52 protein-coding genes and 1 tRNA gene are annotated in these 57,121 nt (G+C 58.3%); 24 read left to right on the forward strand and 29 right to left on the reverse strand.

Annotation, left to right across the window (positions count from 1 at the left end):
- The coding region (locus ACWKV9_RS22205; protein ID WP_483838251.1) for a hypothetical protein at positions 1-564 on the forward strand (564 nt) is incomplete at its 5' end.
- Positions 565-903: 339 nt separating this feature from the next.
- Positions 904-1,593, forward strand: a complete 690-nt coding sequence (locus tag ACWKV9_RS22210) for a dihydrofolate reductase family protein (RefSeq protein WP_483838252.1) — start codon at positions 904-906, stop codon at positions 1,591-1,593.
- A 38-nt stretch (positions 1,594-1,631) separates the two neighbouring features.
- On the opposite strand, the gene ptrR is transcribed toward ACWKV9_RS22210, so the two are convergent.
- On the reverse strand, positions 1,632-2,507 hold the full coding sequence (ptrR, locus tag ACWKV9_RS22215; protein WP_483838253.1) for a putrescine utilization regulator PtrR: 876 nt from the start codon (positions 2,505-2,507) through the stop codon (positions 1,632-1,634).
- Between the two features lie 135 nt (positions 2,508-2,642).
- Here ptrR and ACWKV9_RS22220 point away from each other — a divergent pair, with 135 nt between their 5' ends.
- From ACWKV9_RS22220 to ACWKV9_RS22230, 3 genes are all read left to right on the forward strand, one after another.
- A complete protein-coding gene (locus tag ACWKV9_RS22220) occupies positions 2,643-4,034 on the forward strand; it encodes an aldehyde dehydrogenase family protein (protein ID WP_483838254.1) in 1,392 nt (463 codons plus the stop codon).
- A gap of 216 nt (positions 4,035-4,250) precedes the next feature.
- Positions 4,251-5,318, forward strand: coding sequence for an alpha/beta fold hydrolase (locus ACWKV9_RS22225; protein ID WP_483838255.1), 1,068 nt, complete (start codon positions 4,251-4,253; stop codon positions 5,316-5,318).
- A 326-nt stretch (positions 5,319-5,644) separates the two neighbouring features.
- A complete protein-coding gene (locus ACWKV9_RS22230) occupies positions 5,645-6,367 on the forward strand; it encodes a GNAT family N-acetyltransferase (protein WP_483838256.1) in 723 nt (240 codons plus the stop codon).
- 15 nt (positions 6,368-6,382) lie between these two features.
- Here ACWKV9_RS22230 and ACWKV9_RS22235 read toward each other — a convergent pair whose 3' ends face one another.
- The 4 genes from ACWKV9_RS22235 to xylA form a co-directional block, all read right to left on the reverse strand.
- Complete coding sequence (locus ACWKV9_RS22235) at positions 6,383-7,519, reverse strand: sugar ABC transporter permease (RefSeq protein ID WP_483838257.1); 1,137 nt, start codon at positions 7,517-7,519, stop codon at positions 6,383-6,385.
- Positions 7,520-9,076: a D-xylose ABC transporter ATP-binding protein gene (gene xylG / locus ACWKV9_RS22240; RefSeq protein ID WP_483838258.1), complete on the reverse strand. Its 1,557-nt coding sequence runs from the start codon at positions 9,074-9,076 to the stop codon at positions 7,520-7,522. It lies immediately after the preceding gene.
- Between the two features lie 171 nt (positions 9,077-9,247).
- Complete coding sequence (gene xylF / locus ACWKV9_RS22245; protein WP_483838259.1) at positions 9,248-10,252, reverse strand: D-xylose ABC transporter substrate-binding protein; 1,005 nt, start codon at positions 10,250-10,252, stop codon at positions 9,248-9,250.
- A gap of 298 nt (positions 10,253-10,550) precedes the next feature.
- The gene (gene xylA, locus ACWKV9_RS22250) at positions 10,551-11,867 is read right to left on the reverse strand and encodes a xylose isomerase (RefSeq protein WP_483838260.1); all 1,317 of its coding nucleotides are present in this window, start codon (positions 11,865-11,867) and stop codon (positions 10,551-10,553) included.
- A gap of 192 nt (positions 11,868-12,059) precedes the next feature.
- Between xylA and ACWKV9_RS22255 the strand changes: the two genes are divergently transcribed.
- The gene (locus ACWKV9_RS22255) at positions 12,060-13,241 is read left to right on the forward strand and encodes a XylR family transcriptional regulator (RefSeq protein WP_483838261.1); all 1,182 of its coding nucleotides are present in this window, start codon (positions 12,060-12,062) and stop codon (positions 13,239-13,241) included.
- Positions 13,242-13,310: 69 nt separating this feature from the next.
- A tRNA-Asn gene (locus ACWKV9_RS22260) sits at positions 13,311-13,386 on the forward strand.
- A 233-nt stretch (positions 13,387-13,619) separates the two neighbouring features.
- Here the strand turns inward: ACWKV9_RS22260 and ACWKV9_RS22265 are convergent.
- The 3 genes from ACWKV9_RS22265 to ACWKV9_RS22275 form a co-directional block, all read right to left on the reverse strand.
- Positions 13,620-14,288, reverse strand: coding sequence for an HAD family hydrolase (locus ACWKV9_RS22265; RefSeq protein WP_483838262.1), 669 nt, complete (start codon positions 14,286-14,288; stop codon positions 13,620-13,622).
- Positions 14,288-14,680, reverse strand: coding sequence for a RidA family protein (locus ACWKV9_RS22270; protein ID WP_483838263.1), 393 nt, complete (start codon positions 14,678-14,680; stop codon positions 14,288-14,290). Before ACWKV9_RS22270 ends, ACWKV9_RS22265 begins: the two co-directional genes overlap by 1 nt.
- 70 nt (positions 14,681-14,750) lie before the next feature.
- On the reverse strand, positions 14,751-15,878 hold the full coding sequence (locus ACWKV9_RS22275; RefSeq protein WP_483838264.1) for an alanine racemase: 1,128 nt from the start codon (positions 15,876-15,878) through the stop codon (positions 14,751-14,753).
- An 87-nt stretch (positions 15,879-15,965) separates the two neighbouring features.
- Here ACWKV9_RS22275 and ACWKV9_RS22280 point away from each other — a divergent pair, with 87 nt between their 5' ends.
- Positions 15,966-16,871, forward strand: coding sequence for a LysR family transcriptional regulator (locus ACWKV9_RS22280; protein ID WP_483838265.1), 906 nt, complete (start codon positions 15,966-15,968; stop codon positions 16,869-16,871).
- A 565-nt stretch (positions 16,872-17,436) separates the two neighbouring features.
- Positions 17,437-18,345 carry a LysR family transcriptional regulator gene (locus ACWKV9_RS22285; RefSeq protein WP_483838266.1) on the forward strand — a complete coding sequence of 303 codons (909 nt, stop codon included), beginning with the start codon at positions 17,437-17,439 and terminating at the stop codon, positions 18,343-18,345.
- On the opposite strand, the gene ACWKV9_RS22290 is transcribed toward ACWKV9_RS22285, so the two are convergent.
- The 5 genes from ACWKV9_RS22290 to ACWKV9_RS22310 all read right to left on the reverse strand — a co-directional run bounded on the left by ACWKV9_RS22290 (position 18,331) and on the right by ACWKV9_RS22310 (position 24,666).
- Complete coding sequence (locus ACWKV9_RS22290) at positions 18,331-19,107, reverse strand: substrate-binding domain-containing protein (protein WP_483838267.1); 777 nt, start codon at positions 19,105-19,107, stop codon at positions 18,331-18,333. The genes ACWKV9_RS22285 and ACWKV9_RS22290 overlap by 15 nt on opposite strands.
- Positions 19,108-19,123: 16 nt before the next feature.
- Positions 19,124-20,419, reverse strand: coding sequence for a tricarballylate/proton symporter TcuC (gene tcuC, locus ACWKV9_RS22295; RefSeq protein WP_483838268.1), 1,296 nt, complete (start codon positions 20,417-20,419; stop codon positions 19,124-19,126).
- A 251-nt stretch (positions 20,420-20,670) separates the two neighbouring features.
- Entirely contained in the window at positions 20,671-23,136 is a 2,466-nt protein-coding gene (locus ACWKV9_RS22300; protein ID WP_483838269.1) for a TonB-dependent siderophore receptor, read from the reverse strand.
- A 55-nt stretch (positions 23,137-23,191) separates the two neighbouring features.
- Positions 23,192-24,154 carry a FecR domain-containing protein gene (locus tag ACWKV9_RS22305; protein WP_483838270.1) on the reverse strand — a complete coding sequence of 321 codons (963 nt, stop codon included), beginning with the start codon at positions 24,152-24,154 and terminating at the stop codon, positions 23,192-23,194.
- A complete protein-coding gene (locus ACWKV9_RS22310) occupies positions 24,151-24,666 on the reverse strand; it encodes a sigma-70 family RNA polymerase sigma factor (protein WP_483838271.1) in 516 nt (171 codons plus the stop codon). The genes ACWKV9_RS22305 and ACWKV9_RS22310 overlap by 4 nt, the downstream gene beginning before the upstream one ends.
- A 194-nt stretch (positions 24,667-24,860) precedes the next feature.
- On the opposite strand from ACWKV9_RS22310, the gene ACWKV9_RS22315 reads away from it, so the two are divergent.
- Together ACWKV9_RS22315 and ACWKV9_RS22320 are read left to right on the forward strand one after the other, a co-directional pair.
- Positions 24,861-25,829: a hypothetical protein gene (locus ACWKV9_RS22315; RefSeq protein WP_483838272.1), complete on the forward strand. Its 969-nt coding sequence runs from the start codon at positions 24,861-24,863 to the stop codon at positions 25,827-25,829.
- A gap of 180 nt (positions 25,830-26,009) precedes the next feature.
- Positions 26,010-27,368: an SNIPE associated domain-containing protein gene (locus ACWKV9_RS22320; protein WP_483838273.1), complete on the forward strand. Its 1,359-nt coding sequence runs from the start codon at positions 26,010-26,012 to the stop codon at positions 27,366-27,368.
- 137 nt (positions 27,369-27,505) lie between these two features.
- Here ACWKV9_RS22320 and ACWKV9_RS22325 read toward each other — a convergent pair whose 3' ends face one another.
- The 4 genes from ACWKV9_RS22325 to ACWKV9_RS22340 all read right to left on the reverse strand — a co-directional run bounded on the left by ACWKV9_RS22325 (position 27,506) and on the right by ACWKV9_RS22340 (position 30,054).
- Positions 27,506-27,895, reverse strand: a complete 390-nt coding sequence (locus ACWKV9_RS22325) for a GNAT family N-acetyltransferase (protein ID WP_483838274.1) — start codon at positions 27,893-27,895, stop codon at positions 27,506-27,508.
- Between the two features lie 92 nt (positions 27,896-27,987).
- Complete coding sequence (locus tag ACWKV9_RS22330; RefSeq protein WP_483838275.1) at positions 27,988-28,674, reverse strand: RES family NAD+ phosphorylase; 687 nt, start codon at positions 28,672-28,674, stop codon at positions 27,988-27,990.
- Positions 28,674-29,078 (reverse strand): hypothetical protein, encoded by a 405-nt coding sequence (locus ACWKV9_RS22335; RefSeq protein ID WP_483838276.1) that lies wholly within the window; start codon positions 29,076-29,078, stop codon positions 28,674-28,676. The genes ACWKV9_RS22330 and ACWKV9_RS22335 overlap by 1 nt, the downstream gene beginning before the upstream one ends.
- A 109-nt stretch (positions 29,079-29,187) precedes the next feature.
- A complete protein-coding gene (locus ACWKV9_RS22340) occupies positions 29,188-30,054 on the reverse strand; it encodes a LysR family transcriptional regulator (protein ID WP_483838277.1) in 867 nt (288 codons plus the stop codon).
- A gap of 102 nt (positions 30,055-30,156) precedes the next feature.
- Between ACWKV9_RS22340 and ACWKV9_RS22345 the strand changes: the two genes are divergently transcribed.
- The 8 genes from ACWKV9_RS22345 to ACWKV9_RS22380 all read left to right on the forward strand — a co-directional run bounded on the left by ACWKV9_RS22345 (position 30,157) and on the right by ACWKV9_RS22380 (position 37,387).
- Complete coding sequence (locus tag ACWKV9_RS22345; RefSeq protein ID WP_483838278.1) at positions 30,157-31,278, forward strand: muconate cycloisomerase family protein; 1,122 nt, start codon at positions 30,157-30,159, stop codon at positions 31,276-31,278.
- 29 nt (positions 31,279-31,307) lie between these two features.
- On the forward strand, positions 31,308-31,598 hold the full coding sequence (gene catC / locus ACWKV9_RS22350; protein ID WP_483838279.1) for a muconolactone Delta-isomerase: 291 nt from the start codon (positions 31,308-31,310) through the stop codon (positions 31,596-31,598).
- A 61-nt stretch (positions 31,599-31,659) separates the two neighbouring features.
- A complete protein-coding gene (gene catA / locus ACWKV9_RS22355) occupies positions 31,660-32,565 on the forward strand; it encodes a catechol 1,2-dioxygenase (RefSeq protein WP_483838280.1) in 906 nt (301 codons plus the stop codon).
- A 100-nt stretch (positions 32,566-32,665) separates the two neighbouring features.
- On the forward strand, positions 32,666-33,634 hold the full coding sequence (locus tag ACWKV9_RS22360) for an AraC-like ligand-binding domain-containing protein (protein WP_483838281.1): 969 nt from the start codon (positions 32,666-32,668) through the stop codon (positions 33,632-33,634).
- Positions 33,635-33,720: 86 nt separating this feature from the next.
- Positions 33,721-35,097: a Rieske 2Fe-2S domain-containing protein gene (locus tag ACWKV9_RS22365; RefSeq protein ID WP_483838282.1), complete on the forward strand. Its 1,377-nt coding sequence runs from the start codon at positions 33,721-33,723 to the stop codon at positions 35,095-35,097.
- Positions 35,094-35,582 (forward strand): benzoate 1,2-dioxygenase small subunit, encoded by a 489-nt coding sequence (gene benB / locus ACWKV9_RS22370; protein ID WP_483838283.1) that lies wholly within the window; start codon positions 35,094-35,096, stop codon positions 35,580-35,582. Before ACWKV9_RS22365 ends, benB begins: the two co-directional genes overlap by 4 nt.
- A 10-nt stretch (positions 35,583-35,592) precedes the next feature.
- Complete coding sequence (gene benC, locus ACWKV9_RS22375) at positions 35,593-36,615, forward strand: benzoate 1,2-dioxygenase electron transfer component BenC (protein WP_483838284.1); 1,023 nt, start codon at positions 35,593-35,595, stop codon at positions 36,613-36,615.
- A 10-nt stretch (positions 36,616-36,625) separates the two neighbouring features.
- The gene (locus tag ACWKV9_RS22380) at positions 36,626-37,387 is read left to right on the forward strand and encodes a 1,6-dihydroxycyclohexa-2,4-diene-1-carboxylate dehydrogenase (RefSeq protein ID WP_483838285.1); all 762 of its coding nucleotides are present in this window, start codon (positions 36,626-36,628) and stop codon (positions 37,385-37,387) included.
- 50 nt (positions 37,388-37,437) lie between these two features.
- Here the strand turns inward: ACWKV9_RS22380 and ACWKV9_RS22385 are convergent, their stop codons facing one another.
- The 10 genes from ACWKV9_RS22385 to ACWKV9_RS22430 form a co-directional block, all read right to left on the reverse strand.
- Positions 37,438-39,300 (reverse strand): NAD(P)/FAD-dependent oxidoreductase, encoded by a 1,863-nt coding sequence (locus ACWKV9_RS22385; RefSeq protein WP_483838286.1) that lies wholly within the window; start codon positions 39,298-39,300, stop codon positions 37,438-37,440.
- A 63-nt stretch (positions 39,301-39,363) separates the two neighbouring features.
- Entirely contained in the window at positions 39,364-40,848 is a 1,485-nt protein-coding gene (locus tag ACWKV9_RS22390; protein WP_483838287.1) for an APC family permease, read from the reverse strand.
- 288 nt (positions 40,849-41,136) lie between these two features.
- A complete protein-coding gene (locus ACWKV9_RS22395; RefSeq protein ID WP_483838288.1) occupies positions 41,137-42,561 on the reverse strand; it encodes a gamma-aminobutyraldehyde dehydrogenase in 1,425 nt (474 codons plus the stop codon).
- 148 nt (positions 42,562-42,709) lie between these two features.
- Positions 42,710-43,537, reverse strand: coding sequence for an ABC transporter permease (locus ACWKV9_RS22400; RefSeq protein ID WP_483838289.1), 828 nt, complete (start codon positions 43,535-43,537; stop codon positions 42,710-42,712).
- A complete protein-coding gene (locus ACWKV9_RS22405; protein WP_483838290.1) occupies positions 43,527-44,474 on the reverse strand; it encodes an ABC transporter permease in 948 nt (315 codons plus the stop codon). Before ACWKV9_RS22405 ends, ACWKV9_RS22400 begins: the two co-directional genes overlap by 11 nt.
- A gap of 1 nt (position 44,475) precedes the next feature.
- Positions 44,476-45,513 carry an ABC transporter ATP-binding protein gene (locus ACWKV9_RS22410; protein ID WP_483838291.1) on the reverse strand — a complete coding sequence of 346 codons (1,038 nt, stop codon included), beginning with the start codon at positions 45,511-45,513 and terminating at the stop codon, positions 44,476-44,478.
- A 194-nt stretch (positions 45,514-45,707) separates the two neighbouring features.
- Positions 45,708-46,859 carry a putative ABC transporter substrate-binding protein YdcS gene (gene ydcS, locus ACWKV9_RS22415; protein WP_483838292.1) on the reverse strand — a complete coding sequence of 384 codons (1,152 nt, stop codon included), beginning with the start codon at positions 46,857-46,859 and terminating at the stop codon, positions 45,708-45,710.
- 86 nt (positions 46,860-46,945) lie between these two features.
- A complete protein-coding gene (locus ACWKV9_RS22420; RefSeq protein ID WP_483838293.1) occupies positions 46,946-48,406 on the reverse strand; it encodes a gamma-aminobutyraldehyde dehydrogenase in 1,461 nt (486 codons plus the stop codon).
- Between the two features lie 139 nt (positions 48,407-48,545).
- Positions 48,546-49,460 (reverse strand): LysR family transcriptional regulator, encoded by a 915-nt coding sequence (locus ACWKV9_RS22425; RefSeq protein ID WP_483838294.1) that lies wholly within the window; start codon positions 49,458-49,460, stop codon positions 48,546-48,548.
- Positions 49,461-49,644: 184 nt separating this feature from the next.
- Entirely contained in the window at positions 49,645-50,526 is an 882-nt protein-coding gene (locus tag ACWKV9_RS22430) for an NAD(P)-dependent oxidoreductase (protein WP_483838295.1), read from the reverse strand.
- Positions 50,527-50,632: 106 nt separating this feature from the next.
- On the opposite strand from ACWKV9_RS22430, the gene ACWKV9_RS22435 reads away from it, so the two are divergent.
- Positions 50,633-51,484 (forward strand): LysR family transcriptional regulator, encoded by an 852-nt coding sequence (locus ACWKV9_RS22435; protein WP_483838296.1) that lies wholly within the window; start codon positions 50,633-50,635, stop codon positions 51,482-51,484.
- A gap of 14 nt (positions 51,485-51,498) precedes the next feature.
- Here the strand turns inward: ACWKV9_RS22435 and ACWKV9_RS22440 are convergent, their stop codons facing one another.
- A complete protein-coding gene (locus tag ACWKV9_RS22440) occupies positions 51,499-52,953 on the reverse strand; it encodes an MFS transporter (RefSeq protein ID WP_483838297.1) in 1,455 nt (484 codons plus the stop codon).
- Between the two features lie 252 nt (positions 52,954-53,205).
- Here ACWKV9_RS22440 and ACWKV9_RS22445 point away from each other — a divergent pair, with 252 nt between their 5' ends.
- Both ACWKV9_RS22445 and ACWKV9_RS22450 read left to right on the forward strand, forming a co-directional pair.
- Positions 53,206-53,964, forward strand: coding sequence for an SDR family NAD(P)-dependent oxidoreductase (locus tag ACWKV9_RS22445; RefSeq protein ID WP_483838298.1), 759 nt, complete (start codon positions 53,206-53,208; stop codon positions 53,962-53,964).
- Between the two features lie 48 nt (positions 53,965-54,012).
- Complete coding sequence (locus tag ACWKV9_RS22450) at positions 54,013-54,507, forward strand: nuclear transport factor 2 family protein (RefSeq protein ID WP_483838299.1); 495 nt, start codon at positions 54,013-54,015, stop codon at positions 54,505-54,507.
- Positions 54,508-54,668: 161 nt separating this feature from the next.
- On the opposite strand, the gene ACWKV9_RS22455 is transcribed toward ACWKV9_RS22450, so the two are convergent.
- Positions 54,669-55,565, reverse strand: a complete 897-nt coding sequence (locus ACWKV9_RS22455; protein ID WP_483838300.1) for a serine hydrolase domain-containing protein — start codon at positions 55,563-55,565, stop codon at positions 54,669-54,671.
- Between the two features lie 265 nt (positions 55,566-55,830).
- Between ACWKV9_RS22455 and ACWKV9_RS22460 the strand changes: the two genes are divergently transcribed.
- Both ACWKV9_RS22460 and ACWKV9_RS22465 read left to right on the forward strand, forming a co-directional pair.
- Complete coding sequence (locus ACWKV9_RS22460) at positions 55,831-56,247, forward strand: GNAT family N-acetyltransferase (RefSeq protein WP_483838301.1); 417 nt, start codon at positions 55,831-55,833, stop codon at positions 56,245-56,247.
- Between the two features lie 220 nt (positions 56,248-56,467).
- Positions 56,468-56,935: a DUF1203 domain-containing protein gene (locus ACWKV9_RS22465; protein WP_483838302.1), complete on the forward strand. Its 468-nt coding sequence runs from the start codon at positions 56,468-56,470 to the stop codon at positions 56,933-56,935.
- Positions 56,936-57,121 lie beyond the last annotated feature (186 nt).

The raw sequence follows: 57,121 nt of genomic DNA on the forward strand, positions 1-57,121 counted from the left end.
GACGGTTCTGACAAAGTAGGCGCAAACCGCGTTGCTTCCGACGGTTCGGACAAAGTCGGCGCCAACCGCGTTGCTTCCGACGGTTCGGACAAAGTCGGCGCCAACCGCGTTGCTTCTGACGGTTCGGATAAAGTCGGTGCCAATCGCGTTGCTTCCGATGGCTCGGACAAAGTCGGCGCCAACCGCGTTGCTTCGGACGGCTCCGATAAAGTCGGCGCCAACCGCGTTGCTTCGGACGGCTCCGATAAAGTCGGCGCTAACCGCGTTGCTTCTGACGGTTCGGATAAAGTCGGCGCAAACCGCGTTGCTTCGGACGGTTCTGACAAAGTTGGCGCCAATCGCGTTGCTTCGGACGGCTCCGATAAAGTCGGCGCGAATCGCGTGGCGGCTGATGGTGCTGACCACGTAGGCGCCAATGCCGTTGCTGCCAATGGGGTTGAGCGCGGCCTGGCGTCCGATGGCGCCGACAAGGCCAGCGTTTCTCGTGTAGCTGCCAATAAGTGGGACAGCTTGAACGCCCGCGAGATCGCAGGCGAACTGTGCTACGAATGCCTGACTAAATAACTGCTTGTCCCTGGGTCATGCTGCCGACGTTCAGCATGACCCACTTCTTTCTCCTCGCTTGAATCAAACACTCCTCACACCCCCTCCGTTTTTGCGGGAGCAGCCGCGCTCCAACAGCTTTTGTGTCCGGTCGAAAATCAGCAGCGCCGCAAATTCATTGTGGGAGCGAACCTGTTCGCCAAGGCGGTTGTCCGGGCGATAGAAATGCAGCGGATGCACTGGCCCCTTCGCGGACAGGTCCGCTCCCACGGGGTTCTGCTTCAGAATTCCGACTGAACTAACCACCCAGGGCCCCGGTCGGTTTTACATTCCGATTGATCAAACTGCCTGGAGCTTGCGATGAAGCCATACGTGATCTGCCACATGATGTCGTCCCTGGACGGACACGCCCTGACCGATGGCTGGGACCGTCCGTTCAAAAAAGCAGCGGGCGAGCTATATGAAAAGCTTGCCGATACTTTCGCTTTCGACGCCTGGGTCTGCGGCCGGGTGACGATGCAGGAAGTGGCCCACGACGAAGGATATCCGTCAGGGCTGGCGACCTCACCAATCCCTCGCACCCACAATTTCGTTAACCGCGATGCCGATAAATACGCTGTGTCCATCGATCCTCACGGCAAGGTCGGCTGGAAGAAAAATGAGGTCTTGGGCTCGCACGTGGTGGAAGTGGTCACCGAAGCCGTATCGGACGACTACCTGGCGTACCTGCAATCGATTGGCGTCTCATACGTGTTTGGCGGTAAGACCGAGCTGAACTTGCCCACTGTTGTCGACATTCTGGTGGAAGAGTTGGGCATCAAGCGCCTGGTGGTCGAGGGTGGCCCGCACGTCAGCGGTTCGTTCGTTGCCGCGGGCCTGGTGGACGAAGTCAGCGTGCTGCTGTTGCCACTGATCGACGGGCGCGGCGAGCATCCGGCGTCGTTCGAAATCGCCGCCGATGCCTGGAAGCAACCCGAACACCTGACGTTGCAATCAGCAGAGGTGCAAGAAGGCGGCGGAGTATGGCTGCGTTACCTGACAACAAAATAATCGCTCGCTCGAAAACCTGAGTCAGACGCAGGCGCCAATCAAGCCTGCGTTTTTGCGTCCAGGGGTTGCAGCAAATCAATCAGCGCATTGAGCGTGGGCGAGCGCTGACCCCGGCGCCATGTCAGCCAGATGTTCAGATAGCGGAACGCCTCGCCCAAGGGGTAGACGTTGACGCTGCGACTGCCCGGCATGCTTTCGAGCATGCTTCGCGGCACCATCGCAACACCGGCCCCCGCAGTTACGCAGGCCAACATGCCGTGGTAGGACTCCATTTCGAAAATCTTGCCCGGGGTTGCCATGTCGGCTTTGAACCATGCCTCAAAATGCCTGCGGTATGAGCAATTCTGCCGGAACGCGTACACCGTCTTGCCGCTGACATCTTGCGCTCGGCTCACCGCAGCGTGGCTGGTGGGCGTGATCAGCACCATTTCCTCTTCGAACAATTCGATGCCTTCAAGGTCCGGGTGACGTAACGGCCCGTCGACAAACGCCGCACTCAATCTCCCCGCTACCACGCCGTCGATCATGTCCCCTGACGGCCCGGTGGACAGGGCCAGCTCGACTTTTGGATAGCGCAAATGGAAATCCCCCAGCAGCCCCGGTATGCGCACGGCGGCGGTGCTCTCCAGCGAGCCCAGGGTGAAAATGCCCTGGGGTTCGCTGCCGGAGGTCGCTTGCCGCGCCTCTTCTACCAGCTCAAGAATGCGCTTGGCGTAATCCAGAAACGTCCAGCCAGCAGCAGAGAGGCGCAGGCGCAGTTTTTCCCGAATGAACAAATCGACGCCCAATTCCTGCTCCAGCTGTTTGACCCGCGTGGTGAGGTTGGATGGCACGCGATGCAGGCGTTGCGCGGCGGCGGTGATGCTGCCTTCTTCGGCCACCGCTTTGAAGAGTTCCAGCTGGGTCAGGTCCATACTTTCTCCAAAAGAGAATGAATCGTTGATTATTATTCATTATTAAAATTATTCTGCGCAGCCTATCGTGGTGGTCACTTCCAAGCAATAGACGGACGTCTCCTACGACGTGCCCACGAATGGAGAACATCGGTTATGTCAAAGCATGCATCCTCGTCACACGCGATTTCGTTGAACCCCGCCACCGGCCAGATCTTTGCCGAGTACCCGTTTGAAAGCGCTGAACAGCTTGAGCAATCGCTGACCCGCGCAACCACAGGTTTCAAGGCCTGGCGCAACCAGCCTGTAAGCGCTCGTGCCCAAGTGCTGCTGAACCTGGCACGGGTTCTTCGCGAAAAAGCCGAAGTCATGGCACAGATGATCACCGCTGAAATGGGCAAGCCGATCGTTCAGGCTCGCGCCGAGATTGAAAAATGTGCCGTGACTTGCGAGTGGTACGCACAGCACGGCCCGGCGATGTTGACCCCGGAAAAGACCCCGGTTGAAAACGACAAGGCCTACATCGCTTACTTGCCGCTGGGGCCGGTACTGGCCGTGATGCCCTGGAACTTCCCCATCTGGCAGGTGCTGCGTGGCGCAATTCCGATGATCCTCGCGGGCAACGGCTATGTGCTCAAGCACGCACCTAACGTCATGGGTTGTGCATTTTTGCTGCGCGACGCCTGGCTTGAAGCAGGGCTTGTCGAAGGCGTGTTCGAGGTGATCAACGTCACCAATGATGGCGTGTCCAAGGCCATTGCTGATCCACGTATCGCGGCGGTAGCGGTGACCGGCAGCGTACGTGCAGGTTCGGCAATCGCCAGTCAGGCGGGCGCTGCCTTGAAAAAGTGTGTGCTGGAGCTGGGCGGTTCCGACCCGTTCATCGTACTGGCCGATGCCGATCTGGATGAAGCTGTCAAAGCTGCGATGGTCGGGCGCTTTCAGAACAGTGGGCAAATCTGCGTGGCGGCCAAACGCATCATCGTGGAGGAGGGCGTACTGCCTGCGTTCACCGAAAAATTCCTCTCGGCGGTCAAGGCGTTGAAGGTCGGCGATCCGTTGGCCGACGACACCTACGTCGGCCCGATGGCACGCTACGACCTGCGTGACGAGTTGCACGGCCAGGTCAAGGCGACGCTTGCCGAGGGCGCAGTCCTGCTGTTGGGCGGCGATGTGATCGCGGGCGAAGGCAACTACTACGCGCCGACCGTGCTGGGTAATGTGCGTCCGGGCATGACGTCGTTCAAAGAAGAGTTGTTTGGCCCAGTCGCTTCGCTGATCGCGGCCCGTGATGCCGAGCATGCAGTGGAGCTTGCCAACGACAGCGAGTTCGGGCTGGCAGGCAGTGTCTGGACTGCCGATGAGGCGCTGGCTCGGGATATCGCCTCGCGCCTGGAAACCGGTGGCGTGTTCATCAATGGCTACACCGCGTCAGACGCTCGGGTGCCCATTGGTGGCGTGAAAAAGAGTGGCTTCGGTCGTGAGCTGTCGCACTTTGGTATTCGCGAGTTCTGCAACGCGCAAACCGTGTGGATTGATCGTCGCTGATCGTCAATAGCTCGGTTCCAGACCCGCCCGGTTCGCCGCGCGGGTTTTTTTGTTTACGCAGGGCGTTGCCGCTGTGTGGGTAATGATCAGGGATGCGCGATGCACGCATGCGTCGATGACTTGAATGCGCCCGGCACATTAGGGTTATAACTGTGCATCGCAGCACCGCACCGGTGTCTCACGCAACGCAGATCATCCGACCCTTGGAGTGGGCACATGTCCGAAGAAATCAACCAGCACCGCCGCCGTTTTCTGGCCACCGCGACAATTGCTGTCGCCGCCGTGGAACTCGGGGTGACCGGCCTGGCCCAGGCTAAAACCGCTAGCAGTTCATCGCCAGAGGCACCTGCGGTGAAGGCAGGTACCCACACCACGTTGGGTCCGCTCAAGCAAATTGATGCAGGGTTGCTCAACGTCGGTTACGCCGAGTTGGGCCCGGCAGAAGGTCCTGCGGTGTTGCTGCTGCACGGCTGGCCGTACGACATCCATAGTTACGTCGATGTCGCGCCAATGCTCGCCGCCAAGGGTTACCGGGTGATCGTGCCGCACCTGCGCGGGCATGGCTCGACGCGTTTTCTGTCTGAGAGCACGGTGCGCAATGGTCAGCAGGCAGCTGTCGCGCAAGACATCATCGCGTTGATGGATGCGCTGGCCATCAACAAGGCCATCCTTGCTGGCTACGATTGGGGTGCGCGGACCGCGAATATCATCGCGGCTTTATGGCCGGATCGATGCCGGGCAATGGTGTCGGTCAACGGCTACCTGATTAACAACCTGGACCGCAACAAGATGCCTCAGTCGCCCATGGCAGAGCAGGCTGGGTGGTATCAGTTTTACTTTGCCACCGAGCGTGGGCAGGGGGGGCTTGAGGCCAATCGGCGGGAATTGGCGAATCTGGTGTGGAAGACCAACTCGCCGAAATGGGGATTTGGCAAGGCAACTTTTGATCGCACCGCAGATTCGTTCGATAACCCGGACTATGTGGCTATCGTGATTCACAACTATCGCTGGCGTCTAAGCCTGGCGCCGGGTGAAGCGCAGTACGACGACATCGAACGGCAACTTGCCTCAACACCGGTGATCAGCGTGCCGACCATTACCCTTGACGGCGACGCGGACGGCGTGACGCCAGCATCCGATGGTCGCGTCCACGCGGCGATGTTCAGCGGCAAACGCGTGCATCGCATCATCGCCGGTGTTGGCCACAACCTGCCGCAGGAAGCGCCGCAGGATTTCGTCGATGCCGTGGTGGATGTGGATGGCTATGCCGGTGGCGGCGCCTGACACATCGCCTTCGCGGACAGGTCCGCTCCCACAGGATTAACGCGTAGTGGCAGCCATCTGAGCCGAACACAAAACCGGTAGCAGCTGCCGAGCAGCGCGAGGCTGCGATCGCGGTGAGTCAGATAGACCGCATTCGCAGCCTCGCGCTGCTCGTCAGCTCCTACAGATCACCGCGGTGGTTCGCTAAATACAAATCCCGTGGGAGCGGACCTGTCCGGGAAGGGGCCCATAAATTCAGCACATTTCTCGCTCCGGATTCATTGCTTCGCGAACCCGTTCTCTCCTGCAGTATGATGTTCGCGCCTAATTCTGGAGCCAGACACTCGATGTTCAGCATCACCCATTTTGAAACCCCGCCGCCGGAGTCGGTCAACAGCCAGATCATGCAGATGGTCGTGGAGTATTTGACCGACATCAGCATGGTCGCCATTGCGCCGAGCAATACGCTTTATCAGCTGTACCAGTACGGCGTTGGCTACGAGATTCACATGTATCTGGAGGCGATGAATGGCGCTAAAGGCATTCCGGTCGAATTGATCGTGGCGCTGGACGATCAAGACCCGGAAAAAGTCATCGGCTTTTTGCTGTACCTCCCGGTCACCGACGATCCTCAAGCCTGCGCCGTCGCCTACATGGCCGTGCTCGCGTCCCGCCGCCGTCAAGGCGTTGCGCGGCGGATGCTTGAGGCGATGACCGCCCGCTATCCCCATGCTGAACTCGGCTGCACGGTCGCTAAAGTGCCCACGTTCGAGGCGTTGGGCTTCCAGATATTGGGCGCCCGCGGTCCTCAGGTGCTGATGAACACCCGGGACCATGCCACCCAAGGCATGCTCGCGGTGCTGGACGTGGCGCCGATCTACAATTCGCTGGAAGTGCGGCAAATCCACACCTATCTGCTTGGCCTGCACGGCAAAAGAGCCATGGCCGACGCCGAGAAGCAGCGCGACCGTCAACTCGACCAGATGACCCGTCACGCCAAAAGCTTCGTCGAGCAGCGCCTCGGCGGACATGCCGTGCCCTACATCGGCAACATTGCGCGGCGGGTCTGAGTCGGAAAACCCGCCCTAGCGACGTCCGCTGCGGGTGCTGACGTCGACCCACACGGCCAGCACCAGAATGCTGCCCTTGACGATCATCTGCCAGTAACTGTCGACATCGAGCATCGACATGCCGTTGTCCAGGCTGCTGATCACCAGCGCCCCCAGCAACGCGCCGTACACCGTGCCCGAACCGCCGCGCATGGAGGTGCCGCCAATGAAGCACGCGGCGATGGCATCCAGTTCGCCCATGTTCCCGGCTGAGGGCGAACCTGCCGCCAGCCGCGCGGTATTGACCAGTCCGGCGAGCGCGCACATCACGCCCATGATCCCGAAGATCCACAGCTTGACCGCCTGCACGTTAATGCCCGACAGCCGTGTGGCCTCCATGTTGCTGCCCACCGAATAGATGCGCCGACCGAAGACTGTCTGGCTGGTCACGTAGCTGAACACGCCAAGCAGGATCAGCAGCAACAACACCGGCACTGGAATCCCGTCGTAACTGTTGAGGGTATAAACGAAGCCGGCCAGTACCACAGCAATCACCATCACCCGTATGCCGTCTCGCAACCAGGCGTGCTGCGTCAAACCATGGAGCGCGCGATTGCGGCGCTGACGCCAGGTCAGAAACAGCGTGAGCGCGAACAACGTCACACCCAGCACCACTCCCACCAACGGCGGCAGATAACCCTGACCGACATACACCAGGCCCGGCGATACCGGGGCAATGGTGGTGCCGCCGGTAATACCTAGCAACACGCCGCGAAACGCGAGCATCCCGCCCAGGCCGACGATGAAAGAAGGGATGCGCAGGTAAGCGGTCATGTAGCCGTTGCTCAGGCCGATGAGCAAACCGCACAGCGCAACAATCGCCAGATTCAATGGCAACGGCACGTGATACACCACGTCGAGAATCGCTGCGACGCCGCCCAGCAGCCCGAGCATCGAGCCCACCGACAGGTCGATCTCGCCGCTGATGATGACCAGCACCATGCCGCAGGCGAGAATCCCGGTGATCGACATTTGCCGCAGCAGGTTCGACAGGTTACGCGGTGTGAGAAAACCGCCCTCGGTCTGCCAGCTGAAGAACAGCCAGATCAGCACCACGGCGATCAGCAATGCGAGCATTTTGTAGCGGGTAAAAAGCTGTTTGAGCGAGTTCATTCAAGCGGATTTCCGATCGTGACTGTCTGGCTCGCCGGGGGCTGTGAGCGCAGCGGCGAGGACGCGTTCCTGAGTCAAATTCTGGTTGGGGAAGTCACCGCGCAACTGACCTTCACCGATCACCAGCACCCGATCCGAGACGCCCAATACTTCGGCAAGCTCCGAGGAGACCATGATGATCGACACCCCTTCGGCCGCCAGCGCGCCCATCAGTTTGTAGATCTCGTACTTGGCGCCGACATCCACGCCACGGGTGGGTTCGTCGAGGATCAGCACGCGGGGTTTGGTCAGCAGCATTTTGGCCAGCACCGCTTTCTGTTGATTGCCCCCCGACAGACTGGTGATCGGCAAAAACGAGGTGGCGGTTTTCAGGTGCATGCGGGCGATTTCCCGTTCGACGCTGCCCAGTTCGGCTTCGGCGTCGATGCGCGTGTGGTGCGAAAAACTCTCGAGCACGGCCAGGGTAATGTTTTGCCCGACACCTAGGTCGGGGACGATGCCTTGGCGCTTGCGGTCTTCGGGCACCATGCACAGCCCGGCGCGGATCGACTTCAATGGGGTACGGGTGTCGATCTGTTTGCCGTCCAGCCACACTTCGCCTTCGTACCGCCCTGGGTAGGAGCCGAACAGCGCGGACACCAGCTCGGTACGCCCGGCGCCTACCAGGCCCGCAATGCCAAGGATTTCCCCACGGCGCAGGGTGAACGAGATGTCATCCACCCGCTTGCGGCTCGGGTTGTCGACGTCGTAGCAGGTGAAGTGCCGCGCCTCGAACAGCACCTCGCCCACTGCATGGGGTTCGGTGGGGTAGAGGTTGCTCATCTCGCGCCCAACCATTTGCGTGATGATGCGCGCCACGTCCATCTCGGCCATGGCGGTGGTTGCAATGTGTTTGCCGTCACGAATCACCGAAATGGTGTCGCAGACTGCGGCCACTTCATCGAGCTTGTGGGAGATATAAACGCAGGCCACACCCTTGGCTTTCAGCGCGCGGATGATATCCAGCAGCACGTCGATTTCAGAGCGGGTGAGGGCTGAGGAGGGTTCATCGAGGATCAATAGCCGCGCCTTTTTATTCAGCGCCTTGGCGATCTCGATCAACTGCTGATAACCACCCCCGTATTGCGAAACTGGCAGTGAAACGTTGATGTCCGGCACCTTCAGTTCGCGCATCAACGCTTCAGCGCGGTGGATCATCGCGGGGTAATTCATCCGACCGCCGCGCAGGGTCAGTTCGTGGCCCATGAAGATGTTTTCCGCCACCGACAAGTCAGGCACCAGGGTCAGTTCCTGGTGGATGATGACGATGCCGGCGGCTTCGGTTTCGGCGATGGAGTGGGCTTTGAGCGGCTGGCCGTCCCAGAGGATTTCCCCCTCCCAGGTGCCGAACGGATAGACCGCCGACAGCACTTTCATCAGCGTCGATTTGCCTGCGCCGTTTTCGCCGCACAGGCCCACGCATTCTCCGGGGTTGACCTTGATGTCGATGCCATTCAGCGCGCGGACGCCGTCAAACGTTTTGACGATGCCGCGCATTTCCAGCAGATAGTCGGACATGACGAGTTCTCACACAGCAATAAGCAGTCGGGGTTGCATACAGCTCGCCGGTATCTGTGGGAGGGAGCTTGCTCGCGAAAAGGCCGGTACATCCACAAGAGCCTATGTGGCTGAAACAGAGCATTCGCGAGCAAGCTCCCTCCCACTGAGCGTGCCCACTGACAGGGCCTGTTACTGCCCGGCGATTTGCGCTTGCGTGTAGAACCCGTCTTCCACCAGCACGTTGACGTTGTCTTTGGTCAGCGGCGTGGGTTTGAGCAGGATGGTCTCGACCTTTTTGCTGCCGTTGTCGTACTCGGAGTTATAGGCGGGTTTCTCGTTGCGGACCAATTGCACCGAGAGTTTGGCGGCCTCGGAGGCGATCAGTTTGAGGGGTTTGTAGACGGTCATGGTCTGCGTGCCAGCGATTACTCGCTTGATGGCTGCAAGGTCGGCGTCCTGGCCTGAAACCGGGACTTTGCCAGCCAGCTTCTGTGCGTTCAGCGCTTGAATGGCACCGCCGGCAGTGGCGTCGTTGGAGGCGACGATGCCGTCGATTTTGTTGGCGTTGGCGGTCAGGGCGTTTTCGATGATGCTCAAGGCCTCGGTGGGGTTCCACTCCTTGACCCATTGCTGGCCGACCACCTTGATGTCGCCCTTGTCGATGGCCGGCTGCAGGACTTTCATCTGGCCTTCGCGCAGGATCTTGGCGTTGTTGTCGGTAGGTGCGCCGCCCAAGAGGAAGTAGTTACCTTTGGGTTGGGCGTTGAGCACGCCTTGGGCCTGCATTTCGCCGACCTTTTCATTATCGAATGAGATGTAGGCGTCGATATCGGCGTTGAGGATCAGCCGGTCATAGGACACCACTTTGACCTTGGCTTTCTTGGCTTCGGCGACAACGTTGTTGAGCACGGTGGCGTTGAACGGCACGATGACGATCACATCGACGCCGCGCGAAATCAGGTTTTCAATCTGCGAGATCTGACGCTGCTCGTTGGCATCCGCCGACTGCACGTAGACCTTGGCGCCCAGTTGCTCGGCGGCGGCGGTGAAATAGTCACGATCACGAGCCCAGCGTTCCAGACGCAGGTCGTCGATGGAGAAACCGATTTTGGGGTTTTTCGCATCGGCCATGGCCGCGGGGTTGCAGAGCAGGGCCAGAACGCTGGCGAGAAGGGCGGTTTGCAGGGGTTTCATAGTGCTGTGTCCTTTTATTGTTGTTGAGAGGCACATCAATACCGTGACCGGCTTGCGGGTAGAACTGTAGGTAATCCTCGGCCTGCACGGAGCAGGGATTTGTCGTGAGTATGTAACCGGACTATCAAAGTAATCTGATCTGTAGGAGCGCGCTTGCCCGCGATTGGTTTTGGCGACGCCTGTGTCGGATGTGATGACGCCATCGCGGGCAAGCGCGCTCCTACAGGCGAGGCGGTGAACGCGGTGTGTCAGATTTAATGCCTCGCGAACAAGTTCGCTCCTACAGAGGCTCAGGACATCAGGGGTAGATGAACCGGTTGACCACGCCTTCGAGCATTTCCTGACGGCCGCTGACCGGCTGCGGGTTCAGTTGTTCTTTAAACGCGTATTCGGCCAGGGATTCCAGGCTGTAGTCGCCAGCCAGTACGTCCCGGCCAAGTGGCTTTTCCCACCCGGCATAGCGCTGCGCTTTGAAGCGGGCCAGCGCATCGTCCTCGATCATCGCGGCAGCGCGTTCCAGGGCCAGAGCCAGCACGTCCATCCCGGCGACATGGCCGTAGAAAAGGTCGACCTCGTCCAGGCTCTGACGCCGCACCTTGGAATCGAAGTTGAAGCCGCCGTGTTTAAAGCCGCCGGCCTTGAGGATTTCATAGGTCGCCAGCGTCAGCTCTTCGACACTGTTGGGGAACTGATCGGTGTCCCAGCCGTTCTGCGGATCGCCGCGATTGGCGTCGATGCTGCCGAAGATACCCAAGGACGCCGCTGTGGCAATCTCGTGCTGAAAGCTGTGCCCAGCGAGGGTTGCGTGGTTGGCCTCGATGTTGACTTTGATCTCCTTTTCCAACCCGTACTGATGCAGGAAACCGAAGACCGTGGCGCTGTCGTAATCGTATTGATGCTTGGTTGGCTCCTGAGGTTTGGGCTCGATCAGCAGGTCACCACTGAAACCGATCTTGTGCTTGTGCTCGACCACCATGCGCATGAAGCGCCCCAGTTGTTCGCGCTCGCGTTTTAGGTCGGTATTAAGCAGCGTTTCATAGCCCTCGCGACCACCCCATAACACGTAATTGGCGCCTTTGAGCCGGTGAGTCGCGTTCATCGCGCTGAACACTTGCGCGGCGCCATAGGCAAACACTTGCGGGTCCGGGTTACTGGCGGCGCCAGCGGCAAAGCGCGGGTTGCTGAAGCAGTTGGCGGTGCCCCATAGCAGCTTGATGCCGGTCTGTTCCTGATGGCGTTCAAGCTCGTCGACCATCTGCGCGAAGTTGTTGCGGTACTCATTCAGGCTCGCGCCTTCGGGGGCCACATCGGTGTCGTGAAAGCTGTAGTAGTCGATACCCAGTTTGGAGAAAAATTCGAAAGCCGCCGCTGCCTTGTGCTGCGCCAGTTCCATTGCATCGCCAGGCTGTTGCCATGGGCGTTTGAAGGTGCCGACGCCGAACATGTCGCTGCCCGGCCAGACAAAACTGTGCCAATAGCAGGCGGCCATGCGCAGGTGTTCGCGCATCGGTTTGCCAAGAATGATTTTGTCGGCCTGGTAGTGCCGGAAGGCCAGGGGGGAGTCGCTGTCGCGGCCCTCATAACGAATCTGATCGACAGCAGGAAAGTAGGGCATTGCGATTTCCTTTGTTGTTATTGGCCTTGATGTTTTGGTCATTGGCTGTGTCGAGACCAGTGACCTTGCATCGATAGTAGCAACGCCCCTGAGCCCGCCGATTGCGAAAATCACCAAAGCGCAGTGCGATTTTAATCATTGAGATCGTGCCCGCCCGCGCCTAGGCTGTGATCACTGGCCCGGAGAACAACAATGAAAACCGTCCCGCCCGTCCACCGCATTGCCTTGCTGTTCAACGGCAGCAAGATCTACGACCGAGGCATCATCACCGGCATCGGCAACTACCTGAGCAGCACCCGCGCGTCGTGGGATCTGTTTCTTGAAGAAGACTTTCTGTGTCGGCTCAAGGGCATCGAACGCTGGAACGGCGACGGTATCATCGCGGACTTCGACGACCCGGCCATGGGCCCGGCCCTGGCGGACATCAAGGTTCCGGTGGTGGCGGTGGGCGGCTCATATGAAGATGCGCGCGCCTATCCTCGGCATATCCCATACGTGGCCACCGACAACTTTGCGCTGATCGAGCTTGCGTATCGCCACCTCATCGAGGCCGGGCTGACGCAATTTGCCTGCTTCAGCCTGCCCGAAGCCGATACCAATCGCTGGGCCCAGGAGCGGGAAAAAGCCTTCCACCGTTTGCTTGAGCGCGACGGTATGACGGCGCAGGTCTACCGCGGCCTCAGCACCAGCGCGCCATTGTGGGATACAGCCGTCGAGCAGCAGATTGCCTGGTTGCAAAGCCTGCCCAAACCGATAGGGATCATTGCCGTAAGCGACGCCCGCGCCCGGCAATTGCTACAAGCGTGCCTCACGGCAGGCATCGCGGTGCCGGAGCAAGTGGCGCTGATCGGTATCGACAACGACCCCCTGACCCGGACCCTGACCCGCGTGCCTTTGAGTTCGGTGATCCAGGGCACCGAGCAAATGGGCCGCACCGCAGCGAAACTCCTGCATCAGATGCTGCACGGTATGCCGTCATCCGGAACGCAAGTGCTGTTGCCGCCTGAGGCCATCAACGTGCAGACGTCCAGCCTGCATCAGCCACTGGGGCATCCGTATGTGATGCAGGCGCTGCACTTCATTCGTCAGTACGCCTGTCAGGGGATCAAGACCGCCCAGGTCGCCGGCTACGTCGGGGTGTCGCGTTCATCGCTCGAAGCGCATTTTCGCAGCGAGCTGGGTCGCAGCGTTCACGATGAAATCCTGCGCTTCAAACTGGCGGCGGCTGCCAGCGGCCTTGAGAACACGGCGAGCGGCATCGCTGACATCGCGCAAAACTGCGGTTTTAAATCCGCGCAATACCTGCACACGGTGTTCAAACGCGAATTTGGCTGCACACCGCGCGAGTACCAACAGACTCATCCGGCCACCTGACAGGGGGGGGCGGTATTTTTTGCCGGGCCTGCTTGACTTCCCTTTTTCAATCAGTAAGATAGCGCGCATTCCGCGATAGCTCAGTTGGTAGAGCAAGTGACTGTTAATCACTGGGTCCCTGGTTCGAGTCCAGGTCGTGGAGCCATCTAATTCAAGGGGTCGAGCAGACCTTTGTAGCACCTTTCGCCATCCCAGTGATTTCGCATATTGGGTTGATGAGGCTGCAAAACTGCTCAACTGCTTCGACTCGCTCGATATCACCATTCCCACTGCAATACCATTTCGACTGTCTGCCACTGATGAGTGCTATCTCGCCACTGGTTTTGAACGCCGACTGAATTACCCCAGGTTTCCTCCTTCGCTTCCCCCCTCTACAGCTCAGGCGATGTTCGATAGATCCGCTTCCAAGGTTTCTAGCGTCGAAACTGTTAGCAAAGCTGCTGGTGCTCCTTCAGACGCTGATAGGCCTACGCGGTTATGCCAGATCGTTGGCAACCCTACCTTCCGGGTGCCAAAAAGATCATAGGCAGAACCGGCCACGAAGACTGCATTGGCTGGCGCTATGCCGAGTGTTTTCAATGCCAATTGGTAGGGCGCAGGGTCCGGTTTGTAGAACCCGGCTTTCTCTGAAGTGATAACCACGTCGAAAGAAATCCCCAGCAGGTTCGCCGCAATTTGGCCCAACTTTTCCGAGCAGTTGGTCACCACGCCAAGCTTGTATTGCGGCTTTAGGGAAGCTAATACCGCTTTCGCTTCAGGCCAGGGTTGTAACTCGCTCCAGCGCGCTTCCAGCTCCGCTGCGGCGTGGCTACCCAGGCCGACTTCAATAGCGGCTTCTTCGACCAGGGTTTCATAAGGCCTGTAGCTACCGCATCCATAGGTCAACTTTAGGTACGCCATGCGCCAGGCACGCCCCATCTCCTCTGACCCCGCTACCGAATTCCAGAGTGTCCAGGAATCCAGTAAGGCGGTAAGCAGATCAAATAATACGAGTTCTACCGGAGCGCTGGTTTCCGGGGCTACTTCGGTGGGAGTGTTTGAGCTCATTACAGCGTTTCCTGTTCAGGTTGAAGTTCAGCAACGGCAGTGATTTCGACCAATGCGCCGTAGTGGAGGTGACCGCATGGAATGATTGCCCTTGCTGGTCGGTGATCGCCCATCAACTTCGCGTAGTGCGCATTCACTGTCGGCCAATGCTCCGCATCCGTGATGAAAATTTGCACACTCACTAGATCCCTCAGGGTGGCATGGGCGGCCACCAGTACCGCTTCTACATTCGCCATGGCTTGAATGAACTGAGCGTCAATGCCCTCCGCGAACGTAGCCGTTGCGGGCTCGAATGGCAGTTGGCCGGACACAAAGAGCAGGTTGCCCGTGACAATACCGTGCGAATAATGCCCGGCCGGCGCGGGCAACTCTTGGGAGGTGACAATTTTCATGTGTGCGTTCCAGTCATAATTGAGTTTTACGGAGGTGGGCTCACTGCTTGACGTTGAAAACCCTCTCGGTTCACCAGCCCGCAATGCGGGGCCAGTAACCCAAGTGGCGTCCTTGGGTCAGGACGTGATAACCGGCATGCTGCGCAGAAGTGGCACAGGCGTGGTTGGGAAGAATGCGCAATTGGGTGCCGATGGGCAGTAGCTCTGCAGCACCTTCAGAACTGCCCGAGCGTGAGCAAATGATGCCGTGCTCTTGATTGGCCGCCGCGACAATCAGGTCGCCGATAGGCTGGCCGTTGACGTCGCAGACAATCCCATAACCCTGATCTATATGCTGTTTAGAGGTGCCTCGGTCACGTGAAAGGGCCATCCAGCCAGCATCGACGATAGTCCACTCTTTATCAGGCTGATGACCGATCACGGTGGTCAGCACCGAGACGGCAATGTCAGCAACCTGGCAAACATCCAGACCCGCCATCACCAGATCGAAAAAGGCGAAGACCCCTGCGCGAACCTCGGTGATGCCTGAAAGATCGTCAGTGAAAAGTGCTGTGGGTGTGGAACCCACACTGATGATCGATAGTTCGAATCCGGCCTCAGTGAGCAACTGCGCAGCGTCAACGACAGCGGCCCGCTCCTGGCGTGCATAGGCCTGGATTTCAGAGATGGATCGGCTGTCATAGGAGTTGCCGGCATGAGTCATGACGCCGCTGACAACAACGCCATTGCTGCGCAGTACATCGGCAATTTCCACCAGCCGAGATGAACCCGGCGGTATGCCGGAGCGATGCCCATCGCAGTCGACTTCCAGAAGGACTTCGAAGCGTTGCGCGCTACGACCCGCAAAGTTTGCCAGCAACCGGGCGCTTTCCAGATTATCCAACACCAACTTCAACGCGGCGCCCTGTTCAAGCAGCCGTGCGGCATGTGCAAATTTATTCGGCGCGATGCCGACGCCATAAAGAATGTCGGTGTACCCGGCTGCAAAGAAGAAGTCTGCCTCGCGCAGGGTCGACACCGTGATCGGCCCTGGCCCACCTACAAACAGACGCTCGGTCACTTCAAGACATTTGTTGGTTTTAACGTGAGGCCGCAGGGTGACATTGAACGGCGCCAGCTTCTCACGCATCCGCAGGATATTGGCGTCCAGACGATCGACATCCAGTAACAGCGCGGGGGTTTCCGATAATTCTGCCATGTGCATTCTCCAGTGATGTCGCTATTCTAAGCCGTCAAAACTGCTACAAACGTTAGATTCATTAACTCTATGATTCAGTAATCCTTAATGACTGATCCCTTCGAAATTCGCTTCCTGCTGGTGATTCGCGAAAGCAAAAGCTTGGTGGAGGCTTCACGCAAACTTGGCCTGACGCCGTCAGCGGTAACCCAGCGCCTGCAGCAAATGGAGAAGAAACTTGATATTCGGCTGGTTGATCGCTCTGCGCGTCAACTGCGATTCACTGACGAAGGTGAAATGTTGTGCGTGCGCGGCGCTGAGCTGGTGGAGAAGTTCGACGTTCTGTTAGAGGACTTGCACGAGCGACGCAAAGGTTTCGTCGGTAAGCTGAAAATCAATGCGTCATTTGGGTTCGGCAGGCAGTACGTAGCGCCTGTGGTAGCTGCTTTCAAAAGCCTGCATCCCGAGGTGGACATCTCCCTTACGCTCTCTGACCAGCCCATGCTCGAAGCGACCGATCGCTTCGATGTAGTGATTCATATTGGGCAGCTCGGGGCGTCAAACCTTGTGTCCAGGACGCTCGCGCCTAATCGACGATTCGTCTGCGCCTCGCCGTCTTTTCTCGAACGTCACGGGCCAGTCGAGTCCCCGGAACAGCTCGCCCAACAGCCCTGCATTGGTCTGCGTGAGAATAATGAGGATGTGACCTTGTGGCAGTTCACGCGAGGGCGAAGCACGCAAAGTGTGCGCATCCGTCCAACCTTGAGCTGCAATGACGGAGGCGTGATCCGACAGTGGGGATGTGATGGGCACGGCGTCATTCTTCGATCCGAATGGGACGTGGCCGACGCGCTGGCCGACGGCAGCCTTGTGCGATTATTACCCGCCTGGAAACTACCGGATGCAGACGTTGTGGCGTTGACCCATCAGCGAGAGGGATTGCCGGGGCGCACGCGTAATTTCTTGCGTGTTTTACAGGACTCATTCCGGCCGGTACCACCCTGGCGAGCATGACAACTCAAGGCCTGTTTGGAAGGTAGCTGACATGCCAAGACGGTCAGACTCATGCTGCGCTCAGGCCTGGTTCCATCAGGTTTTGGTACCGGCCGAAAAAATCAGCAGCGCACGAAATCTAATGTGGGAGCAAACCTGTTCGCGAAGAGGCCGGTACATTCAGCGCATCTTCATCGCCGGGATAATAGCTTTCGCGGACAGGTCCGCTCCCACGGGTTCCGAAATCGGTGCCGCTTAATCAGGTTTGCTCACGCTTGGTCCGCATCGGCGCAGTCGCCGAAAGCTTTGAAGACGCAATGGCTCAAGCTCGGCGAACCAACCACGGAATTTGTGGCTTCGCTTTTTCAATAGGGTATCGCTGCAAGCTACAGTCTCAGCTTCTTCTGTAGCGCACGCTTGCTCTCTACAGCCGGATCGATCCGCTGCCGCTGCAACAGGCGTGGGTGATCAAGGACGAGGTCGAGTTGCGCTAACGGTCTCCAGCTTGCGCATGAATCCTGGTTGGTTACCTGAACCGTAACCTCTATCATCGATGCATGTGTTCTAGCAGACAGCGGAAAAACAGGTGAGCATCAATTTCGATTTAAACGATCTCTTGGCGTTTCGTGGCGTGGTTGAGCAGGGCAGTTTTCGTGGTGCCGCTGATTCGATACGCATCACTCAATCAGCCTTGAGTCGACGAATCGAGAAGCTTGAGACGGCCTTGGGCGTTAAGCTTTTTGACAGGACCACACGCAAGGTTTCGTTGACCAATGTCGGCAGAGCTTTCTTGCCGCAAGTCGAACGCTTGCTCGACGACCTGGATCTTGCATTATTGAGCGTAGGAGACGGTGGCGCCTTGCGGACCGGTACGCTGACCGTCGCTTGCGTACCATCAGCCGCCTACTACTTCATGCCCCATGCGATTCGCAGCTTTCACGCGCAGTACCCGAAGATCAAGATCAAACTGATCGATGCCTCGGCCAACGAGGTCAGCGCGGCGGTGACTTGCGGGGAGGCTGACTTCGGGGTGAGCTTCGCGGGAAATCTGGCTCCCGAAGTGGATTTCAGTTTGCTGATGGAGGAGCGCTATGTCATCGCCTGCCGTCACGATCATCCCCTCGCTTCCCAAAAGTCTGTGACGTGGGCGCAGGCTTATCAGCATGACTACATCACCCTTGATAGATCCTCAGGAAATCGCCTGGTTATTGATCGTGCGATGCCGAATCTTCAGGTCGGCAAGGAGAGCATCTGCGAAGCGAGACATGTGACGACCGTCCTCGGGCTGATCGAGGCAGGATTGGGGCTGGCAGCGGTGCCGTCCATCGCGATGCCAGTTTCTCCCCATCCGATTCTCGCAAGTGTGGCGCTCACGGAGCCTGAGGTCGTCAGGCAAGTGGGTTTGTTAAAGCGCCGCGGGCGTACGTTGACGCCAGCGGCGCTGGAGTTGGAGCGATTGATTCGCGAGCTGCCTGATCTTTTAGCGAGGCACTGAGTCCAGGCCTGTAGAGCGAACAGTCACTTGAGCTTCTGGGGAAGCCAGGTAGTCCAGCAGCTTTTTTGCTTCAGCCGGATGCTCGGCGTTCTTGGGGATGCCGGCGGCATATCGGGTAACTGATTGGAGGTCTTCCGGTATTTTGCCGACAAAAGTAATACCAGGGACAGGCAGCAACTCTGCCACTTGCTGGAACCCTAATTCGTAGTCACCTTTGGCCACGACAGAGGCCACTGGTATGCGTTCGATCATCTTGCTCTTGGGCGCGAGTTGTTCCTGGATGCCCAGTTTCTTGAACAATTCGTTCTCGATGTAAACGCCGCTTGCGCTATCGGAATAGGCAACTGATTTAGCGCGAAGAAGGGCATTCTTCAGGTCTGCGTCAGTGGTAATGGAGGGTTCTGCCGCTCCTGCCTTCACGGCCAGGCCGATGCGCGAATCTGCAAGTTCTACGCGAGAGCCAGGTTCAACCTTGCCCTGTTTGATCAAGTCATCCAGAGCGTAACCGACCATGATCACCACGTCGGCATGTTCGCCACGGGCGAGCCGGTTGGGAATGGCCTCTTGGGCTTTACCCATTGACGGCCCAAGTACGGTTTTTAATGTGTTTCCACTGCTCTTCGCATACAGCGGACCGAGGCCTTGATAGGCGGCGGTAAAACCTCCCGATGTCATGACGGTCAATTCCTGCGCCTGAGCAGTAGTGCTTAGAACGCACCCGGTTAATAGCAGCGCCGGGACACATTTGAACAACGGTTTCATAACAGCTTCCTTCATTTCAAGCAGTGGCGGGGGACTGAGCAGCCAATCGGCGGTAAAGCACAAGCGTTGCCGTAAACGCGCAAAAAGCGGCGAAGATCATCCAGTAGGCGGGAGCCGCTTTGTCGCCTGTCATGTGTATTAGCCAAGTGGATACGGCGGGAGTGAAACCTCCGAATATTGCTGTCGCCAAGCTATATGCCAGAGAGAATCCGGCTACACGAACCTCCACCGGCATGATTTCCGTAAGGGCAGGGATCATCGCGCCGTTGTAGAGGCCATAGAGCAATGAGAACCACAACAGCACCTCAAGCATGTGCGAAAAGGTGGGGGCTTGAGCCAGAAACGAAAGAGCCGGATAGGCCGTGACCAGGGTCAGAAAAGACATGGCAACCAGCAGGGGCTTGCGCCCGAAGCGGTCGCTCAGAGCGCCGCCCATGGGGAGCCAAAAGAAATTGGACACGCCTACCAGCAAAGTGACGATCAGCGCGTCATTGGTGCTGAGTTGCAACACCGATTTACCAAAGGTCGGCGCATAGACAGTGATCATATAAAAGGTCGTGGTGGTCATGGCGACCATCAGCATTCCCAGAATAACGATGGCCGCGTTGCTCCACAGCGTGGCGAAAACCTCTTTCATCGTCGGACGGTGCTTGCGGGAGGAAAACTCCTGTGTTTCCTGCAGGCTGCGGCGTAGCAGGAAAATGAACGGGATGATCAAGCAACCTATCCCGAATGGGACTCTCCAACCCCATTGCAGAAGCTCGGCAGGCGCCAGCCAAATGTTCAGTGCATAGCCCAGCGCCGCCGCGACCACGATTGCAACTTGTTGACTTGCTGATTGCCAACTCGCGAAGAAGCCTTTTCGGCCAGGCGTCGCCATCTCTGCCAGGTAAACAGAAACCCCGCCCATCTCAGCGCCCGCTGAGAAACCTTGGAGCAACCGCCCTAGCAGCACGAGCGCAGGTGCCCATAGCCCGATAGTGGAATATCCAGGAACAAGCACAATGAGCAAGGTGCCACTTGCCATGATCGACAGGGTGACGATGAGCCCTTTGCGACGGCCGACATCATCAATGTATGCACCCAACAGTACAGCGCCGAGCGGGCGCATCAGGAAACCTGCGCCGAATACGGCGAAGGTCATCATCAGAGACGCGAACTCGTTGGTGGCGGGGAAGAATGCGGCTGCGATTTGTGTGGCATAGAAACCAAAGAGGAAGAAGTCGAACTGTTCCAGGAAGTTGCCGGAAGTCACCCGGAAGACCATTCCTGCCTTCGAATCTCCTTTGGAAGCGAGGGTTGGCTGATGCATCTTGTTCTCCAGCGATTTTTAGAGTGTTTGTAAGCGCTTGTAACTGGAGATTCTGGGCGAAAATGTGCGATGCGATAAACGTTGATTTTTCATCGATTGATGCACGGACGCGATCAGACAAACAGCAACCTGTTCATCAGCGACGGCAGCTGCAAATGGACAGCAGGTGGCTCAAGGGGCCGCACCCTGACGGCCCCATGACACCTGATTGTCTGGGATGAGTTAAATTTTTCCCCGGGTCAAGAATGGTGTTAAAAATCCCATCGGGTCGTCACCATGACGTTTCTTGGCTCGCCGTAGACGGCCGAGTTATAGAAACCGATGTTGGTGTAGTAGTACTTGTCGAAGACGTTATTGAGATTCACCGTGGCGGACAGGGCAGGGGTGATCTGGTATTTGGTCATCAGGTCCACTACCCAGTACTGCTTCTGCGCGAACTCTTCGTACTCTCCATGGGGAGCATTCCAGATATCTTGCCAGGCCTTGCTCTGCCAGCGTCCGCCTCCGCCGACGGTCCATCGATCGAGGGCGCCGGGCAGGTTGTAGGAGGTGTAGAGGGTGAGCTGGTTTTCCGGTTCGAACGTCGAAATCTTTTCGTTGTTGTCGTCCCGGACGATTTTGTGGGTATAGCCAGCCTGTACTTGCCAGCCCTTCGCGAGTTGACCGGACACCTCCAGTTCAAATCCCTTGGTCTGGGCATCGGTGCCTTTGAAGGCGTAATTATCGGGCGTTGGCCGCTGGTTGTTGTAGTCGTCGTCCGACACCGGGCGATTGCTTTCTTTGACCTCGAAATAAGCCAGGCTGGCGTTCAGGCGGCCGTCGAGGAACTCACCCTTGATGCCGACTTCGTAGTTTTCGCCCTCGTCGGGATCGATCAGCTTGCGGTTGCGGTCGAGGTTGTAATAGTCCTGTGGAATGAAGATGTCGGTGTAGCTTGCGTAGACCGAAAAATTCTCCGACAGGTCGTAAACGGCACCGGCATACGGAATGATTCGGCCGCTTTCCCGATAGGTGTCAGTGTTGCCGGTGAGGGTGTAGTTGACGAGCCGGCCACCCAGTATGAAATGCAAATCATCTGTCACGCTGAGCCGTGTTGCCAGGTAGACGCCGGTCTGGCGGACCACGTCGTCACTGACTTGCTGCGCCAGACCCCAATACGGTTTGTCGACGTTGCCGTGCCAATTGAAGAAGTTCAGCTGATTGCCATTGGGAAAGGTGACGTCCCAGAAGCCCTTGCCATCCCAATGCGCCTTGCTGATCGATCCGCCCAGCACCACTTCGTGCTCGCGACCGAACAGACTGAACGGTCCTGTGACGTATGCGTCGGCAGAGTCGCTTGTCGTTTCGCCACGATAGCGTCCGGGAGTGATTTTCGAGGTACCGTCGGCCGCTGGCGTGTCGCCCTGAATCGTACCCATCTGCGCGTCATAACCGTTGAGCTTGTGATCCAGTTGCAGCTTGGTCACCCAGCCATCGGCAAGTTGGTGCTCCAGAGTGGCAAAAACCGTCCGCGTGTATTGATGCCAACTGCTCCAGTCGGCAGCGTTGCTGAACGAGCGCTTGACGTTGTTGCGCTCACCTTCGGCGTTGATCAACGGGAAGCTCCCTGACCAGGTCGAGCCTTTGGGCATGTTGTCCTGATAGTCGCCACCCACCGTCAGCAGCGTGTCCGGAGAAAGGTCGAATTCCAGAATGCCGTAGTAAACCGCTGCCTTACTGCTGTAGCGATCCAAATAAGAGTGCTTGTCCTGGTAGGCCGCTACGGCACGGCCGCGGACATTCCCGGTCGGGGTGAGGGGACCGCTGACATCGACTTCGCTGCGGTAGTTATCCCAGGAACCCGCGCCGAGGCTCAGGTGGCCCTGAAAATCCGCCGTCGGTTTTTTACGAATCAAGTTGATGGTCGCGCCCAGCGAGCCAGCTCCGACCAGCAGGCCCGGCGAGCCCTTGAGCACTTCGATCCGGTCGTAGATCGCCATGTCACTGAGGGTGTTGCCCGCCGAGTAGCCCACGTTACGAACGGCCGAAGGGATGCCGTCGTACTGAAAATTGTTGATGGAGAAACCGCGTGCGTAATAGTTCGAACGGTCACTGTCATATGCCGAAACGGTGATGCCAGGGGTGTGCCGCATGACGTCATCGACGTTGTCCAGCGCGAAGTCGTCCATGTGCTGACGCGTGACCACAGTGACCGATTGAGGGGTTTGTCTTGGGCTGAGAACCAGGCGGGTGGCCGTGCCGATCAGGCCTGGCGTATAGGAACCTGTGCCCTCGGTGATATTACCCAGTTGGTTGCTGGTGATCTGGGTAGGCGCCAGATCAAGCGCACCACTGGCGGAGGTGATCGGCTGCAGAACAAATCCATCACCCTGCTTTACAGCGTCAAGGCCACTGGCATCGAGTAGCTCGTTCAACGCCTGATCAGGCGTAAATCGGCCATGCAGACCTACGCTACGTTTGCCCGCCAGTAGTTGCTGATCAAAGACGATATTGACGCCGATGTTGCGGCTCAACTCGGTCAGGGCATTATCGAGGCTGCCGGGCTGAATATCGATCTGCTTCGGGTCGGCCGCCTGGGCCATGGAGGCACAGATACCGGTCAGGCTGCTGCAGATCAAGGCATGACGTACTGCTCGGTTGAGCGTGCGAAAGTGAAACGAGGGGCTGGTGCGCTGGTTCACATTAAGGATCTCGAACGAATTAAGTGAGGCATTCATAGAGCTATGCCGGGCCAAATCCGAAATCCCATCAGCGTGCCAAAACTTTTTTTGCTCAAGCGGCGCTCACCCTTAACCAGTAACGGGTGAGTTGACGCATTTGCAAGCCGTAGGCCTTGGCAATCAACGCCACTGATTGCTCGGGCCGTACGGTGCTGAAATTACCGCTGACCGGCAGGTCCGCGATTTGCCTGTCCCAACCCAGGTAGCCAGTCCGGTAGCGGGCCAGCTGCGCCAATACCTGCGACAAGGGCAGGCTGCGCACGATCAGCATGCCGTCGCGCCAGGCACCGTGTTCCGCCGCTGGCGCGGGCAGACGTCGCGCCTGTGAATTACCGATCTGCCACTGTTCCCCCGCCTTGATAATGAAGGGCGAAATCCCGTGGCTAGCCGCGAGCGCTACTGACCCCTGCGATACCGTCAGGCAGGTGAAATCCTCGACCAGTCTGGCTTCAAATCGGGCGTCAACCGCATCCACTTGGCAATGAGGGGTTTTCAATCGCAGCGGGAAAGCGCCGTGGGAACGACCTGTTGTGAGGGCGACTTCACCGCGTAACAACGTCACCTGCCGCTGGTTGCCCATAGTCAGACTGGCAGCGCTGTCTGTGTTCAGGTCGAGCACGCTGCCATCGGCAAGTGTCCAGCGGCGGTGCTCACCTGTGCGAGTGCTGTAATCGGCCACCAACCTTTGCCACGGGGCGTAACGTTCCGCATTCAAACCAAGCGTACCTGCGCCGGTAGCCAGAACGATGAGTTTGAGCAGCTGGCGCCGCTGAAGTCGTGCCTCGGGCAGCTTGTTCAGCGTGGCGAGTGCTGCCTTTGCCGGCAGCCCCGAAAACCGAGCGTTAAGACTCTGTATTCGCTGCCAGGCACTGAGGTGCAGCGGGTCTGCCGTCAGCCACTGCTCGAAGGCGCGGTGAGTCGCGGCATCTGGTGTGTTGAAAGTGATTTTCAGCGACCAGTTGATAGCATCGTCCAGGATCTCTGGGGGTACTTTGTTGACGGGCAGGCTGCTCACGGCGCGACCTCTTCAAATGTCGCGGCATAGCACTGGCGCAAGGCCTGGGCGATGTAGCGTTCAACACTGGGGACCGAGACGCCCAACTCCTGCGCGATCGCCGGGCACTTCAAGCCCTCCAGTTGAGCGAGCAGAAACGCCTGGCGTACAACAGGGCGCAGGGTATCGAGCAGTCGGTCAATCGTCATGAGTGCCTCAATCACCAGCATCCCTGTTTGCGGCGACGGCACATGCTCGCAAGGCAGTTCGGACAAGGTCTCACGCCAGGCCCGTTCGATATCCCGATGTCGCCACAGATCAATGACCAGCCCTCGGGCCACGGTGCGCAAATAGGCGCGTGGCTGAGCCAGCAGGTTGAGGCGACGTCTCTGCAACAATCGAACGAACGTATCCTGCGCCAGGTCCGCAGCATCGGCGGTGTTACTGAGCCGGCCGTACAGCCAACTGCGTAACCAAGAACTGTGTTCGCGGTAGAGTTGTTCGACGACGGCGGGGTGGTCGGGGAGGTGCATGCCTGATCCTGCATTGGGTGCAAGTGATAAACACTCGCATTATCATCTGGTCAGGCATCCTTGGAAAGGTCCTTGGCCGCGAGTGTTTGAACGATCAAGTGCGCTTTTGGAGCAGGGTAAGGACAAGGGCTCGAAATCGACTGACACACGTGAGATAACAACGGCCGAATTTTGTGAAGGGATGCTCAAGATCAATGCTGCCGTACATTGTGATCTATCTGTTTTTTGCTGTCGTTCTGGCTGTGATTGACCATCGTTATGATCGGCCTTTGTTCATTAGAACTCACCTGAAGCACTTTCCCTGGAAGCTCAATTACAGCTTCAGGTGGTGGGGTGCAGACGAGTATTGGACCGGGGGGACGGTGGTCTCACTCGTTGGCCTGTTGGTGTTGATGCTCTGGACGGTGACGGGAGGGCCGGTCAGTCAAACCGTAGTGGTGCTGACTTTGGGCATCGTCTGTCTGAGCTCGACGGTTTTGTCTGCCAGACATTTCGGGTTGGTGCAGCGATTCAGAGCTCATGTGTGGTGGATGACCGCACTTACTGCCTTGGGCACTTTGGGGTTAGCGATCCGTTCCAGTGCCTACGCCGATTCATACATTCTCAACTTAACGCGCGTCGATCCAGCGCAGTTCCCTCTAGCCCAACGGGCGCTTACCACAATTTTGCTGATTGGGTCGTGGGCTTACATCGGCACCCTCGTCATCAGTCTGTCGGTCAGTGCCACTTATGTTGTCATTGCTGCCATTCGACCAACTTTTACTGCCCGCATAAGGCGTGATCCGCTTAACAGCTTGAACTGGCGCAAGCATGTCTTGGGCACAAAAGATCGACGGGAGCTCTTTCGATTGATCGTGGTAACCGGAGGTGCATTTACAACGGTCCTGATCGCTTTGAATTCCTGGACATACGTCTTGAGTCACTCGGACGAAGTGCTACAGGAAAGCCTCGTCTTTGCATCGTTTCATCTTCATCCCAAGGACTGCGGCATTCCGGGGAGAGGACGTGAGGAGTGGGTGGCGTTGATCAGCGCAGATCGCGCAGTGCTGGCGACGCCCGCGAAGCGTGGGTACACGTTTGAAACGACAGGGTGTGAATTGCAGCCAAGAGCGTCGCTGGACAGAGCGCGCTTGGACAGGTTGAAGCGGGATCATTATCAGTGAGTGGGGAGGGGGATTTTGGTGGATTACACGCACCAAAACATCGTCGAAGTCGTTGATCCGTCCATCGATCATGGCGACCGATTCCGACTGAATCAATAGTCGAGGCCTGAGTGCGCTATAAAGACGTCTGAGTTCTTTCAGAACCGGACGACCATCGATGCAGTAATAGGGAAGGAACCTATGTCTTTCAGTGATTTTTGGCATGGCCCGGCACACCGCCAGCGGGCGGATGATCTAGACATCCAACTTACAGAACTTCAGTCGCGGTATGCGCAGTTGCAAGCGCTTATGAGGAAAGTCGGTGCCATGGACGCGTTGGAGGTCCTTGGATTGATCGAGCAAGAGAAACAAAAGCTTGCTGCTGTTCGTCATGAAGCTCAGAGCGCGGAGCGGGATATGTTAGCGCTCGCGCAACGCTCCGCTGATTTGCAGAACCAAATCCTGGTGTGGGAAGAGACGTTGCTTCTCGAAAGTTTTGCGCTCTATGAGCCCAAGTTCAAGCTGACCAGCAGCCAAGAATACAAGTCACGATTGGACAATGTCCGCGAGCGTCAGAAAGTGATGATCAAAAGCGCAGAAGCGGCAACCGGTAACCTTGGTTGGACGGTGAACGATAGCAAGGTGCAAGGACGCAAGCTCGTTAATGACATGATCAAGTTAGTGATTCGATCCTTCAACAATGAGGCCGATTACTGCGTTGACAATGTCAAGTTCGACAACGTCGAAATGGGTGAGAAACGAATTCTGAAATCGTTCGAAACTTGCAACCGGCTTGGCAAGATTATGGATGTGGAAATATCCCGTAAGTACCTAGCGCTGAAACTCGATGAACTGCATCTGGCGCAAGAGTTTCAGATCAAAAAGCAAGAGGAGAAAGAGGAGGCTAAGCGTGCCCGTGAAGAGCTACGGGAACAGCAAAAACTTGAGCAGGAAATTCGCGCAGCTCGAGAAAAGATCGCCAAAGAGCGCAAGCACTTCACCACCGCTATGCGCGACCTTCAGATTCGTTTGGACAAAGTAGAGTCTGACGAGGAGCGTGCAGCCCTGTTGGCGAAGCTGGCTGAAGTTGAAGCGGGTCGAGCCGAACTTGAGAGCGAAGAAAAGCTTATTGACTATCGGGAGCAGAATGCCAAAGCGGGCTACGTGTACGTGATTTCAAACGTAGGTGCGTTCGGGGAGGGTGTTTACAAAATCGGTATGACCCGCCGACTGGAGCCTTTGGACCGCGTTGATGAGTTAGGTGATGCGTCAGTGCCTTTTTGGTTTGACGTTCATGCAATGGTTTTCTCCAACAATGCACCAGCATTAGAAGCAAAGCTTCATGAGCGCTTTGCGGTAGGCCGCCTTAACAAGGTAAATGGACGCAAAGAGTTCTTCCGTGCTGACATTGCTGAGATTGAGTCGGTCATTCGAGATAACTACGACGCTGTTGTCGAGGTCACCCACGAAGCGCCGGCGCAACAGTACCGCGAAAGCCTGCGTATGGCTTTACCCAAGCCCGCAATCCAGCAGGCGGAAAGATCGGCAGCGCAGAGTTAACCTGCGAAGTAACAAAGGATGTTCTCACTCACGCGCCTGCCAACCCAGCGGGCGAATGAGGCTACTGAATTGCTGTCCTGCGAGTGGGTGCCTATCTATCGGTGCCGCCTCTGACAGGCCTCGGCTTCAATATCTGCCTAATCATCCAAATTAATGTGGTTGCCGTAAGCCCGGGCATAATAATTATCGAACTCGCCGCTTTCGACAAACGCGAAGCCATGTCGAATGTAAAAGCGATTGGAATCGCTTTCCTTGAGAGCGCCAACCTTAATGGAACGCCCCATCTCATCCGCCTCTTTGAAAATCTGCTTAAGAACTTCAGAACCAATTCCGGCTCCTTGAGCGCTTGGTATCACATACAAGTGATCAAGCAGAAGCTCGCTATGATGTTGCTTGATAACGACAAAACCAACCATATCACCTGCTACTTCTATGCGGCGTGTGCTGTTGGCGTCGAACCCCATAACGAATCGTTCGCGCGCCCGATCTGGGTCAAATCGTCCAAGCCGTTCAAGGCTCTCGCGCATCGCCTCAATTCTGATGGCTATCAGATCTTCCAGGTCGTTATTGGAAGCTGCGCATAACATCACAAGGGGGTTTTGATCCTCCCGGCAGCACTTCACGCCCCACTAACCCTATTAACGCTAGTAATCCGGCCATTCCAGATCATCTCGTAATGCGCGGTCTGATGGATCGAGGTAACCAGCGTCGGCGTCATCAATGCCCAGCAGTGATTGCCCACCGACCGCACCGAGCCGTACTTCAGCCCAGGGCATTTGGCGGCTTTCGCTGCCTTGCCAAGCTGATGCGAATGGGCGTAATCGTTGGGGTCATAAATTGGGTCAGTCATGGGAAGCACTGAGGCGTCTTTCATCGCTGAGTCGCTGAATCTGCAGATCAGCCCCCGGAATACAAACCGCTCGTAGCTAAGACTTTCCACCTTCGACCAGTACTTGTTCTGGTGATACGCCACCTCTGCCAATGCGGTTTCCATGTTGTCAGCAAGGTAGAGAACGCCAAAGCTGCCATCACTGAACCGCGAGCCATCCGGGTTGACGTGGGTAAAGGGGGCGGTGGCATACGAGCAACCGGGGATGCCAAACGGGATTTGCTCGCGCGGGATCAACTCGATCACCCCAATCTCGTTGAGTAATCGCGGGTTGGTCAGCGCCTGGATCTGGTAAAGCGCGTCGAATTCCCCTGCATCCGCTACGTCATCAAACAGTGCAATGGGCGGGAATTTCGAGTTGATCAGGCGATAAGTTTGTAGCGGCTCGCCAGGGAGATCGGGCAACTGACTCAGCATCACCACTGTGCGCCCCTCAGCACATTAATACGGCGAAAGGTCTCGTAGAGGGAAATCATGTCGCCTTGGGACAGAACCTCAAGGGGGGAGCGACCGTTGAAGAAGTCGTTGTGATTTACCTTTGAAGGGAAGCCATACACGTTATCCGGGTTATCGAAGACAAGTCGCAGTGCAGCGTGGATGTTCAGCACAAAGCTGATGCGCTGCATCTGATCGGCGTCCAGGCTGACCGACCACTTGGGGTCACGCTGTTTTGCCCGGGTGTAGGTGCTGCGCGATATGCGCAGGGTGCGGCACACCTGATCCACCGTCGCATTCCATTTTTCGAAAATGGTCACGGCTGTTTGCAGGCCTACCACGCATTGATTCTTGGTAAGCGACTGGGAGGCAAGGGCAGATGTCATGAAAGGTTCCTTGTGGGTCTACAGACGCAAATCTAAACCTAAAACGTCTTTAGAGCAAATTTCCGATAATTATGGCCAATGGTTCCAAGCCAGTGGCCGGGTGCGTCGCTCATTTTTGATAGAGCAACTGCAGGCACTGCTTCAATACCGGGGAAACATCCCCCGCGCGATAACTCACGACGATGGGTGAGGTCGCGGCACTGTCCAGCAACGGGGTGTAGCCAATGTCATCGCGATGCAACCTTTGAACCGATGCGGGCACCAGGGTGATACCGATGCCCGCAGCCACGAGGCCGATGGCGGTCTGCATTTCGTTTACTGTCTGCGCCACTCGAATCCGCAGGCCTTGTGCCGCAAAGATGCCCAGGACATGGTCGGCATAGCTGGGGCGAGGGGTTCCTGGGTAAAGGATGAAAGGCTCGGCGGCCAGTTCCTTCAGCGTGGCGGGGCCTGACAACAGCCGGTGGCCAGCCGGCAGTGCCGCCACCAAAGGGTCCTGACGCAGGATTTCCTGAGTGATGGCGGGATCGTCGAAAAGCATTCTGCCGAAACCAATGTCGATGCGGCCGCTCTTTAGCGCATCCAGCTGCTGCAAGGTGATCAGCTCTGACAAGCCCAGTTCTACATCGCCGCAGCCGCGTAGCCGACGGATCAATTCAGGCAGCGCGCCATACAGCGTGGATGGCGCGAAGCCAATCCCTAGCCAGCGTTTTTCTCCTGCGGCAACACGCCGGGTGTCCTCCGCTATACGAGCGAGCTGTTCCAGCAACTGACTGGAGTGTTCGTGAAAAAAACGACCCGCTTCGGTCAGCTTCAATGGCCTGGAGCGCTCCAGCAACGCGACGCCTAATTCATCCTCCAGTTGCTGGATCTGACGACTCAATGGCGGCTGGGCGATGTTCAATTGCTCGGCTGCGCGGGTGAAGTTAAGGGTCTGTGCGAGCACCCGGAAGTAGCGTAAATGACGAAGCTCCACGATACCTCCAGGGTATCAAACCAGACTTAATCAATATTGGACGGTCCGCTTGCCCAGCGTCAATCTCTGACCAAGAACAAACACAATGCAGACGGAACGCTCATGACCGCTATCACCATCGAACGCTTCGATACCCAAATCGTTGATCTGCCTACCATCAGACCGCACAAACTGGCCATGCATACCATGCACGGCCAAACGCTAGTCATTCTGCGAATTCAGTCCAGTGACGGCATCATCGGCGTCGGTGAGGCCACCACCATCGGGGGCTTGGCCTACGCTGGGGAAAGCCCGGAAAGCATCAAGGTCAATCTCGATAAATGGTTCGCGCCTCTGCTGATCGGGCAAGACGCCACCAACCTCAACGCCGCCATGCAACGGGTTGACCGCGCCATTCGTGGCAACACGTTTGCGCGTTCCGCCGTGGAGACTGCCTTACTCGATGCCCAAGGCAAGCGCCTCGGGCTGCCGGTGGCGGAAGTGCTCGGCGGTCGCGTGCGAGATGGCGTGGAAGTCGCGTGGACCCTGGCCAGCGGTGATACCGCCCGGGATATCGAGGAAGCCGAACGCATGCTCGACTTGCGTCGCCACCGCCATTTCAAGTTGAAGATCGGGGCCGGAGAACCTGCCCGCGATATCGCCCACGTGGCGGCGATCAAACGCGCCCTTGGTGATCGCGCCAGCGTGCGCGTTGATATCAACCAGGCATGGAGCGAGGCCGTCGCCATACGCGCCTGCCGCCTGCTGGCCGATGCAGGCGTCGAGCTGATCGAGCAACCGCTGTCTCGTTATGACCGTCCGGGTATGGCGCGCCTCAGTGCCCACAGTCCAATTCCCCTAATGGCCGATGAAGCGATCGAGTCGGTTCAGGACAGCTTCGCCCTCGCGCAAATGGGCGCTGCGTCTATCTTTGCGCTAAAAATCGCCAAGACCGGGGGCCCACTGGCGGTATTGCGCACGGCCGCGATAGCTCAGGCCGCAGGCATCGGGCTGTACGGGGGCACCATGCTCGAGGGCAGCATCGGCACGCTGGCATCCGCCCACGCATTCGCCACGCTCGACAAGCTGGAATGGCATACCGAGCTGTTCGGGCCGCTGCTGTTGACCGAAGACATTTTGGTTGAACCCCCTGTGTATCGAGACTTCCAGCTGATGATTCCCCACACCCCCGGTTTGGGAATCGAGCTGGATGAAGAACGTCTTTCGCGCTTTGCGCGCCGCTGATCAGTGATTACCAAAAGGATACCCACAGCATGCTTTTCCACGTACGCATGACCGTCAAACTGCCGACCGATATGCCAGTTGAAAAGGCCAACCAGCTGAAGGCCGATGAGAAGGAATTGGCCCAGCGTCTGCAACAGGAAGGCACCTGGCGCCATCTATGGCGCCTCGCTGGCCTCTACGCCAATGTCAGCGTATTCGATGTGCCGGATAACCAGACGCTGCATGACACTTTGATGCAGTTGCCGTTGTATCCGTACATGGAAATTGAAGTCACACCGATGTGCCGCCACCCGTCGTCGATCCATGCCGACGACCGCTGAGTTCAGAGATTCGCAGCACTGACATCGACAAGATAAATAATAGTGATGAGGACAAAAGACCATGACCGTTCGTATTTCCCAAACTGCTGAAGTGCAGCAATTCTTCGAAAAGGCATCCGGCTTCGATCAGCCAACTGGCAACCAGCGGATGAAGAACGTTGTTCACCGTGTGCTGAATGACTCGATCAAAATCATCGAGGATTTGCAGATAACCCCGGAAGAGTTCTGGAAAGCCGTCAATTACCTGAATGATCTCGGCAGCCGCCAAGAGGCAGGGCTGATCGTTGCGGGCCTTGGGCTGGAGCATTATCTGGACCTGCTGATGGACGCCGAAGATGAACAGGCTGGCCATACGGGCGGTACGCCACGCACCATCGAGGGCCCGTTGTATGTGGCCGGTGCCCCATTGTCAGAGCACTATGCCCGCCTGGATGACGGCCAGGACCCTGGCACGGTGTTGTTCATGACCGGGCAGGTACGTGGCACCGATAACGAGCCGCTGGCCAATGCGGTGGTAGATGTCTGGCACGCGAACACTGGCGGCACTTACTCGTATTTCGATCCTTCGCAGTCCGAGTTCAACCTGCGTCGTCGCATTTTGACCGACGCCGATGGGCGCTATCGTTTCCAAAGTATCGTGCCCTCGGGCTACGGCTGCCCTCCCGACGGTCCAACCCAGCAACTGCTTGATCAGTTGGGGCGCCACGGTCAGCGTCCTGCACACATTCACTTCTTCATTTCAGCGCCCGGACATCGCCATCTGACCACGCAAATCAACCTGGCAGGCGATCAATACCTGCACGATGACTTCGCGTACGCCACCCGTGATGAGCTGATTGCCGAGATTCATTTCAGTGAGAATGCCAACGGCCCGCGTGCGGACATCGAGTTCGACTTCGTGCTTCAACCGACCGCCGCTCCCAAGGATGAAAGTCGTCCTGAGCGGGTGAGGGCGCTGGAGATCTGACGCATCGTTTTTCTTGAATCCCGAGCCCTCGCAGCGTTTGCTGTCGAGGGCTTTGTGGCTTCAACCCGGCCTTGAATAAAAAAACAAAAGAGGCGCAAACATGACCGTGTTATTGAGTGAGCGCAGTCAGATTTTTGATCGTGCCGATGCCTATGCCGTGTCTGAATACGTGAATCAGCACGTCGGCAGTCACTGCATCCGCCTGCCACCCCGTGGCCGTCCCGAGGCCAGCATCTGCCACCGCACGTTTTCGACTCTGGACTTGTGCCGTCTCAGTTACGGCGCGCCGGTACGCGTCACGTGCGATGCACTGGAAACCATTTATCACCTGCAGATCCTGCTTCAGGGGCACTGCCGATCGGTCGTTAATGGCAAGGACCGGATTTTGAGTGCCGGCGAGATTCTGCTGATCAACCCCGATGATCCGGTGGACCTGACGTACTCGGCAGACTGCGAAAAATTCATCGTCAAGCTGCCCGTGAGGTTGCTGGAAAACGCGTGTCTTGAGCAGCAGTGGATGCTGCCGCAGCAGGGCATCCGCTTTGTTGCCGAGCGCCACGACCTCAGCGCGATGAGCGGCTTTGTGCAGCTGTTGGCGCTGATCTGTCACGAAGCCGAAAATGCAGCGCAAGGGGAGGTTCAATCCCTGTACGAGCGGATTGTCGCCAACAAACTGTTGGCTCTGCTGGCAAGCAACGTACTGAGGGTCGTACCGGGGCTAGAAGAACGGGGCGGCTTTGAGCGGGTGCGGCAGTTCATCGAGGACCATCTGACCGAGGACATCAGCGTTGAACAGCTAATGGCGGTGGCGCGGGTCAGTGAACGCTCGCTGTACACCCTGTTCGAGCGTCAGGTGGGCCTGTCGCCCAGGGATTACATGCGTCAGCGCAAACTGGAGCAGGTGCATGTCCAACTGCAGCGCGTGACCGCGCGCAGCGTAACCGAAGTAGCGTTGAGCTATGGCTTTATGCATCTGGGACGGTTCTCCGAGGCCTACCGCAAGCGCTTTGGCGAGCTGCCGTCGCAGACCTGGCGGCGTCAGCGTCAGCCCGTTGCGCCAGGCGGATAGCGATTTGCAGTAGGCGGATATTGTCTGGGTAGGCGAACACGTAGGTTAAGGAGGCCTGATACAAAAACAACGGAGGGCTTACCCCCATGAACAGCACGCTCGACAGACTCGCCCATCAACTGCGCGAATCCGTTCAGGAAGATCCCGCTACCGGAGTCTTCCGCTGCCGCCGCGACATCTTCACCGACACTGAATTGTTCGCGCTTGAGATGAAGCACATCTTTGAAAGCGGTTGGGTCTACCTGGCGCATGAAAGCCAGGTGCCTGAAATCAACGACTACTTCACCACCTACATCGGCCGTCAGCCCGTCGTCGTCACCCGCGACAAACAAGGGGCGCTGCACGGCCTGGTCAACGCCTGCGCTCACCGTGGCGCCATGCTGTGCCGTCGCAAACAGGGCAACAAAGGCTCGTTTACCTGCCCCTTCCACGGCTGGACATTCAGCAACGCCGGCAAGTTGCTCAAAGTCAAAGACGCAAAGACCGGGGCCTACCCCGACAGCTTCGACTGCGATGGCTCCCACGACCTCACGCGCCTGGGCCGCTTTGAAAACTATCGCGGCTTTCTGTTTGGCAGTCTCAGCGAGGCCGTTCCGGAGTTGAGTGATTACCTGGGCGAAACCCGGGTCATCATCGATCAGATGGTCGATCAAGCACCTGAAGGGCTGGAAGTGCTGCGCGGCAGTTCCTCCTACATCTACGACGGCAACTGGAAATTGCAGATCGAGAACGGTGCCGACGGCTATCACGTCAGCTCGGTGCACTGGAATTACTCGGCAACCATGGGCCGACGTAACTACGAGACCGAAGGCACGCGCACGGTCGATGCCAATGGATGGTCCAAGAGCCTGGGCGGTGTCTATGCATTCGAGCACGGCCACATTCTGCTCTGGACCCGGTTGCTCAATCCTGAGGTGCGTCCGGTTCATGCTCACCGATCCGTCCTGGCCGAGCGTCTTGGCCAGGAGCGCGCGGATTTCATCGTCGATCAGACCCGCAATCTCTGCCTGTATCCCAACGTTTACCTGATGGATCAGTTTTCGACGCAGATCCGTGTGGTACGGCCGATCTCGGTCGACAAGACCGAAGTGACGATCTATTGCATGGCGCCCAAGGGTGAAAGCGCTCAGGAGCGCACGACCAGGATTCGCCAGTACGAGGACTTTTTCAACGTCAGTGGCATGGGGACGCCCGATGATCTGGAGGAGTTTCGCGCCTGTCAGACGGGTTATCAGGGTGCGAAAAGTCTGTGGAACGACCTCAGTCGGGGCGCTAAACAGTGGATCGAAGGCGCTGACGACAATGCGCGCGCCATGGGCATGAACCCCCAGCTCAGTGGCGTGAAAACCGAGGATGAAGGCTTGTTCGTGCGCCAACACGCCCACTGGGCAGCCACCCTGCAACGAGCGATCGAGATTGAGCAGCAACGCCTGATTGCGACGGACAAGGAGGCGCAGTCATGAGTATTTCCCGTGACATTTTGTTGGCTTTTCTCTACCGCGAAGCGCGGCTGCTGGATGACCGCCAGTGGGACGAATGGCTGGAATGCTACTCGCCCGACGCCGAGTTCTGGATGCCTGCGTGGGACGACCACGACACGCTGACGCAAGACCCACAGAGCGAAATCTCGCTGATCTATTACCCCAGCCGCGATGGCCTGGAGGATCGCGTGTTTCGTATCAAGACCGAACGCTCCAGCGCCAGTACACCTGAGCCTCGCACCGCACATTTCATCGCCAATCTGGAGGTGCTCAGCGAAGAGGGTACAAATGTGGAACTGCGTTTCAACTGGCAAACCCTCAGCCATCGATACAAGACCACGGACTCGTACTTCGGCACTTCTTTCTATCGCCTGGATGTCAGCGGGCAACAGCCGCTGATCACGCGCAAGAAGGTGGTGCTCAAGAACGATTACATCCATCAGGTTATCGACATCTATCACATCTGAGGACAGACCCATGACGTATTCCATCGCCCTTAATTTTGAAGACGGGGTGACCCGTTTCATCGACTGTAAAGTGGGTGAGAAGGTGCTCGACGCCGCCTTCCGCCAACGCATCAACCTGCCCATGGATTGCTCGGACGGCGTGTGCGGAACCTGCAAATGCCGCTGTGAAACCGGCGCCTATGATCTGGGCGACGACTACATCGACGACGCGCTCAGTGAGGACGAAGCCCAAGAACGGCAGGTGCTGACCTGCCAGATGGTGCCTGAGTCGGACTGCGTGATCGCGGTGCCTGTGTCCTCGACTCTCTGCAAAACCGGGACGGCCCAATTTGCCGCCAGCGTCACGCGCATTAGCGCCCATGCCGATGCCGCGATCGAGATCAGCTTCGATCTGGACCAGGCACCGGCGTTTTTGCCCGGCCAGTACGTCAATATTGGCGTGCCCGGCAGCGAGCAAACCCGCTCGTACTCATTCAGCAGCCGCCCTGGCGATAAGTGCGCGAGCTTCTTGATCAAACAGGTGCAGGGCGGCTTGATGAGCAGTTGGCTGGCCCGTGCTCAGGCTGGCGAAAAGGTTCCGATGACCGGGCCGCTAGGGAGCTTTTACCTGCGAGCGGTGACGCGCCCGCTTGTGTTTCTGGCAGGTGGCACCGGGCTTGCGCCGTTCCTGTCGATGCTGGAAGTGCTGGCTGAGCGCAACGAGGCGCAGCCGATTACGCTCATCTACGGCGTGACCCGCGATCAGGACCTGGTGATGGTCGATGCTCTGGAAGCCTTCGCTGCGCGCCTACCGAACTTCCGCTTCGTGACCTGCGTTGCCGACCCTCATACGCTGCATCCGCACCAAGGCTATGTCACCCAGCACATGTCAGCAGGTTTGCTCAACGACGGCGAAATAGACGTGTACCTGTGCGGGCCTCCGCCCATGGTTGATGCGGTACGTCAGTACTTCAGGGATCAGGGGGTCGCCCCGGCCAGTTTCCATTATGAGAAGTTCACGCCCAATGCAATCGTCACCGGCGATGCCGCCTGAGGAGACTGAAATGAACGCACGTTTCAATCAAAAGGTTGCGCTGGTCACCGGCGCAGCCCAAGGCATCGGCCGACGGGTCGCCGAGCGTTTGCTGGAAGAGGGTGCCTTGCTGGTGGCTATCGACCGCTCCGAACTGGTCCACGAACTGCAACACGAACGCGCATTGACGCTGACTGCTGACCTTGAGCGCTACCCAGAGTGCGCAAAGGTGATGGCTGCGGCTAAAGAGCGTTTCGGGCGCATAGACATCCTGATCAACAATGTGGGCGGCACGATCTGGGCCAAGCCCTTCGAGCACTACGCTGAGGAGGAGATCGAAGCTGAAATTCGCCGCTCTTTGTTTCCGACACTGTGGTGCTGCCACAGCGTCTTGCCCTACATGCTTGAGCAGGGCAGCGGCGCCATCGTCAACGTTTCATCGATCGCCACACGCAGCATTAACCGCGTGCCTTACGGCGCGGCCAAGGGGGGCGTCAATGCGCTGACCGCGTGCCTGGCGCTGGAGACCGCCGGAAGCGGGATACGCGTCAACGCCACCGCGCCCGGCGGCACCGAAGCGCCGCCACGCCGTATACCCCGCAACAGTCAGCCGCATAGCGAGCAGGAAAAGGGCTGGTATCAGCAAATCGTCGACCAGACACTCGACAGCAGTCTGATGAAGCGATACGGAACCATCGATGAGCAGGCTGGCGCTATTTTATTCCTGGCATCCGATGAGGCTTCCTACATCACCGGCGTGACGCTGCCGGTGGGAGGAGGCGATCTGGGCTGAGAGTGGCTAATTGGCGACTGCTCAGCACTGCGCAATTGCTCAATCGTTCATTAGCTCACTTCCTTGACTGCCCTATACGCCTCATCAATCGCGGCATGGGCATAGGCACTCCATGCCGCATCCGAGTTGGCGATGCTGACGCGGCCTACAGGCTTGCGCGACAGGTTCATCAGCTTTTCACTCTCATCGGCGTCGTCGAACAGGGTGTTGGAGAAGTAAGCATAGCCGTGTGACCAGCGGTTGACGGTGATGGCCAGGATGTCGGTCTGGTGATTGAAACCGCCGGGGCCCAGCATGCGTTGCAACTGATCGCGCAGTTGCGCTTCAAGCATTTCGAAGGTTTGCCCATAGAGGCGAGCACGGCCAGCGCGGGCCTGGTCGCGTGCGTTCATGCCGCTGTCCGGGCTGGTAGGCACATAGACCATGTGCAGGCCGATCGGTTTTTTCGGGTCGCGCGGGTGTTCATAGCCGCCCATGCTCACCGGGTAGTCGAGCTTGATGCGGCTGTAGGGCTGGGTCGCCGCGTAGATTTCGTGGACGCCCAGTTTCTGGAACGACTCCCAGTTACGGATCACCACCTTGGTGTAGACCAGTGGGAATTTTACGTTCTGGCTCAGGGCGTGGGCCTGGTCGGCGGGCAGGTCGCGCAGCAGATAGGGAATCATCATGTTGTAGCAGGCCATGATGCAGTGCTTGCCACGCACCTGGCTGAGCTGGCCGCCACGGCTGTAACCGACGTTCACCCCGGCGCCGACGTTACGCACGCTGACCGCGGTGCTGTTCAGGCGTAGGCGTACCGGGGCCTTGGGCTGGTCCAGTTTGGCGTAGTCGAACGATGCCAGAACGATGTCTTCCATATTGTGCCCAGGTGCCACGCTGGGGATCAGGCTGCGCACCAGCAAGCGAGCCAGCGAGGCATTACCGTCGGGGAAGTGGTAGATGTAGGGTTCTTCCATTTCCGCTTGGGATTCTTCGCTGATCGGTTCCAGATTCATCGCGCTGAAACCGGGGAAGCCCACGTTATAGGCGTCGTAGGAGGCCACAGCGTCAATGCTCAAGGCCATGAAGTCGTTGGTGCGGCTTTGGAAGTATTTCACTGCGCCAGCAGACAGACCGACATCCTTGAGCAGGAAGTCGCGATAGCTGGTGGCTTCCAGGTGCGCGGTCTTTTCAGCAGTGGTTTTACCGGCCAGGTAATCTTTGGGTGCGACGTGCAGGGCGATCAGCGCCTGACGGTCGGCTTCCGGTAACGGGAAGTCGTTGATGAAATCGGTGATGGTGCGAGCGTGCAGTTGGTCCGGCGCGATGTCGTCAGCGACCATGGGCGTCGGATCGCCGCTGACCAGTTTGTCTTCGCCGAAGTTTTCCTTGTCGAAGAACACCCCGCGCGACAGGCCCAGATTCGGATAGAACTGGCGGTCAAAAGCAGTCTCGAAGCGTTTGATGTTGACCCCGAGTTTTTTCAGCAGCCCATTCACCTGCTTGCTGTACAGGTGGTTCGGTGACTGGAAAGCCTCGCTGCCGCCGTAGCCGATGATCATCCGGCCGCCAGCGGAGAACTCGTTGCGCTTGGCGTGACCACCGAAGTCATCGTGGTTTTCCAGAATCAGGATGCGCGCTTGCGGATGTTTCTCACGGTAGAACCACGCCGCCGACAGTCCGCTCAGACCACCGCCGACGACTACCAGGTCGTACTCTTCACTAACAGGCAGCTTATCGGTGTCGAAGGCCTTCTTCTCCCATCCCATCTGGTGCGCGACTTCGAAAGAGCCGACGTGGTTGCCGCGCATGCCGGTCAGCGCCGGGGGGTAGTAGCGGCCATCGGGAGCGGCCTGGAGGATTTGCAGCGGGGTCATACTGGCAGCGATGGTAATAGCGACGCCGTTGAGGAAGTCGCGGCGAGTGATATCCATAAGGGTTCCTTGATTGTTGTTATAAGCCCCCGGCACTGCATACGGCGCCAGGGGAGGGTGCCGTTACCGGCTGACTTTCCAGGCGTCGCCCGCAGGTGCGTTGCCGTGGTCGTAGGGTTTGGCGATCAGCATGTAAAGCAAGCCAATACCAATGACGACAGCGGTGCTCAAGACCATGGCGTAGTTGATGTACCACGCAGCATCCGGGGTGCGCGGCCAGGCCATGTTGATGATGGCGCCGACGCCGTAGACCAGCGCGCCGATGTTCACCGGCAGGCCCCAGGCGCCGAGGGTGAACTTGCCACTGGGTTTCCAGCCCCGCGCACGCGCGTAAAGCGCAGCGAGCACGATCATCTGGAACGCCAGGTAAATACCGATGGCCGCAAAACTGACGATGGTCGCCACCGCATCCTGCAGAAAGAAACCCAGCACAATAATAAGCGCCGGAAGGACACCGGAAACGAACAGTGCGGCAACAGGAACCTGTGTCGTAGGCGAAATCTTCTTCAGCAGCGCGCTGCCGATGACCATCTCGTCCCGCGCGTAGGAATAGAGCAATCGGCTGGCTGCTGCTTGCAGGCTGATGACGCAGGAGATGAAGGAAATCATCACCACGCCCATCACCACTTTCGAGCCTGTGGGTCCGAAAGCGTTATTGAGGATGGTGGTGACCGGGTCTTTGTCGGTGCCGTTTATCACCGCTTGCATGTCCGGCACCGCGAGAATCAGCGCCAGACAGGCAAACATCGCTGCGATACCACCGATGTAGATGGTCATGCGCATGGCTATGGGAATCTGCTTGCTCGGGTTGGGGGTTTCTTCGGCGACGTCACCGCATGCCTCGAAACCGTAGTAGAGGAACATCCCGGCCAGCGACGCCGTCAGAAAGGCCGGCAGGTAGGAGCCATCGACGCGGATATCGAAGGTGTTGAACAACACGCTGAGCGGCTGATGACGTTCAAATACCAGCAAGTACACGCCCACAATCACCGCGCCCACCAGCTCGCAGAGAAAGCCGAACATGGCAATGCGCGCCAGCACCTTGGTGCCGCTGAGGTTGACCAGTGTCGCGAACAGCGTCAGCACCAGCGCGATGATGATGTTGGTGTTATTGCTCGGTTCGAAGCCCATCATCGCCGCCATATACGGGCCAGCACCGACGGCAACGGCGGCAATGGTCACGCACAGGGCGATAGAGTAGATCCAGCCGACCATCCACGCCCAGCGCTTGCCCACCAGACGGCGGGCCCAAGGGTAGACCCCACCGGAAATCGGGAACTGCGAAACCACTTCACCGAAGATCAAGCACACCAGCAGTTGCCCGCAACCGACCAGCAAGTAAGCCCAGAACATCGGCGGCCCACCGGCAGCCAGGCACAGGCCGAACAGGGTGTAGACGCCGACCACCGGCGACAGGTAAGTGAAGCCCAGGGCGAAGTTTTCCCAGAGGCTCATGCTGCGATTGAAGTTCGAGGTGTAGCCCAGTTTGCGCAATTGCTCGGCATCGCTGTCGGCAACGGCTGAAGGAAGATCAGGTGATGCACTCATGGTTGGTCAGCTCCGGAAAATCGGCAGATTTCGGATGTCCGAACCCGTGGCGGGGCCATGACGGCCCAGCCCGGATCGGTGTTTTTTGTTTTAAAAACAGTCGCGGTTTAAAGCCTTTTAAAGTGCAACGCTTTCCCTGTAGGGACGCAGCTTGTCCCGCGATCGAGTGCGCAGCGGTCGCAAGAACAAGCGCTACGGTGTTACCGACACACCGCATTTGCAGGTTTTACGACCGGTTCCCGGCCGATCGCGGGACCAGCCACGCTCCTACAATCGGGTAGCGTCAATTCAGTGCTTGAACATCACATGGCGCACGGTGGTGTAGTCCTCAAGCCCATACATGGACATGTCCTTGCCGTAACCGGACATTTTCTGACCGCCGTGGGGCATTTCACTGACCAGCATGAAGTGGGTATTCACCCAGGTGCAGCCGTACTGCAAGCGTGCAGAAAGGCGATGCGCGCGACCCACATCCGAGGTCCAGACCGACGATGCCAGGCCGTAATTCGAATCGTTGGCCCAGGCCAGCACCTGTGCTTCATCGGTGAATTTGGTCACCGACACCACCGGCCCGAATACTTCCTGACGGACGATCTCGTCATCTTGCTGAGCATCGGCCAGGACAGTGGGTTCAAAGAAGAAGCCCTTGCCTGCGACCGCCTTGCCGCCAGTGATCAGGCGGATGTGAGGTTGCGCCACGGCGCGTTCGACCAGTGCTGCCACTCGGTCGCGATGTTGAGCGGTGATCAGCGGGCCCAGCTCGGTCGAAGGATCATCCTGCAAACCCGACTTGATGGTGCTGACCGCCGCGCCGAGCTTCTCAACGAAGCGTTCGTAGATGCCTTCCTGAGCGTAGATACGGCAGGCAGCGGTGCAGTCCTGGCCAGCGTTGTAGAAACCGAACGTACGAATGCCTTCCACGGCAGCATCGATATCGGCGTCGTCGAAGATGATCACCGGCGCCTTGCCACCCAGCTCCATGTGCATGCGTTTGACGCTGTCGGCGGTGCTGGAAATGATGTGCGAACCGGTAGGGATCGAGCCGGTCAGCGAGACCATGCGCACTTTTGCATGAGTGACCAATGGGCTGCCCACCGTAGGTCCGCGGCCGAATACCAGGTTGAGCACCCCAGCCGGGAAGATTTCCGACGCCAACTCCGCCAGACGCAGAGCTGTCAGCGGCGTTTGTTCTGAAGGTTTGAGTACCACGGTATTGCCGGCGGCCAGGGCCGGGGCGATTTTCCAGGCAACCATCATCAGCGGGTAGTTCCACGGCGCGATGGACGCGATAACACCCACCGGGTCGCGGCGGATCATGGAGGTGTGACCGGCCAGGTATTCGCCGCCCGCCGAACCACTCATGCAGCGGCTGGCGCCAGCGAAGAAGCGGAACACATCGGCAATCGCCGGGATTTCGTCGTTCAGCGCGCAGTTGTACGGCTTGCCGCAGTTATCCGATTCCAGTCTGGCGAGCTCTTCGCCATGGGCTTCGATGGCGTCGGCGAGCTTGAGCAGCAGCAACGAGCGATCTTTCGGTGTGGTCTGCGACCAGTGTTCGAAGGCATTGTCGGCGGCCCGCACGGCAGCATCGACCTGGGCTTCGCTGGCTTCGTTGATTTCTACCAGCACCTCACCTAGAGCGGGGTTGAACACCGGTTGGGCGGCACCTTCGCCGTCGACCAGTCGGCCGTTGATCAGGAGTTTGGTTTGCATGAGTGGGTCCTTTTGGTCGATTTTTGACTGTAGGAGCGCGCTTGCCCGCGATGGCGCTCGGTCTGTGATAGTTGCGTTGCTGACACAACGCTATCGCGGGCAAGCGCGCTCCTACAGTGTTTGTGTTCGCCTCGGCGGGTGACGGGGTTTATTTACCGCCACTGCCCGCAACGCTTTCGCCGCCACGGGTCAGGTAGTAGGCGCCGAGGATCGGCAGCATGGTCACCATCATCACCAGCATCGCTACGACGTTGGTCACCGGCACGTCCCGTGGGCGGCTGAGCTGGTTGAGCAGCCACAGGGGCAGGGTGCGCTCATGGCCTGCGGTGAAGGTGGTGACGATGATCTCGTCGAACGACAGTGCAAACGCCAGCATGCCGCCCGCCAGCAACGCCGAACCCAGACTCGGCAGGACGATGTAGCGGAAGGTCTGCCAGCCATCGGCGCCCAGATCCATCGATGCCTCGATCAGGCTGTAAGAGGTACGACGCAAGCGGGCGATAACGTTGTTGTAGACGATCACCACACAGAAGGTCGCGTGGCCGACGATGATGGTGAACATCCCAGGCTCGATCCCCAGCGTCTTGAATGTCGCCAGCAGCGCGATGCCGGTGATGATTCCGGGCAACGCGATGGGCAGGATCAGCATCAGCGAAATACCTTGCTTGCCAAAGAAGTCACGCCGATACAACGCTGCCGAAGCCAGCGTGCCGAGCACCATGGCGATCAGCGTGGCGATGGCGGCGATCTGCGCCGAGAGCTTGATTGCTTGCAGCACGTCGGGCCGCGAGAAGGCCACGGTGAACCAGTGCAGCGTGAAACCCTTGGGCGGGAAACTGAACGCCGCTTCTTCGGTGTTGAAGGCGTACATGAAGATGATCAGGATCGGGAAGTGCAAGAACACCAACCCGCCCCAGGCCGCCAGTTTCAAGCCTAAGGATGCTTGGTCGAGATTTTTTTCTGGCTTAGAGCGCATCGAAGGCCCCCATGCGTTTGACGATGGACAGGTAAACGGCGATCAACACAATCGGCACCAGGGTGAAGGCCGCAGCCATCGGCATGTTGCCGATTGCACCTTGCTGCGCGTAGACCATGCTGCCCACGAAGTAACCCGGTGGGCCCACCAGTTGCGGCACGATGAAGTCGCCCAAGGTCAAGGAAAAGGTGAAGATCGAGCCGGCGGCAATGCCCGGAATCGACAACGGCAGAATCACTTGCATGAACGTCTGGCGCGGCCTGGCCCCCAGGTCTGCGGAGGCTTGCAGCAGCGATGGCGGCAAGCGTTCGATAGAGGCCTGGATCGGCAGAATCATGAACGGCAACCAGATGTAAACAAACACCATGAAACGGCCCAGATGCGAGGTCGACAAGGTGCTGCCACCGACACCGGGGATGCCTAGGATGAATTGCAATACCGGCTCCAGACCCAGGTGCTGAACGAACCATTGCGCCACGCCGCCCTTGGCCAGCAGCAAGGTCCAGGCGTAGGCCTTGACGATGTAACTGGCCCACATCGGCATCATCACCGCGATGTAGAAAAACGCCTTGGTCTTGCCAGTGGTATAGCGTGCCATGTAGTAGGCAATCGGGAACGCGACGATAGCGCTGGCAATCGAAACGACGATGGCCATGCTCAGGGTGCGCAGAATGATGTCGAAGTTCGATGGCTGAAACAGCGCTGCAAAGTTCGCCAGTGTCAGGTCAGGCGTCACCGCCATGGTGAAGTCATCGAACGTGTAGAAGCCCTGCCATAGAAGCATCAGCAACGATCCAAGGTAGATCGCACCGAACCACAGCAGCGGCGGCACCAGCAGAAACGACAGGTACAGATTGGGCCGGCGATATAACAGGTTGGCGAAACTGCGCAGTGGCGAGCCGCCGACCGGGGTTTGAGTGATAGCCACGGTGTTCATCTCACACCCCGCCTGCGACGGTGTCATGCAACGGGATCATGGCTTCGCGTGCCCAGCGCGCGCTGATGCGTTGCCCTGTCTGATGCCGGGCATTGACGTCCATCCATTGGGTATTGGCCTGGCTGATGTTTAGCGTCTGGCCGCTTTCGAGCATCACTTCATAGCGGGTGGCGCTGCCTTGGTACTGAATGTCGTGCAGCAAGCCGCTGACTTCGATCTCGTGGCTGGCCAGGGGGCCTTCGGCGAAACGCACGTGTTCCGGACGAATCGAAAACGGCTGAGGATTGCCGCTCAACTGCCGCGCCAGATCGCCACGAATCACATTGGAGGTACCGACGAATTCGGCGACGAACGTGGTGGCCGGTTTCATGTAGAGGTTGCGCGGCGTGTCGACCTGCTCGATGCGGCCCTTGTTGAACACTGCCACACGGTCCGACATCGAGAGCGCTTCGGTCTGGTCGTGGGTGACGAAGATAAAGGTGATACCGAGCTGGCGTTGCAGCTTCTTCAGCTCGCTTTGCATCTGCTCGCGCAGTTTCAAATCGAGGGCGCCGAGGGGTTCGTCCAGCAGCAGCACGCGAGGGCGATTTACCAACGCGCGGGCCAGGGCCACACGCTGGCGCTGACCGCCTGACAGTTGTACCGGCTTGCGATCGCCGTAACCGCCAAGGGCGACCATGCCAAGCGCTTCTTCCGCCCGGTTCAGACGTTCGGTCTTGCCGACGCCCTTGACCTTCAGGCCGTAGGCCACGTTGTCGCGCACATTCATGTGCGGGAACAGCGCGTAATCCTGGAACACCGTGTTCACGTCACGCTGATAGGGCGGCAGACCGGCGGCTTCCTGGCCATGAATGCGGATCGACCCAGCGCTGGGTTGCTCAAAACCGGCAATCAGACGGAGGCAGGTGGTCTTGCCCGAACCGGAGGGGCCGAGCATGGAAAAAAACTCGCCGTCCTGAATATCGATGGACACACGGTCAACGGCTTTCACCTCGCCGAAGTGCCGGGAAACGTGGGTGAACTGGACTGCAAGGGACATGGGGAGACCTCGATTGAAAACGAACACCTTCGCGGCGGGGCGTCGGGTGAAGCGAAACGCTTACGTCTGAAAAGGGTGCCATCACTGTAGGAGCGCGCTTGCCCGCGATAGCGATCGGTCTGTGCTATTTGCGTTGACTGACAAAAACGCTATCGCGGGCAAGCGCCCCTACAGATGTTAGTAGGCCGAAGCGATCAGCGACCGCCCATGATCGCGATGTAATCCTGGGTCCAGCGACTGTACGGCACGAACTTGCCGCCCTCGGCCTGGGGAGTTTTCCAGAACGCGATTTTGTCGAACTGCTCAAAACCGTTCGTTTTGCAGCCTTCAGCACCGAGTAATTCGCTGCTTTTGCAGGCCGCCGGAACTGCCGGCAACGACCCGAACCAGGCCGCTACGTCGCCTTGAACCTTAGGCTGTAGTGACCAATCCATCCATTTGTACGCGCAGTTCGGGTGCTTGGCATCGGTGTGAAGCATGGTGGTGTCGGCCCAGCCAGTCGCGCCTTCCTTGGGGATGGTTGAAGCGATCGGCTGTTTCTCGTTGGTCAGGCCGTTGACCTGATACGGCCATGCTCCAGATGCTACGACGCCTTCGTTTTTGAAATCGCTCATCTGCACCGTGGTGTCATGCCAGTACCGGTGGATCAGCGGTTGCTGCTGGCGCAGCACTTCCAGCACGGCGGCGTACTGGGTTTCAGTCAGTTCAAAAGGGTTCTGGATGCCCAGTTCCGGTTTGCTGGACTTGAGGTACAGCGCCGCATCAGCGATGTAAATCGGACCGTCATAGGCCTGCACGCGACCCTTGTTGGGCTTGCCGTCCGGCAGGTTTTGCGCCTCGAACACCACGCTCCAGCTGGCAGGCGCCTGCTTGAATACGTTGGTGTTGTACATCAGCACGTTGGGCCCCCACTGATAGGGAGCGCCGTAAACCTGGTTGTTGACCACGTACCAAGGCGCATCCTTGAGACGTGGGTCAATGTTCTTCCAGTTGGGGATCAGCGCCGTGTTGATCGGCTGTACACGCTTGCCGCCGATCAGGCGCAGGGAGGCATCGCCAGATGCGGTGACCAGGTCGTAACCGCCCTTGGCCATGAGGCTGACCATTTCATCGGAGGTCGCGGCCGTCTTGACGTTGACCTTGCAGCCGGACTCTTTCTCGAAACCGGTCACCCAATCGTAATTCTTGTCGCTCTCGCCACGTTCGATGTAGCCAGGCCAGGCGACGATATCCAGCTGGCCTTCACCGGCGCCGACAGCTTGCAGCGATTCGGCAGCCTGCAGGCTGGCACTGGTCAACAGTGCGGTGGCGATTGCACTGATCAGCGCTGTCTTGTGCACGAACATTGGGTTTCCCTCTTCTTTTATTATGGTCTGGGCAGTTTTGAGCGGGGTGAAGCCATGCCTGTCAGGCGAGTTATCAGCGTTGTTCGCTATTTCAGATCACTGCCGTGACGCGCCATGATGTGCCGCACCACGCTGTAATCCTGAAGCGAGTCGCTGGACAGGTCCTTGCCATACCCCGAGCGTTTCAGTCCGCCGTGGGGCATTTCGCTGACCAGCATGAAATGGCTATTGATCCAGGTGCAGCCGTACCGCAAGCGGGACGCGATCTGCATGGCCTTGTCCAGGTTCTGGGTCCAGACCGATGACGCCAGGCCGTATTCGGAATCGTTCGCCCAGTCCACCGCTTGTTCCAGTTCTTCAAAACGGGTCACGGTGACCACAGGGCCGAACACTTCGCGCTGGACGATTTCGTCACTCTGTTTGCAACCGGCGAGCAGGGTGGGCTGGTAGTAGAAGCCCGCGCCGGAGTGTACCGCTGCGCCGGTCACGCGCTCGATGTGCGGTTGGCCAAGGGCGCGCTCCACGAAACTGGCCACGCGGTCGCGCTGGCGAGAACTGATCAGCGGCCCGATTTCGTTGTCGGCATCGCGTTTGCTGGCAAAGCGCAAACTGCTGACTGCGGCACCGAGTTCGGCAACCAGGCGATCATGAATTCCGGCCTGGGCGTAAATCCGGCACGCTGCGGTGCAGTCCTGACCGGCGTTGTAATATCCGTAGCTGCGCACGCCGTCGACCACGGCTTGAATGTCGGCGTCGTTGCAGACGATCACCGGCGCTTTGCCGCCGAGTTCAAGGTGGGTTCGCTTCAGGGTTTTTGCAGCCGCCTGAAGGATTTTCTGCCCGGTGACGATATCGCCCGTCAGCGAGACCATTCGCACTTTCGGGTGGCTGACCAAGTGGCTGCCGACGCCTTCACCGCCACCGCAGATGATGTTGATGACCCCACGCGGCAGTAATTCGGCGAGCGCCGGTGCCAGGGCCAGAATGGACAGCGGGGTGTGTTCCGATGGCTTGAACACCAGCGTATTGCCTGCGGCCAGAGCGGGTGCGATTTTCCAGGCGGCCATCATGATCGGGTAATTCCATGGCGCGATGGAGGCGACCACGCCAATCGGATCACGGCGGACCATGCTGGTGTAGCCGGGCAAGTATTCGCCGCTCAGCTGACCCGTTTGGCAACGTACCGCTCCGGCGAAAAACCGGAATACGTCGACAGTCGCATTCAAATCATCCTGACGCGCCAGATGCAGTGGCTTGCCGCAGTTCAGCGATTCCAGACTGGCAAGGTGGTCGGCTTGTTTTTCTATGACGTCGGCGATAGCCAGCAAAATGTTCGAACGTTGCTGTGGCGTGGTCCGCGACCACCCGGCCAGCGCACGGTGGGCGGCCTGAACGGCGCTTTCCACCTGCTCGGTGGTGGCCTCGGCGATATGGGTGAGTATTTCGCCGGTAGCCGGATTGAGTATCGGCTCGACAAACCCCTGACCTGCGACTAATTCGCCATCGATCAATAAAGCGGTGAAGAAAGAGGGCTGGGTGGCGGCCATTTTTCGGATTCTCTCTTGTTATAGGGTCAGGTTGCTGCCTTGCGCTTGCGGCTTGAGCCTGACCTCTTCATTTATGAGGACAGAGGCTAAAGCGCGGCGTTGAGGTCGGCAAATACTAAATACCGAAACCAGCGTTCGATTAAATAGATAGCTTGCGACCGGATTGGGGTTGCTCGCGGGCGACGGTCAAGAAAGGGTCGACCAAAGCAGGCCGCGCGGTGCCCCGGCGCCATGCCAGACCAACATCCAGGGTCTGATTGAGGTCCGCGAGCGGTCGAGCCTCGATGATGTCGCCTTCGAGTGACCAGGGGCGGTAGGTCATGTCGGGCTGAATCGACACGCCAAGTCCAGCGGCGACCAAGCTGCGTACCGCCTCGGTTGAGGCTGTGCGCAACGTAATGCGCGGCTGCAAACCCGCTCCGCACCACAGCCGCTGAGCGTTGCGGTCCATTTCATCGACGTTGAGCTGAATCAACGGTTCGCGTGCGACATCGGCCAGATTGATGCTGTCCCGGTCCAGCAGCGGGTGCTGAGCGGGCAACCACAAGCGATGGGGCGAATGCGTCAGCACCTCGGTCTGCAGCGCGTGGCGGTCTTCCAGATTGGATAGAATCAGCACGCCGACATCGATTTCACCGCTGACCAACAGGTGTTCGATGTAGGGGCGTTCATCTTCCATCACGCGGATTTCGACGTTTGGGTACGCGCGCTGGAATCGGGTCAGTAAATCCGCGAGGTAGTAACCGGCCACAAGGCTGGTGACGCCAATGATCAGCTGTCCTGCGACCTGATCGGTGCTCTGCTGAAGGCTGCGCTTGGCATTATCAACTGTGGCCAGAATCAGATGCGACTGGCGCAGGAACTGATGGCCCTGGTGGGTGAGGGTCATGCCCTTGGCGTGGCGATGGAACAGGCTGACACCGATGTCCTGTTCCAATTGCTGAATCGCCAGGGTTAATGTCGATTGGGAAATGTACACCGCCTGGGCCGCAGCCGAGATCGACCCGGTTTCGGCGACAGCAATGAAGTGACGGATCTGACGCAGAGTCATCATGGGGAAATCACCCGGTGGGCTGTTTTTATAGATTTCGCCGAGTGTATATCTTTTTAATCGATGGCCTGAAGCGCCGGGTACGAAAAGCGATACTGATGCTGCATGTCCTTACAAAGGCTTCGGACGATCCATCGGTGAAGTCAGGCTTGCTCAACGTCGAGGTGAAGAGGATGTCGGTGCCGTTTCATGATTGATCTGCTATCTGGACGGATGAAGAAGCGTTGACTTCGGTAGCGAAAATCGACCAGTCCTTGTGCCCCAGCCCTCGAGCCACGGCCGCCGTCATGTTCGCCCGTACCGCGTCTGCTGCGGGCAATTCCAGGTTCACCCGATGGGCCGCCTCGATGGCCAGATTGACGTCCTTGAGACCTAACGACAATTTAAACCCTGGTTCGAAAGAGCCATTGACGATGTTCTGTCCATAGCGTTGATAGCTGGGCGAGGCAAACAGGGTCTGGGTCATGAGATCAACGAAAGTGGCCGGACTCAGTCCATGACGCCCGGCCAGAGCGCTGGCTTCACCGAGCGACTGGATGGCCTGGGTGATCATCAAGTTGCCGGCGATCTTCGCAATGCACGCATGGACGGGTTCATCACCCATCCGCCAGGTCTTTTTTCCCAGCACGTCGAAGAGGGGCTGTACGGCCGCGATTGCGGTTGGCGACCCGGCAGCCATGATGTTCAATTCGCCCCTTGCCGCCACCGCGGGCACACCGAACACCGGCGCCGCGACCAACGGGATGCCGATGACGTGATGAAGGGTTTGAAGCTCTTGCATCAGCGGCGGAGAGAGCGTCGACATCACAATGTGGATACAGCCTTTGTCCGCACGGTCCAAAATTCCGGACGCTAACAGCACCGCTCTGACAGCGTGATCATCGGCGAGCATGCTGATGACGACGTCCTGCTGGAATGCGGCGGCGGGGCTTGCGAGGACGTGCACGCCCTCCAGCTCCGCCAACGCTTCCTGACTACGGTTCCACGCTGAGACGCGATGCCCGGCTTCGATAAGCAGGGGAATGATGGCGCGCCCCATGCTGCCCGTTCCGATAAATCCGATGTTCATATTGAAGCCCTGTTGCTGTTGTTGGCCTCAAAGTATGTGGCTAGGGGGATTGCTGCGGGACTGCCATTGTTGCAACCTCACCGTTCATTTTTGTACGAGGTGAGGCATGGACTGGAGTGACATGCGGATCTTTCTGGCGATTGCCCGCAGTGGCTCGCTGGGCGGCGCAGCCAGGCAGTTGGGGGTCAGTCACCCGACCGTAGGGCGGCGCTTGCAGGTGCTTGAGCAAAGCAGTGGGCAAGCCTTTTTTCTGCGGACCGCCCAAGGGTTGGTGCTCACCGACAGTGGTGAGAGGATTCTCAGTCTGGCCCAGGACATGGAACACAGCGCTCTGGCTATCGAGCGTCGTCTGGCGGGGCATGGTGATCAACCGGAAGGCCTGTTGCGCATCTCCTCAGCCGACTGGTTCGCCTGTCATGTGTTGTCGCCGGTCGTGAGTGAACTGGTGCGACGGTATCCGTTGATCGTCCCCGAAGTCATTGCCGGACATCGGCTGTTCGACCTTGCCCGCCGGGATGCCGACATTGCCTTCCGGATCGTACCCTTCACCGAACCCGATATCGTCCACCGCAAGCTGACGACCCTGCCGTACGGACTGTACGCCGCCTTGCACGCCCCGGCGCCCCAATCGGATGGCGAAGGCCTTGGCCTGATCCTGATGAACATCGCCCAAGCGCATTACCCGGACGTGCAATGGCTGCAGCAGCGCTATCCGCTGGCCCGCACCGTGTTTACCAGCAGCAGCCGGACCGTTCAGGCGCAGATGTGCGCGAAGGGGCTTGGCGTTGCCGTATTGCCCCGCGTTCTTGGCGACTCAGTGTCGGGACTGCGGCTGCTGGATGATGACCAGCCGCCGCCAGGGCGGGACATCTGGATGGGATATCACCAGGATATGCGCCAGATGGACCGTCTGCGGGCGTTGGCCGACCTTGCCTCCAGCATGATCGGCTCCGGGTAGAACGTTGAAGCCGCTCAGGTCGAGCGAACAGCCGACACCTCCGACACCGGTGCTGACTGCCGCGCTAACGTCAGGCTCACCGCCGCTCCCACGGCCAGGCAGGCGGCGATGCACAGAACCGAGATCGTGAAAGCGTGAGTGATGCTGAACGCCGTTGCCTGATCCCCCAGCAAGGTATAAAAAACGCCGCCGATCAATGCGACGCTCAGTGATGTACTGATTTGCAGCGTTGCGCTGGTGATGCCGGCGATCATTCCGGAATACGCTGGCGCGACCCGGCCCGTGACCATGCGCATCAACGTCGGCAGGGCCAACCCTTGTCCGAACCCGATCAGGAACAGGATGGCGGTCAGGGACGTGAAGGGCGGGGCGAGAGTGGTCGGCGTCACCGATACAAGCCAGCCCAGCCAAAGAAATCCGACGACTTCCAGTGCCATGCCCACGGGGTTCACATAGGCCCCGAGCACGTGTCTTAGCCCTGGAACCGAAAGCGGACCGAGCAGGAATCCCGCGCCGAATGGCAAAAAGATAAGGCCAGCATTCAGCGCAGTCATGTGCAGTGCGCCTTGCACGTACATCGAAAACAACAGGAAAAACACACCGATTGCGTAGAAGCACAGCGCGACCAGTAACGCTCGGCCCAGGCCAGGCGCTTTCAGTGCTGCTGGGTCGAGGACCGGGGTGCCGCCGGCGAGGTGCAAGCGGGTCTCGTATCGCCAGAACCCTACCGCCAGCACAGGGGCAGCGGCGAGCGACAGCCACGCCCACAATGGCCATCCCGCTTCGCGGCCTTCAATCAACGGCACGACCAGGGCGGTCAGGGTCAGCATCGACAAGGCCGTGCCCACCAGATCCAGCTTGCTCGCGTGCAACGCACGGGTTTCTTTGAGCACAGGGATGCCGAACGCAATGACCAGCAATGCGATCGGCAGGTTGACCAGAAATATCGCGCGCCACCCCATGCCCAACACGTCGACCGCAATCAAAACGCCGCCCAGCGCCTGACCGATCACAGACGCCAGACCAAACACGGCCCCGTACAGACTCAATGCCAATGGTCTTTCCGATGCCGGGAAAATCGCCTGCACCGAGGCGAGCGCCTGAGGGGCCATCACGGCGGCGGTCACGCCCTGCAAGGCTCGTCCGAGGATGAGAGTCCAGGGCGAAGCCGCCAGACCGCACATCAGCGACGCGGCGGCGAAGCCCAGCAAGCCGAGGAAGAACATCCGCCCGCGACCGTACAGATCGCCGAGTCGCCCGCCGGTAATCAGCGTCACGGCGTAAAGCGTCGCATAGGAAGAGATCACCAGTTGCTCGGCAGAGGACCCGGTACCCAGATCTTCCTGTATCGAGGGCAGCGCGACGTTAACGATAAAAAAATCCAGGGGCGGCAGAAACGCACCTACGAGCAAGATGGCGAACATCAACCATCGCCGGGGCTCGGGCGCTACGATTTCAATGGGGGACATGGCAGGCATCCTGTGTGAAACCCTCGGTTTCCAATGCAAGTGAAGGGCCGGGCTTTTGTCCAGAAGGCGTATCCACTCGTCTTCTCACGCCCAGCGGATGGGTCTCAATTTAAGAGATCACGCCTTGTCTTTCGCCTTACGAAACTGCACGCCCCACGTTCATTTGTGTCAGTGCCGCCGCGCTCCGATGACTCTCACAATGGGTCTGGGTCGTTCAATACGACCCCTATATCCACGACTGAGGAGTCAGACATGTCAGGTAAATTCAGCGATCAGGTTGCCGTCGTAACCGGCGCGTCCACGGGGATCGGATTTGCCATCGCGCAAGCCCTTATCGCCGAGGGCGCCAAACGCGTTTACATCACGGGACGGTCAACGGACACGCTGCAGGCAGCGGTCGCCAGACTCGGCGACAAGGCCGTCGGGGTGGTTTCCGATGTCTCGCGCCAGGCGGATCTCGACGCGCTCAAGGCGATGATCCAGGCGCGAGACGACCGACTGGACGTTGTATTCGCCAATGCCGGGATCTGTGAAAAAAATCCGCTGGGAGAGACCAGTGAGGCCGCTTACTACTCGATGTTCGACGTGAACGTGAAGGGCGTGTTCTTCAGCGTTCAAACGCTCCTGCCCTTGATGAAAGACGGATCGTCCATCGTCCTGACCGCCTCGATCTGCTCCAGCAACGGCATGGAAGGTCTGAGCCTGTACAACGCTTCCAAAGCGGCGGTGCGATCGTTTGCACGCACATGGGCCAATGAACTCAAAGACCGCAAAATTCGCGCGAACGTATTGAGCCCTGGCTTCACCCGAACGCCGTTGATGGACAACGGGCTAAAAATGAGCGAGAGCGACATCGCCGCACTGCGCCAATACGTCGAGCAAATCACGCCGTTGGGCTACATGGCCCAACCTGAAGAAATTGCCAGTGCGGCACTTTTTTTGGCCTCCGACGACGCCAGATACGTGAACGGCGTGGAGTTGATGGTCGACGGAGGGCTGTCGCAAATCTGATCTCTCGTTGACCCCTTCGTGAACCCGCTTTAAGGACCAGAGAACATCATGAATATCGAAAACCTGATCGCTCGGCTTGAAGTCCTGGAAAGCCGCGCCGCAATCGACCGATTGATCAGCGCCTACGCGAACGCATTCGACCGCATCGATGCGGCGCTTCTGCAGGAAATCTGGCATGCCGAGGCGACGCTCACGCTGCCGGGATTCGGGAGCGCTACCGGTCGGGAAGGCATCCTGGCTATGGCTGAAAACAGCTGGCGACAGATGCCCCATATGCATCACTGGATGGCTAACCCCCTGATCGAGATCGAGGGCGACGTCGCAACAGGAACCGTCGCCGCTAATTGCCTGTTCCATGACATTGAAAAGGGTCCGGTGCAGGTTAGCGGGCTGTATCACGACAGATTCGAACGCCGTGAGGGTAAATGGGCGTTCCTGTCAAGACACTTCGAACTTCACTACCTCACCCCTCTGGAACACTGGCTGCCTGTTGCGGGTAATGAGCCATTTGCAGGAGTAATGCCCACACCCGACAGGCGCTGACGCAACAGGGTAGACGCCGCATCGGGTTATCGGGACGCAATGATTTTCGAGCGAGCTGATATTGTGCTCGACGGCAACGTCATGACCGCTCAGCCTTGGGCGTATCGCAACTATGCCGCCTCCGTTGCCGAATACTTTCATGACGCCGACGCCAAAAGGACTTAGACGCCTTCAGACCCGTGACGCAGAACTTGCATCAGCTGCTCAACAACGATGGCTTCGACGGCACCTTCAGTGGCCCCGACCTCAAAGGCAGCGCAACAAGCCGATGCGTCGCCGTCGCAAATACGGTAGACAGCAATGACACTGCCTGGCCCGCAGCCGGTGTGCCCGCATAGGGAATGTCCGCCTTCAACCGACCCTTGCATCACACCAAGGCCATAGCCGGGGGTGACCCATGGGCGCCCAGGAATCGGGCCGCTCAATATTCGTGCTGTCTGCATTTCCTGAAGCAAGCCCTTGGGAAGAAGCTCACCGGAGAAGAGGCGATCTAAAAACATCGCCGCTTGCGAAATTGGGCCGATCAAGAGGCCGTGATAAACCCAGCCGGGGTCATAATTTGAGGCGCTTCCAAGATGGGTCAGTTGTAAGTCTGCTTGCGTTTTTGCAAAGCGAACGTTCGACAGGCCCAGTGGGGAGAGGGCCCGTTGACTCACCGCTTCATCAAGTGTCAGATCAGTTAGCCGTTCAATTAACCTGCCGATGAGCAAGTAGCCGACATTCGAGTAACGCCAACCTGTTCCGGGATCGTATCTAAGCCGAGCACCGTCAAGGCGTCGCATCATTTGATCTGCCGACCAGGCTGGCTGACCGTTCGTAACGGCGGCGTGATACTCCGCAAGTTCGCCGTAATCGGCCAGACCTGCCTCATGCCGCAGTAGCTGGCGCAACGTGAAAGGCTGATCAAGAACCGGGGCATCCAATCCAATCAGCCCATCACGCACCAACGACAAAGCTGTCGCGGACAGGACCGTTTTGGTGAAACTCCACCACGGGACAATCAGGTCTGCCCGGTCAGACGGTTGGGGCTGACCATTGGATATGAGTGAACTGAGCATTGGCTTCCTTGGCATTTGAGCGCGACGACAGCTCGACAGGATATCTCAGTCACTCTTGTCCAACGGAGTGGAAACGCAGCCGTTTGTACTGTTCTGAATGACGGCCTTTTGGCCGATACCTGCCTCACACCTAATGCTTACGTTAAGGTTACGACCTGGCCGTCAGGTTTTGCGTAATGCGACGCGGGCTTCACCATGTTATCTCGCTCTATCAAAGGCTAATGAAATGACACATGGAATGGCACTCCATCTCAGACGAGGCTGTGTGACTGATCTCCCCGCCATCTACCGAGGTGAGGAGAGCTATATTCGCTGCTGGGAGCCGGATCATGAAGCTGCATGGCGCTCGCAATTGGAGCGGCACCTGACGCTTTGGGTAGAGAATCTGGACCGACTGACAGTAGCGGTCATGGAGGGTCAGTTCGCGGGCTATATGTTATGGGCGCCCGAACACAGCTATGCCGAACTTTGCACACTTCACGTAAGGCCAGATTATCGGCGGCTCGGTGTGGGAAAGGCGCTCCTTGATGCTTACTTACACGATGCGGCACGGCAGGGTTTCGAGCAGTTTCGTTTAAGCGTGCGGCCTGATAACCCCGCGAAGTTGATGTACCAGACAGCGGGCTTTTCATGCACCGGCACCGGTCGCCATGACTACTTAACGTATGAGCGTCGGGCTTGATGGTCCGCACTGGGCATTGACTCTCGATCGATAGCTACTGTTTGCCACAAAGTCTTCCAACTTTTGCTAAGCGTGTTCGCGCAGTTTTTGTTCATTGCGAACGACAGCTATCGACCCAAAACTGCCGGTCGCGGCAGTTTGAATAAGGCAGCAAGAATCGGATAGTAAGTACGGTACGAGTTGCAGTCTGATCGGACTCTAAACCAATAGGAGTCCGACCATGGCGTTCCGGATAACTGGCCTTGCCCCCGAGCCATTCCAGTCACTGTTTGGATTGCCCGACCAAGATCTGGCATCTTTTGGGATGAAGCGTTACATCGTCGACAGCAACCCAGGCTTTCCTGACCGTATCGAAATGAAAGATGTGGAACTGGGTCAGAGCGTGCTTTTACTCAACCATGTCTGTCAGCCAGCCAAGACGCCATACCGTGCCTCACACGCGATCTTCATACGGGAGTGGGCTACGCAAGCTTATGACGCAGTCGATCAGGTACCTGAGTCGATGCGCATCCGCCTGCTATCACTTCGCGCTTTCAATGATGATGGGATGATGCTGGACGCCGACGTAGCTGATGGAATAGTGATAGAACCTGTAGTCACTCGGATGTTTGCAAATCCAGAGGTTAGTTACATTCATGTTCACAATGCCAAACAGGGTTGCTACTCAGGGCGAATAGATCGGGCGTAGTCACCGCAGGTCTGGGTGGCCCGTCCTTCTATCGACTCTACCGGTCAACGACTGGCCGGTATTGGCCGATTGCAGACTATCAACCGTTATGGTCTCTAAGAGGTATCTGCTGACTGCGCAGATTACACGTCGCGGTGCTTATCGCTTATCGCTTATCGCTTATCGTCATCGCGTACCTCCCGCAAA

It is taken from the genome of Pseudomonas corni (assembly GCF_057128765.1).

Coding starts and splice junctions, on each gene's coding strand:
- ACWKV9_RS22210 (WP_483838252.1), top strand. CDS start 904: ATGAAGCCATACGTGATCTGCCACATGATGTCGTCCCTGGACGGACAC.
- ptrR (WP_483838253.1), bottom strand. CDS start 2,507: ATGGACCTGACCCAGCTGGAACTCTTCAAAGCGGTGGCCGAAGAAGGC.
- ACWKV9_RS22220 (WP_483838254.1), top strand. CDS start 2,643: ATGTCAAAGCATGCATCCTCGTCACACGCGATTTCGTTGAACCCCGCC.
- ACWKV9_RS22225 (WP_483838255.1), top strand. CDS start 4,251: ATGTCCGAAGAAATCAACCAGCACCGCCGCCGTTTTCTGGCCACCGCG.
- ACWKV9_RS22230 (WP_483838256.1), top strand. CDS start 5,645: ATGTTCAGCATCACCCATTTTGAAACCCCGCCGCCGGAGTCGGTCAAC.
- ACWKV9_RS22235 (WP_483838257.1), bottom strand. CDS start 7,519: ATGAACTCGCTCAAACAGCTTTTTACCCGCTACAAAATGCTCGCATTG.
- xylG (WP_483838258.1), bottom strand. CDS start 9,076: ATGTCCGACTATCTGCTGGAAATGCGCGGCATCGTCAAAACGTTTGAC.
- xylF (WP_483838259.1), bottom strand. CDS start 10,252: ATGAAACCCCTGCAAACCGCCCTTCTCGCCAGCGTTCTGGCCCTGCTC.
- xylA (WP_483838260.1), bottom strand. CDS start 11,867: ATGCCCTACTTTCCTGCTGTCGATCAGATTCGTTATGAGGGCCGCGAC.
- ACWKV9_RS22255 (WP_483838261.1), top strand. CDS start 12,060: ATGAAAACCGTCCCGCCCGTCCACCGCATTGCCTTGCTGTTCAACGGC.
- ACWKV9_RS22265 (WP_483838262.1), bottom strand. CDS start 14,288: ATGAGCTCAAACACTCCCACCGAAGTAGCCCCGGAAACCAGCGCTCCG.
- ACWKV9_RS22270 (WP_483838263.1), bottom strand. CDS start 14,680: ATGAAAATTGTCACCTCCCAAGAGTTGCCCGCGCCGGCCGGGCATTAT.
- ACWKV9_RS22275 (WP_483838264.1), bottom strand. CDS start 15,878: ATGGCAGAATTATCGGAAACCCCCGCGCTGTTACTGGATGTCGATCGT.
- ACWKV9_RS22280 (WP_483838265.1), top strand. CDS start 15,966: ATGACTGATCCCTTCGAAATTCGCTTCCTGCTGGTGATTCGCGAAAGC.
- ACWKV9_RS22290 (WP_483838267.1), bottom strand. CDS start 19,107: ATGAAACCGTTGTTCAAATGTGTCCCGGCGCTGCTATTAACCGGGTGC.
- tcuC (WP_483838268.1), bottom strand. CDS start 20,419: ATGCATCAGCCAACCCTCGCTTCCAAAGGAGATTCGAAGGCAGGAATG.
- ACWKV9_RS22300 (WP_483838269.1), bottom strand. CDS start 23,136: ATGAATGCCTCACTTAATTCGTTCGAGATCCTTAATGTGAACCAGCGC.
- ACWKV9_RS22310 (WP_483838271.1), bottom strand. CDS start 24,666: ATGCACCTCCCCGACCACCCCGCCGTCGTCGAACAACTCTACCGCGAA.
- ACWKV9_RS22315 (WP_483838272.1), top strand. CDS start 24,861: ATGCTGCCGTACATTGTGATCTATCTGTTTTTTGCTGTCGTTCTGGCT.
- ACWKV9_RS22320 (WP_483838273.1), top strand. CDS start 26,010: ATGTCTTTCAGTGATTTTTGGCATGGCCCGGCACACCGCCAGCGGGCG.
- ACWKV9_RS22325 (WP_483838274.1), bottom strand. CDS start 27,895: ATGCGCGAGAGCCTTGAACGGCTTGGACGATTTGACCCAGATCGGGCG.
- ACWKV9_RS22330 (WP_483838275.1), bottom strand. CDS start 28,674: ATGCTGAGTCAGTTGCCCGATCTCCCTGGCGAGCCGCTACAAACTTAT.
- ACWKV9_RS22335 (WP_483838276.1), bottom strand. CDS start 29,078: ATGACATCTGCCCTTGCCTCCCAGTCGCTTACCAAGAATCAATGCGTG.
- ACWKV9_RS22345 (WP_483838278.1), top strand. CDS start 30,157: ATGACCGCTATCACCATCGAACGCTTCGATACCCAAATCGTTGATCTG.
- catC (WP_483838279.1), top strand. CDS start 31,308: ATGCTTTTCCACGTACGCATGACCGTCAAACTGCCGACCGATATGCCA.
- catA (WP_483838280.1), top strand. CDS start 31,660: ATGACCGTTCGTATTTCCCAAACTGCTGAAGTGCAGCAATTCTTCGAA.
- ACWKV9_RS22360 (WP_483838281.1), top strand. CDS start 32,666: ATGACCGTGTTATTGAGTGAGCGCAGTCAGATTTTTGATCGTGCCGAT.
- ACWKV9_RS22365 (WP_483838282.1), top strand. CDS start 33,721: ATGAACAGCACGCTCGACAGACTCGCCCATCAACTGCGCGAATCCGTT.
- benB (WP_483838283.1), top strand. CDS start 35,094: ATGAGTATTTCCCGTGACATTTTGTTGGCTTTTCTCTACCGCGAAGCG.
- benC (WP_483838284.1), top strand. CDS start 35,593: ATGACGTATTCCATCGCCCTTAATTTTGAAGACGGGGTGACCCGTTTC.
- ACWKV9_RS22380 (WP_483838285.1), top strand. CDS start 36,626: ATGAACGCACGTTTCAATCAAAAGGTTGCGCTGGTCACCGGCGCAGCC.
- ACWKV9_RS22385 (WP_483838286.1), bottom strand. CDS start 39,300: ATGGATATCACTCGCCGCGACTTCCTCAACGGCGTCGCTATTACCATC.
- ACWKV9_RS22390 (WP_483838287.1), bottom strand. CDS start 40,848: ATGAGTGCATCACCTGATCTTCCTTCAGCCGTTGCCGACAGCGATGCC.
- ACWKV9_RS22395 (WP_483838288.1), bottom strand. CDS start 42,561: ATGCAAACCAAACTCCTGATCAACGGCCGACTGGTCGACGGCGAAGGT.
- ACWKV9_RS22400 (WP_483838289.1), bottom strand. CDS start 43,537: ATGCGCTCTAAGCCAGAAAAAAATCTCGACCAAGCATCCTTAGGCTTG.
- ACWKV9_RS22405 (WP_483838290.1), bottom strand. CDS start 44,474: ATGAACACCGTGGCTATCACTCAAACCCCGGTCGGCGGCTCGCCACTG.
- ACWKV9_RS22410 (WP_483838291.1), bottom strand. CDS start 45,513: ATGTCCCTTGCAGTCCAGTTCACCCACGTTTCCCGGCACTTCGGCGAG.
- ydcS (WP_483838292.1), bottom strand. CDS start 46,859: ATGTTCGTGCACAAGACAGCGCTGATCAGTGCAATCGCCACCGCACTG.
- ACWKV9_RS22420 (WP_483838293.1), bottom strand. CDS start 48,406: ATGGCCGCCACCCAGCCCTCTTTCTTCACCGCTTTATTGATCGATGGC.
- ACWKV9_RS22425 (WP_483838294.1), bottom strand. CDS start 49,460: ATGATGACTCTGCGTCAGATCCGTCACTTCATTGCTGTCGCCGAAACC.
- ACWKV9_RS22430 (WP_483838295.1), bottom strand. CDS start 50,526: ATGAACATCGGATTTATCGGAACGGGCAGCATGGGGCGCGCCATCATT.
- ACWKV9_RS22435 (WP_483838296.1), top strand. CDS start 50,633: ATGGACTGGAGTGACATGCGGATCTTTCTGGCGATTGCCCGCAGTGGC.
- ACWKV9_RS22440 (WP_483838297.1), bottom strand. CDS start 52,953: ATGTCCCCCATTGAAATCGTAGCGCCCGAGCCCCGGCGATGGTTGATG.
- ACWKV9_RS22445 (WP_483838298.1), top strand. CDS start 53,206: ATGTCAGGTAAATTCAGCGATCAGGTTGCCGTCGTAACCGGCGCGTCC.
- ACWKV9_RS22450 (WP_483838299.1), top strand. CDS start 54,013: ATGAATATCGAAAACCTGATCGCTCGGCTTGAAGTCCTGGAAAGCCGC.
- ACWKV9_RS22455 (WP_483838300.1), bottom strand. CDS start 55,565: ATGCTCAGTTCACTCATATCCAATGGTCAGCCCCAACCGTCTGACCGG.
- ACWKV9_RS22465 (WP_483838302.1), top strand. CDS start 56,468: ATGGCGTTCCGGATAACTGGCCTTGCCCCCGAGCCATTCCAGTCACTG.